The organism is Sporosarcina newyorkensis (assembly GCF_900167515.1).
GTDB classification, from domain to species: domain Bacteria; phylum Bacillota; class Bacilli; order Bacillales_A; family Planococcaceae; genus Sporosarcina; species Sporosarcina newyorkensis.
The window spans coordinates 27,230-84,900 of record NZ_FUYJ01000010.1 but is presented as its reverse complement, the minus strand read 5'-3'; the positions used below and the strand labels follow the sequence as shown (position 1 = coordinate 84,900).

At 43.0% G+C, this 57,671-nt stretch carries 51 protein-coding genes, 1 riboswitch and 1 other annotated feature (1 of these 53 cut by a window edge); of the genes, 37 read left to right on the top strand and 14 right to left on the bottom strand.

Features of this window, described 5'->3' with window-relative positions:
- A protein-coding gene (locus B5D59_RS16165) for an MFS transporter (RefSeq protein ID WP_009499152.1) crosses the window boundary here: on the top strand, positions 1-516 show its final stretch. 681 nt of this gene lie to the left of the window's left edge; only the last 516 of its 1,197 coding nucleotides appear in the window; its start codon lies off the left edge, out of view; its stop codon occupies positions 514-516.
- A gap of 95 nt (positions 517-611) precedes the next feature.
- Here the strand turns inward: B5D59_RS16165 and B5D59_RS16160 are convergent, their stop codons facing one another.
- Positions 612-1,802 (bottom strand): coenzyme F420-0:L-glutamate ligase, encoded by a 1,191-nt coding sequence (locus B5D59_RS16160; RefSeq protein WP_078818674.1) that lies wholly within the window; start codon positions 1,800-1,802, stop codon positions 612-614.
- A gap of 112 nt (positions 1,803-1,914) precedes the next feature.
- Here B5D59_RS16160 and B5D59_RS16155 point away from each other — a divergent pair, with 112 nt between their 5' ends.
- The gene (locus B5D59_RS16155; protein WP_009499150.1) at positions 1,915-2,799 is read left to right on the top strand and encodes a LysR family transcriptional regulator; all 885 of its coding nucleotides are present in this window, start codon (positions 1,915-1,917) and stop codon (positions 2,797-2,799) included.
- 60 nt (positions 2,800-2,859) lie between these two features.
- On the opposite strand, the gene B5D59_RS16150 is transcribed toward B5D59_RS16155, so the two are convergent.
- Together B5D59_RS16150 and B5D59_RS16145 are read right to left on the bottom strand one after the other, a co-directional pair.
- Complete coding sequence (locus tag B5D59_RS16150; RefSeq protein WP_040759955.1) at positions 2,860-4,914, bottom strand: catalase; 2,055 nt, start codon at positions 4,912-4,914, stop codon at positions 2,860-2,862.
- Positions 4,915-4,983: 69 nt separating this feature from the next.
- Entirely contained in the window at positions 4,984-6,651 is a 1,668-nt protein-coding gene (locus tag B5D59_RS16145) for an ABC1 kinase family protein (protein WP_078818673.1), read from the bottom strand.
- 297 nt (positions 6,652-6,948) lie between these two features.
- Here B5D59_RS16145 and B5D59_RS16140 point away from each other — a divergent pair, with 297 nt between their 5' ends.
- The 7 genes from B5D59_RS16140 to B5D59_RS16110 all read left to right on the top strand — a co-directional run bounded on the left by B5D59_RS16140 (position 6,949) and on the right by B5D59_RS16110 (position 15,540).
- Entirely contained in the window at positions 6,949-8,196 is a 1,248-nt protein-coding gene (locus B5D59_RS16140) for an EAL and HDOD domain-containing protein (protein WP_078818672.1), read from the top strand.
- A gap of 183 nt (positions 8,197-8,379) precedes the next feature.
- Positions 8,380-10,080: a BCCT family transporter gene (locus B5D59_RS16135; RefSeq protein ID WP_009499145.1), complete on the top strand. Its 1,701-nt coding sequence runs from the start codon at positions 8,380-8,382 to the stop codon at positions 10,078-10,080.
- 64 nt (positions 10,081-10,144) lie between these two features.
- Positions 10,145-10,921 carry an ABC transporter ATP-binding protein gene (locus tag B5D59_RS16130; RefSeq protein WP_009499144.1) on the top strand — a complete coding sequence of 259 codons (777 nt, stop codon included), beginning with the start codon at positions 10,145-10,147 and terminating at the stop codon, positions 10,919-10,921.
- Positions 10,922-10,986: 65 nt separating this feature from the next.
- On the top strand, positions 10,987-12,438 hold the full coding sequence (locus B5D59_RS16125) for a phospholipase D family protein (RefSeq protein ID WP_009499143.1): 1,452 nt from the start codon (positions 10,987-10,989) through the stop codon (positions 12,436-12,438).
- A gap of 106 nt (positions 12,439-12,544) precedes the next feature.
- Positions 12,545-13,162: an NAD(P)-dependent oxidoreductase gene (locus B5D59_RS16120; RefSeq protein ID WP_078818671.1), complete on the top strand. Its 618-nt coding sequence runs from the start codon at positions 12,545-12,547 to the stop codon at positions 13,160-13,162.
- Between the two features lie 138 nt (positions 13,163-13,300).
- Positions 13,301-14,875 carry a sensor domain-containing diguanylate cyclase gene (locus B5D59_RS16115; protein ID WP_009499141.1) on the top strand — a complete coding sequence of 525 codons (1,575 nt, stop codon included), beginning with the start codon at positions 13,301-13,303 and terminating at the stop codon, positions 14,873-14,875.
- Positions 14,876-14,928: 53 nt separating this feature from the next.
- The gene (locus B5D59_RS16110) at positions 14,929-15,540 is read left to right on the top strand and encodes a class I SAM-dependent methyltransferase (RefSeq protein ID WP_040759953.1); all 612 of its coding nucleotides are present in this window, start codon (positions 14,929-14,931) and stop codon (positions 15,538-15,540) included.
- 926 nt (positions 15,541-16,466) lie between these two features.
- Here B5D59_RS16110 and B5D59_RS16105 read toward each other — a convergent pair.
- From B5D59_RS16105 to B5D59_RS16095, 3 genes are all read right to left on the bottom strand, one after another.
- A complete protein-coding gene (locus B5D59_RS16105; protein WP_245799554.1) occupies positions 16,467-17,774 on the bottom strand; it encodes a uracil/xanthine transporter in 1,308 nt (435 codons plus the stop codon).
- A 208-nt stretch (positions 17,775-17,982) separates the two neighbouring features.
- Complete coding sequence (locus B5D59_RS16100; RefSeq protein WP_245799553.1) at positions 17,983-20,403, bottom strand: EAL domain-containing protein; 2,421 nt, start codon at positions 20,401-20,403, stop codon at positions 17,983-17,985.
- 238 nt (positions 20,404-20,641) lie between these two features.
- The gene (locus B5D59_RS16095) at positions 20,642-21,346 is read right to left on the bottom strand and encodes a pseudouridine synthase (protein ID WP_009499137.1); all 705 of its coding nucleotides are present in this window, start codon (positions 21,344-21,346) and stop codon (positions 20,642-20,644) included.
- 188 nt (positions 21,347-21,534) lie between these two features.
- Positions 21,535-21,755 (top strand) — a binding site (T-box leader).
- A gap of 84 nt (positions 21,756-21,839) precedes the next feature.
- Between B5D59_RS16095 and B5D59_RS16090 the strand changes: the two genes are divergently transcribed.
- The 20 genes from B5D59_RS16090 (at position 21,840) to B5D59_RS15995 (ending at position 42,483) form a co-directional block, all read left to right on the top strand.
- A complete protein-coding gene (locus B5D59_RS16090) occupies positions 21,840-23,222 on the top strand; it encodes an anthranilate synthase component I family protein (protein ID WP_245799552.1) in 1,383 nt (460 codons plus the stop codon).
- 184 nt (positions 23,223-23,406) lie between these two features.
- On the top strand, positions 23,407-24,444 hold the full coding sequence (gene trpD / locus B5D59_RS16085; RefSeq protein WP_009499134.1) for an anthranilate phosphoribosyltransferase: 1,038 nt from the start codon (positions 23,407-23,409) through the stop codon (positions 24,442-24,444).
- Entirely contained in the window at positions 24,441-25,229 is a 789-nt protein-coding gene (trpC, locus tag B5D59_RS16080) for an indole-3-glycerol phosphate synthase TrpC (protein ID WP_078818668.1), read from the top strand. The genes trpD and trpC overlap by 4 nt, the downstream gene beginning before the upstream one ends.
- Positions 25,226-25,861, top strand: a complete 636-nt coding sequence (locus B5D59_RS16075; protein ID WP_078818667.1) for a phosphoribosylanthranilate isomerase — start codon at positions 25,226-25,228, stop codon at positions 25,859-25,861. Before trpC ends, B5D59_RS16075 begins: the two co-directional genes overlap by 4 nt.
- Positions 25,842-27,032, top strand: a complete 1,191-nt coding sequence (gene trpB / locus B5D59_RS16070; protein WP_078818666.1) for a tryptophan synthase subunit beta — start codon at positions 25,842-25,844, stop codon at positions 27,030-27,032. Before B5D59_RS16075 ends, trpB begins: the two co-directional genes overlap by 20 nt.
- Positions 27,032-27,823, top strand: a complete 792-nt coding sequence (gene trpA / locus B5D59_RS16065) for a tryptophan synthase subunit alpha (protein ID WP_009499130.1) — start codon at positions 27,032-27,034, stop codon at positions 27,821-27,823. Before trpB ends, trpA begins: the two co-directional genes overlap by 1 nt.
- A 180-nt stretch (positions 27,824-28,003) precedes the next feature.
- Positions 28,004-29,032 (top strand): ABC transporter ATP-binding protein, encoded by a 1,029-nt coding sequence (locus B5D59_RS16060; RefSeq protein ID WP_078818665.1) that lies wholly within the window; start codon positions 28,004-28,006, stop codon positions 29,030-29,032.
- Complete coding sequence (locus tag B5D59_RS16055; RefSeq protein ID WP_078818664.1) at positions 29,010-29,936, top strand: ATP-binding cassette domain-containing protein; 927 nt, start codon at positions 29,010-29,012, stop codon at positions 29,934-29,936. Before B5D59_RS16060 ends, B5D59_RS16055 begins: the two co-directional genes overlap by 23 nt.
- 12 nt (positions 29,937-29,948) lie before the next feature.
- On the top strand, positions 29,949-30,917 hold the full coding sequence (gene opp4B, locus B5D59_RS16050; protein WP_078818663.1) for an oligopeptide ABC transporter permease: 969 nt from the start codon (positions 29,949-29,951) through the stop codon (positions 30,915-30,917).
- A 13-nt stretch (positions 30,918-30,930) separates the two neighbouring features.
- Entirely contained in the window at positions 30,931-31,830 is a 900-nt protein-coding gene (locus B5D59_RS16045; protein WP_176132619.1) for an ABC transporter permease, read from the top strand.
- A 14-nt stretch (positions 31,831-31,844) separates the two neighbouring features.
- A complete protein-coding gene (gene opp4A, locus B5D59_RS16040) occupies positions 31,845-33,587 on the top strand; it encodes an oligopeptide ABC transporter substrate-binding protein (protein ID WP_078818661.1) in 1,743 nt (580 codons plus the stop codon).
- 231 nt (positions 33,588-33,818) lie between these two features.
- The gene (locus tag B5D59_RS16035) at positions 33,819-34,748 is read left to right on the top strand and encodes a S66 peptidase family protein (protein ID WP_078818706.1); all 930 of its coding nucleotides are present in this window, start codon (positions 33,819-33,821) and stop codon (positions 34,746-34,748) included.
- A complete protein-coding gene (locus tag B5D59_RS16030) occupies positions 34,749-35,858 on the top strand; it encodes a mandelate racemase/muconate lactonizing enzyme family protein (protein WP_078818660.1) in 1,110 nt (369 codons plus the stop codon). It begins immediately after the preceding gene.
- Entirely contained in the window at positions 35,845-36,750 is a 906-nt protein-coding gene (locus B5D59_RS16025) for a C40 family peptidase (protein WP_078818659.1), read from the top strand. Before B5D59_RS16030 ends, B5D59_RS16025 begins: the two co-directional genes overlap by 14 nt.
- 188 nt (positions 36,751-36,938) lie before the next feature.
- Positions 36,939-37,418 (top strand): acyl-CoA thioesterase, encoded by a 480-nt coding sequence (locus B5D59_RS16020; protein WP_078818658.1) that lies wholly within the window; start codon positions 36,939-36,941, stop codon positions 37,416-37,418.
- A 126-nt stretch (positions 37,419-37,544) separates the two neighbouring features.
- A complete protein-coding gene (locus B5D59_RS16015; RefSeq protein WP_078818657.1) occupies positions 37,545-38,330 on the top strand; it encodes a hypothetical protein in 786 nt (261 codons plus the stop codon).
- A 2-nt stretch (positions 38,331-38,332) separates the two neighbouring features.
- Positions 38,333-39,127 carry a hypothetical protein gene (locus B5D59_RS16010; protein ID WP_139366036.1) on the top strand — a complete coding sequence of 265 codons (795 nt, stop codon included), beginning with the start codon at positions 38,333-38,335 and terminating at the stop codon, positions 39,125-39,127.
- 2 nt (positions 39,128-39,129) lie between these two features.
- The gene (locus tag B5D59_RS16005) at positions 39,130-39,498 is read left to right on the top strand and encodes a GntR family transcriptional regulator (protein WP_040759947.1); all 369 of its coding nucleotides are present in this window, start codon (positions 39,130-39,132) and stop codon (positions 39,496-39,498) included.
- Positions 39,491-40,183 carry an ABC transporter ATP-binding protein gene (locus B5D59_RS16000; protein ID WP_078818655.1) on the top strand — a complete coding sequence of 231 codons (693 nt, stop codon included), beginning with the start codon at positions 39,491-39,493 and terminating at the stop codon, positions 40,181-40,183. Before B5D59_RS16005 ends, B5D59_RS16000 begins: the two co-directional genes overlap by 8 nt.
- Positions 40,184-40,575: 392 nt before the next feature.
- On the top strand, positions 40,576-42,483 hold the full coding sequence (locus tag B5D59_RS15995; RefSeq protein ID WP_078818654.1) for a DUF2207 domain-containing protein: 1,908 nt from the start codon (positions 40,576-40,578) through the stop codon (positions 42,481-42,483).
- A 21-nt stretch (positions 42,484-42,504) separates the two neighbouring features.
- On the opposite strand, the gene mscL is transcribed toward B5D59_RS15995, so the two are convergent.
- Positions 42,505-42,891, bottom strand: coding sequence for a large conductance mechanosensitive channel protein MscL (mscL, locus tag B5D59_RS15990; protein ID WP_078818653.1), 387 nt, complete (start codon positions 42,889-42,891; stop codon positions 42,505-42,507).
- 27 nt (positions 42,892-42,918) lie between these two features.
- Complete coding sequence (locus tag B5D59_RS15985; RefSeq protein WP_176132614.1) at positions 42,919-43,584, bottom strand: phosphatase PAP2 family protein; 666 nt, start codon at positions 43,582-43,584, stop codon at positions 42,919-42,921.
- Between the two features lie 141 nt (positions 43,585-43,725).
- On the opposite strand from B5D59_RS15985, the gene ytxJ reads away from it, so the two are divergent.
- From ytxJ to B5D59_RS15960, 5 genes are all read left to right on the top strand, one after another.
- Positions 43,726-44,055, top strand: a complete 330-nt coding sequence (ytxJ, locus tag B5D59_RS15980; protein WP_078818651.1) for a bacillithiol system redox-active protein YtxJ — start codon at positions 43,726-43,728, stop codon at positions 44,053-44,055.
- 182 nt (positions 44,056-44,237) lie between these two features.
- The gene (gene desA / locus B5D59_RS15975) at positions 44,238-45,284 is read left to right on the top strand and encodes a Delta(5) desaturase DesA (RefSeq protein WP_078818650.1); all 1,047 of its coding nucleotides are present in this window, start codon (positions 44,238-44,240) and stop codon (positions 45,282-45,284) included.
- A gap of 239 nt (positions 45,285-45,523) precedes the next feature.
- The gene (locus tag B5D59_RS15970) at positions 45,524-46,651 is read left to right on the top strand and encodes a sensor histidine kinase (RefSeq protein ID WP_078818649.1); all 1,128 of its coding nucleotides are present in this window, start codon (positions 45,524-45,526) and stop codon (positions 46,649-46,651) included.
- Between the two features lie 6 nt (positions 46,652-46,657).
- Positions 46,658-47,269: a response regulator transcription factor gene (locus B5D59_RS15965; RefSeq protein WP_078818648.1), complete on the top strand. Its 612-nt coding sequence runs from the start codon at positions 46,658-46,660 to the stop codon at positions 47,267-47,269.
- Positions 47,270-47,293: 24 nt separating this feature from the next.
- Positions 47,294-48,604, top strand: coding sequence for a D-serine ammonia-lyase (locus tag B5D59_RS15960; RefSeq protein WP_078818647.1), 1,311 nt, complete (start codon positions 47,294-47,296; stop codon positions 48,602-48,604).
- A 110-nt stretch (positions 48,605-48,714) separates the two neighbouring features.
- On the opposite strand, the gene thiE is transcribed toward B5D59_RS15960, so the two are convergent.
- From thiE to thiM, 3 genes are read right to left on the bottom strand one after another with little or no spacing between them, the layout of a single operon-like run.
- On the bottom strand, positions 48,715-49,383 hold the full coding sequence (gene thiE, locus B5D59_RS15955) for a thiamine phosphate synthase (RefSeq protein ID WP_078818646.1): 669 nt from the start codon (positions 49,381-49,383) through the stop codon (positions 48,715-48,717).
- A complete protein-coding gene (gene thiD, locus B5D59_RS15950; protein WP_078818645.1) occupies positions 49,383-50,198 on the bottom strand; it encodes a bifunctional hydroxymethylpyrimidine kinase/phosphomethylpyrimidine kinase in 816 nt (271 codons plus the stop codon). The genes thiE and thiD overlap by 1 nt, the downstream gene beginning before the upstream one ends.
- A gap of 23 nt (positions 50,199-50,221) precedes the next feature.
- Positions 50,222-50,992: a hydroxyethylthiazole kinase gene (thiM, locus tag B5D59_RS15945; protein ID WP_078818644.1), complete on the bottom strand. Its 771-nt coding sequence runs from the start codon at positions 50,990-50,992 to the stop codon at positions 50,222-50,224.
- Positions 50,993-51,053: 61 nt separating this feature from the next.
- Positions 51,054-51,158, bottom strand: a riboswitch (TPP riboswitch).
- A 193-nt stretch (positions 51,159-51,351) separates the two neighbouring features.
- Between thiM and B5D59_RS15940 the strand changes: the two genes are divergently transcribed.
- The gene (locus B5D59_RS15940) at positions 51,352-52,548 is read left to right on the top strand and encodes a DUF3238 domain-containing protein (RefSeq protein WP_078818643.1); all 1,197 of its coding nucleotides are present in this window, start codon (positions 51,352-51,354) and stop codon (positions 52,546-52,548) included.
- A 207-nt stretch (positions 52,549-52,755) separates the two neighbouring features.
- Positions 52,756-53,835, top strand: coding sequence for a glycosyltransferase family 2 protein (locus tag B5D59_RS15935; RefSeq protein WP_245799551.1), 1,080 nt, complete (start codon positions 52,756-52,758; stop codon positions 53,833-53,835).
- A gap of 52 nt (positions 53,836-53,887) precedes the next feature.
- On the opposite strand, the gene B5D59_RS15930 is transcribed toward B5D59_RS15935, so the two are convergent.
- The 3 genes from B5D59_RS15930 to B5D59_RS18750 form a co-directional block, all read right to left on the bottom strand.
- Positions 53,888-54,961, bottom strand: a complete 1,074-nt coding sequence (locus tag B5D59_RS15930; protein WP_078818642.1) for a polysaccharide pyruvyl transferase family protein — start codon at positions 54,959-54,961, stop codon at positions 53,888-53,890.
- Complete coding sequence (locus B5D59_RS15925) at positions 54,958-56,001, bottom strand: glycosyltransferase family 2 protein (protein ID WP_245799550.1); 1,044 nt, start codon at positions 55,999-56,001, stop codon at positions 54,958-54,960. The genes B5D59_RS15930 and B5D59_RS15925 overlap by 4 nt, the downstream gene beginning before the upstream one ends.
- A gap of 501 nt (positions 56,002-56,502) precedes the next feature.
- Positions 56,503-56,904, bottom strand: a complete 402-nt coding sequence (locus B5D59_RS18750) for an alpha-helical endospore appendage domain-containing protein (RefSeq protein WP_483881316.1) — start codon at positions 56,902-56,904, stop codon at positions 56,503-56,505.
- Positions 56,905-57,237: 333 nt separating this feature from the next.
- Between B5D59_RS18750 and B5D59_RS18060 the strand changes: the two genes are divergently transcribed.
- The coding region (locus B5D59_RS18060) for an alpha-helical endospore appendage domain-containing protein (RefSeq protein ID WP_483881315.1) at positions 57,238-57,671 on the top strand (434 nt) is incomplete at its 3' end.

Sequence of the window (57,671 nt, the reverse complement as noted above, 5' to 3'; positions counted from 1 at the left end):
TCAGGTGTATTATCGTTTATTTCGTTTTATGCGGAAGAAATCAATTTGGTAAGTGCCGCGAGTTTCTTCTTTTTAGTGTATGCTGTTGCCGTGCTGTTTTCTAGACCGTTTACTGGTCGGTTGCTGGATGTGAAAGGAAATAAGTTCGTTATCTATCCATCACTTGTTCTGTTTGCAGGAGGCCTTTTATTACTGAGTGGAGCACAAGCCGGCTGGATGTTGCTTCTGGCTGGAGGTATCTTGGGTCTAGGTTTTGGTAATTTCCAGTCATGTGCACAGGCGATTGCATTGCAGGGAGTAAAACCTGAACGTCTTGGTGTAGCTACTTCCACATTCTTCATCTTTTTGGACTTCGGCTTTGGCTTCGGACCATATGTAATAGGGTCACTCGTACCGATCATCGGTTACCGGAAGTTGTATGTAGTCCTGATGATTGTTGTATTGGCGGCACTTGCTCTATTTATGTTGTTTAGTAAAATTCAACAATCTAAGTCCAAGCGAGTAACAGTTGAATAATCATGAGAATAAATGAAGGGCACTTACATCAAAAGACACTACGATAAATTCGTAGTGTCTTTTGTATGGAAAGGCAATGCCATAACCAATGTGGTTTAGTTCGTATAGTTATCGAAGTAGCCTTGAATAAAGACAATAGGTGTTCCTTTATCACCGCTGCCTGAAGTTAAATCAGATAAAGAGCCGATCAGGTCTGTCAGCTTACGCGGTGTAGTACCTTGCGAAGCCATGGAGCCCATAAGGTCCGTGGCTTTTTTCTCTATATAGGCTGAAACTGCCTTTTTCAGTTCTTCTCCACGTAAATCAGAGAAATCATTATCAGCCAAGTACTTCAGTTTTACTTCATTAGGAATGCCGTCCAATCCACCAGTATAGGCAGGAGAAACAACAGGATCTGCCAGTTCCCAAATCTTACCGACAGGATCTTTGAACGCACCGTCTCCGTAGATCATGACTTCAATATGTTTTCCTGTTTCCTTTTTCAGCATGGCTTGAATATTATCCACAACAGGCTGACAATTATGCGGGAAAAGCTTGATGCTATCTTCTTGTGCTTTGTTTGCGCCTAACAAGCCAAACTGTTCATTATATCCACTGCCGTCAATCGATTCTGTAAGTATATCGTCCAGGCTGTAGATCTTTATGGCGCCATTTGCTTCAAGAATGCGTTTCGATCTGAATCGTGTATGAATATCACATGTTAATACTGTTTTTGTGTAATCTAAAATTGTTTTAGCATTGTTGGAGAAAATCACTTCATGTTCGACGCCGAATTCATCCATTAATGATTTGTAGTATTCAATGTAATCAACGCCGGTGAAAGGGTGTTTATTATCGCCGAAATGCGCACGGAACTCTTCCTCTGTCAAAACATCAGTCCACGGGTTGACTCCTTTTTCGTCTAAACGATCAAGCTCTACTAAGTGGTTACCGACTTCATCGGAAGGATAGCTAAGCATCAAAACAATTTTCTTTGCGCCTTTCGCGATTCCACGTAAACAGTTCCCAAATCGATTTCGGCTGAGGATAGGGAAGATAACGCCAATCGTATCGTCACCGAATTTTGTTTCGATATCTTTTGCGATGTGGTCAATCGTTGCATAATTACCTTGTGCACGTGCCACGATCGATTCAGTAATCGAGACAATATCCTTATCCTGAAACGAAATATTTTCAACTTTAGAAGCTTCCAATACACTGTCTACTACGATCTGTTCGATATTGTCACCTTCATTGATGATCGGGCAACGCAATCCTCTGACAACCGTCCCTACTACTCTTTCCAAATCAATCGCTCCTTAGTGAAACTTAATTTGATCACTCTTCTTTGTATTATAACGTGCTTTTGTGATATAAGTAAAATTAATATACTTAATAGGTGGTATAAGGGGTGTTTATATGTCGATTAACTTGGAGTGGTATAAAGTCTTTCGCAAAGTCGTCCAAAATGAGAGCTTTTCCAAGGCGGCAAGACAATTATTCATGACGCAGCCAGCCGTCAGCCAGATCATATCTCAGCTCGAACGAGAACTGGATACACGGCTGTTTAACCGGACATCTAAAGGTGTATCGCTGACAGATGAAGGTTCATTGCTATTCGAATATGTCAACTCAGCTTTAAATTTGATTGATGCAGGCAATGAAAAATTATACGAGCTGAAGAACTTATCGGCGGGTGAACTGAAAATTGGTGTAGGAGATACTATTTCCCGTTACTATTTATTGCCCTACTTGGAAGCATTCCATACCAATTATCCAAGTATTCGTTTTAAAATTATTAACGGAACGACTGTGGAGTTGATTGCAGCCTTAAAATCCGGAGAAGCGGATATCGCGGTTTGCAATTTCCCTGTAGAGGATGAAACATTAGAAAAAAGAGTATGCTTTGATGTGCAAGATGCGTTTGTCTATGGTGATCGATTCAAAAAATTATTCTTGCGACCTGTCCCATTACAGGAGTTAACAAAGTTGCCGTTAATTTTATTGGAATCGAAATCTAACTCGCGCCAATATGTAGAAGACTTTCTATCAGAAAAAGGAGTGAAGATCTATCCCGAATTCGAGTTGGGGTCGCATGAATTGCTGCTGGAATTTGCGCAAATTAATTTAGGTATTGCGTGTGTGGTCAAGGAGTTTTCTGCAGACTATCTGGACTCAGGCAAGCTGCAGGAAGTAGAGTTTCTGGAACCTATTCCGAAAAGAAGCATAGGAGTATGCTATTTAAAAGGTGTTTCTTTGTCACCTTCCGCGTCTAAATTCATTGAGATTCTTGAGAAAGACTGAATGGAAAAAGATAAGAAAAGTCGGATAGAATCAAATTCATCCGACTTTAGTATGTTCTTATTAATAGATTTCACGATTCCAGAAGCGGTGCTCTGCAACAGTATTTACCCATTGCTTGCCATCTCCTGAAACAGTCAAGTCTAACAGTATTCCTGGCCCTGGTTTGGCTTGCGTTTTCTCAAACAGCGCTTTAGCATTTGGCGCTATGCCAATTGGCTTGTAGTGCATATATGCCTCGTTCACAAAATCAGCTACATCCTTTTCAAACTTATTTTGCTGCTGTGCTTGTCCGCCAGCGACATACAGAGCATCATACAGTACAGAATGGACAGTCAAGAAAGTTTCATCGACAACTACTGTCGATCCACCTTTACCAGTCAACGTACCGAATTTCTCGCTTATAATATGAATTGACATGCCTGCATCCAACGACGTTTTTATGATTGGCTCCAGAATAGTTTCGTCAAACTGATCTGCAATCAACACCGCTACTTTACGTGTATCGGGCAACTTCGCCTTGTTTTCCTGGCTGAGGGCAGGGGAAGCTTTCCTTACATCGGATTGTTCTGCATTCAACGGAGCATTGACACCGACTGCCTGTGCTACCTTTGTCATCATATCTACATCCACATTGGCAAACATGTCGACGACTTGCTGTCGCACATTCATGTTCTTCACTTTCCCAACTTCGAAGCTAAAAGCCTCAATAATATGCTGCTTTTCTGCCAAGGACATACTCTTCCAGAATAAACGGGCTTGCGAGAAGTGATCTTTGAATGAATCACTTCTCGCTTGTATTTTCCGTCCGTCAACATTTTCTTGGTAATGCGCATAGCCGCCGTCTTCCTCTGAAGAAGTGTTCGGCTTGTTGTCAGCGAGCGAGTTTTTATGATAGCTTACTTGTCCTACGTTAATCGTTTGTCTACCGTAGCCATCGCGTTGGTTGTTGTGAAATGGACAGACAGGACGGTTGATTGGCAGCTCGTGGAAGTTCGGACCCCCAAGCCGGATTAGTTGTGTATCTGTATAAGAGAATAATCGTCCCTGTAATAATGGATCGTTTGTGAAATCAATACCTGGCACCACACTGCCTGGATGAAATGCTACTTGTTCAGTTTCCGCAAAAACATTATCCACATTGCGATTTAATGTCATTTTCCCGATGATCTTCACTGGCACTTCTTCTTCAGGCCAAATTTTCGTCGGATCAAGAATATCGAAATCAAATTTGAACTCATCTTTCTCCTCTAACAGCTGAACGCCGAGCTCGAATTCCACGAAATTGCCATTTTCAATTGATTCCCATAAGTCACGTCGATGAAAGTCAGGGTCTTTCCCGCTGATCTTCTGTGCTTCATCCCAAACTAGTGAATGAACGCCTAGCTTCGGTTTCCAATGGAATTTTACGAAATGTGCTTTGCCTTGTTCATTGATAAAGCGGAACGTATTAACTCCAAACCCTTCCATCATCCGGAAGCTTCTTGGAATTGCGCGGTCGGACATGTGCCACATGACCATATGTGCAGATTCTTGATTATTGGCAACAAAATCCCAAAATGTATCATGAGCTGAAGCGGCTTGCGGCATTTCGTTATGTGGCTCAGGCTTCACTGCATGGATTAAATCAGGAAACTTAATGGCATCTTGAATGAAGAATACTGGCATATTATTGCCGACAAGATCGTAGTTTCCCTCTTCCGTATAAAACTTCACAGCAAAACCACGTACATCGCGCACGGTTTCAGCAGATCCTTTGCTTCCAGCTACTGTAGAAAAGCGAGTGAAGACCGGTGTTTTCGAGCCAGGCTCTTGCAAGAAACCAGCCTTCGTATATTTTTTCATCGACTCATATAATTCGAATTCGCCGTGTGCGGCATACCCACGTGCATGGACAGCTCTCTCTGGAATTCGTTCATGGTCAAAATGCGTTATTTTCTCACGGAAGTGAAAGTCCTCCATTAAAGTGGGGCCGCGTGTTCCTGCCTTTAATGAATGTTCATCCTCCGTAATCTTTAGACCTTGATTGGTCGTCATCGGTTTCTTTTGGTCATGTATACGAAAGGTTTCCAACTGTTTATTTTTGCTGTTACTGTTTATTTTGCGATTGTTGTTCACAAAAAATCCTCCCAACGTAAAATAGTTGTCTGCTTTTCTATTCCCGAATTAAATAGGAGTAAACAATAACTAGATACGCCCCGAACGCACAATAGAGAACAGCAGATATGCAAACAGAAGCGTCGCAATCAAAGCACCTACTTCTATGAGTGGAAGGCGGAAGAACATGGCGGTCTGACCAGCGATAGCAGATCCGATGATGAGACCGACCATCAGGATACTGAACGCCAGCAAAACGATACTGAATGATAGTCGATTAGCGATCTTGTCAAATCGTCGAAAAATGATGGTTGACTCTTTCAGCCCGACGTCCAAATCGACTTTTCCTTTTTGTATGGTTTTGACGGCTTTCTTAATATCGCTTGGCAGTTCTGCTATGATTTCCGCATTCTTAACTAACGAATGCCAACTATTTTCAACTAGATAGCGGGGATCGAATTGTCTTAGCATCATCTTCTTACCATAAGGCTCAATGGCTTTCATAATGCTGAAGGAAGGATCTAGTTTACTGAGAACACCTTCCAACGTTAGAATGACCTTTGAAAGAATTGCAATTTCATTTGGAAGTCGGATGCGATAACGGTAGGCGATTGAAAAAACTTCCATGAACACATCACCGAGTTTCAAGTCGTTCAAAGAAGCTTCGTAATACTTTCGCTGAATGATTTGCAAATCACGATATAAGGCGGCAATATTGGTGTTTTCGTCAAGAATATCCATGTCAGAAAACACATCGATCAGTCGCTCGATATTTCCTTTCCGTAAAGCGAACATAAGAGAGATAAAATGGTATGTCATTTCCTTGCTAAGTTGACCGACCATACCGAAGTCTATAAAGTAAATGACGTTTCCTGAGGTCACGAATATGTTGCCTGGATGCGGGTCGCCATGAAAAAAGCCGTGTTCCATCACTTGCGAGAGCATGGAGTCGGCTATTCGTTCAGCTAAGAGCTGGCGGTCATAGCCCTCCGCATCCAACTGTTTTGTATTACTCACTTTTATACCAGTAATTAACTCTGTCGTTAACACAGTACGTGTAGAATACTCGTCATAAACGTATGGAATTTGAATTTCGGGTACTTTCGTGAATTGCCGGGCAACTCGTTCCGAATTGCGGGCTTCTAACTGATAATCCAATTCCTCCCGCAATGAATGGGAAAATTCATAGATGAGATCACGCAGACGATAGGTCTTGGCCCACGCCATATTCTTCTCCAAAAAACTCGCTAAATCATGCAGTATCGCCAAATCTGTTTCCACTTGACGCTGGATATTTGGGCGCTGCACTTTCACCGCAACCAGTTCACCTGAGATCAATCGAGCTCGGTGCACTTGCCCGATTGATGCAGAAGCAAGAGGCTCTTCATCAAATTCTTGAAAAAACTCTTCCATGGTCCCTGCTAGCTGATGCTCGATAATTTCCCGTACTTCCACAAAAGGAAATGCTTCCACATGATCCTGCAACTGTTCAAGTTCCACTGCGATTTCTTCAGGCACTAAGTCACGTCGTCCACTGGCGATTTGACCAAATTTGACGAATGTAGGCCCAAGTTGTTCCAATGCGATTCGTAATTTTTTTCCGACGTGATATAAATTCAAATCCGCTTCCTCGTCTGTGGCGGAGAATTTACGATCTGTTATACCTAATCGAAATAAAACATGACTAAATCCATTTTTTAAAAATACATTTAAGATTTCTTGAGAACGTTGTGCATTCTTCATTTTTCTTTTCAACATAGAGAACACCTCCGTGTACACCCTCCTTACAAAACATACCATAGAATATGATTTCCTAAACCCATAATAGGACTGGGACTAGATAGGATTCTTAGGAGTTGCGTATGCTGTCTGCTACAGGATGTTATGACAAAGGTATTATAGAAAAAACATCCTTTTATCCCAACTTATATTTCTAAAATTCTTTCGATCACGTACAATGAAGAGAAAGCCGATAGACTCTTGGGAGAAGCGTCTAGAGAACAAGGTAGTCGGACGGTTGCACAAGCTTTAAAATGGGATTTGGAGATGAATTAAATGAATGAGTACTCGATATTTATCGGGAGACAGCCCATTTTAGGGCGGCAGGGTAATATCTATGCATATGAATTGTTATATCGAAACAGTGAAAAGAATGTTTTCCCAGACATAAATCCTGAACAGGCTACAATCAGTCTGCTTGTCAATACGTTTCTGACTATAGGGGTTGATCAAGTTACTAGTGGTGTGCCTTCCTTCATCAATTTTTCTGGTGAATTATTGGCGCAGGATATATTCATGAGTTTGAATCCGGATAAAATCGTTATTGAAATTCTGGAAAACGTGGAAATTACGCCTGCGCTGTTAAGACGTTTGCAAATGTTTAAGGAAGCAGGCTTCAAGTTAGCGCTTGATGACTTTGTTTTACAAGACCAGTACATAGCATATCCTCAGTTATTCGAACTTGTAGATATAGTAAAAGTGGATTTTATGATGACTAACACGGCTGAAAAGACAAAGATTAAGGAGTTTTTCAAAAAATATCCATCGATTGTTTTATTGGCTGAAAAAGTAGAAACAGACGCGGATTATCAGCTGGCGTTGAAAAGTGGTTATGATTTGTTCCAAGGTTATTTCTTCGCCAAGCCAGAAATTATCAAAAGCAAAGAAATCCCAGCTAATACTTTAGTTCATTTGCAAATCATTGAGTTTTTTCAAAAAGATACACAGTCAATCAACGAGCTTTCCGAATTGATTATGCGAGACGTATCGATCTCCTATAAACTTTTGCGTTTCATCAACACTTTGGCATTCGAGGTGCCAAAAAGAATCAGTTCGATCAAGCAAGCAATCGTATTGATTGGCTTAAATGAAACAAAAAAATGGTTACAAGTACTGATGCTCCATGATTTGGGGCAAGACTTGCAAAGCGGTCGTGTGACGGCACTTGTGGAACTTTCACTTAGACGTGCGAGGGCTTGCGAACTATTGGCAAAATATAAAGGCAAGCCCAATAAGGATGAGTATTTCCTGACAGGGATGTTTTCGATGATCGATGCAGTCATGGGTAGGAAATGGGAAGATATTTTACCGCTCTTGTCTTTATCAGATGTCATTATTAACACATTGAATGGTAAAGAAACCGAAATGACTCCCTACATGCAGCTCATTATAGCGGTCGAGCGTTTTGAGTGGGAACAAGTGAAGAAGCTGACCGAGCAGTTGAGAATCCCCGAAAAGAAACTAAGTGAAATTTCCTTGAATGCTTTGCGCTGGTCGCAAGGAATCGAAGAACACTTTAGCTGAATACATCATGAAAGGCATTTTCGCTTGAAGATGCCTTATTCGGTGTGTATTATAAACAGTTACAATCTATTTGGTAGCTCTTCACATCCTATTGCATCAGTGAAAATGCGTTACATTTCGTAAGAATAGGGTATGAAGTTTAGTAAGTAAGTTACCAAATGAACACTAGGAGTCGATATAGTTGTGAATAAAAAGTTTTGGAAAAACCCCGTGTTTTCCATATCAGCAGTATTTATCTTACTACTGGTACTATTAGGTGCCATGAAGCCAAAACCATTTGGAGTGATTTCCGAAAAACTCTACCACTTTACGACAGATAAATTTGGTTGGTTTTATTTGCTTGTTGTTTTTATTGTTATTATATTTTTAGTAGGACTAGCCATCAGTAAATTCGGGGCAATCCGTCTAGGCGGTGATACCGAACGTCCCGAATATCCGTTTTTTACTTGGATTGGTATGCTGTTTTCAGCTGGCTTTGGTGTGGGGCTTGTATTCTGGGGCGTTGCAGAGCCGATGAGTCATTATTTTAGTTCCCCTCTTTCAGGTGTGGAGGCACAGACCGAGGAAGCGGCACGGATCGCAATGGGTTATTCCTTCTTTCACTGGGGTATTTCACAATGGGCAATCTTTGGTATTGTCGGTTTAGTCATCGGATTTTTACAGTTTAGAAAGAAGAAGGATGGGTTGATTTCTACCGCTTTAGAGCCGCTGATCGGCAGCAATCGCCATCTCAAAACAGGGATTGACTCGTTTGCTGTTATAGCAACTGTCATGGGGATTGCTACTTCCCTTGGCATGGGCGTTCTGCAAATGAGCGGCGGGATGGAATACGTTTTCAACATTAAGAGTACATTTACAATTCAGCTTCTCATAATTGCCGTCGTATTTGTAGCCTATATGACATCGGCTTCATCCGGATTGAGTAAAGGGATTGCGTACTTGGGGAATTTTAACCTCGGAATGGCGATTGCCATGCTGGTGTTTTTCTTCATTGTTGGACCGAAAGTATTCATACTTGAAACATTTACATTAGCCATTGGTGATTACATCAATAATTTCATTACGTATAGCTTACGGTTGCAGCCATACCAAGGCGGTACGTGGGTGAAGGATTGGACGATCTTCTATTGGGCTTGGACGATTGCATGGTCTCCTTTTGTGGGCGCTTTTGTAGCGCGCGTTTCAAAAGGACGGACGATTCGCGAGTTTATAATGGGAGTCATGGTTATTCCGCCGGCATTTTCCTGTATGTGGATCGCAACACTTGGTGGAACAGCATTATACAGTGACTTGCGTAATGGCACGCAGATTGCCGAAGCTGTTGACCAGGACGTAACATCTGCCATTTTCGCGACACTTCAGCATTTACCATTTACTAATGTTATGTCATTTTTAGCGATTGTCCTTATTTTTACATTTTTGATTACGTCCGCAGACTCTGCAACGTATATTTTAGCTAGTATGACAACTCGTGGCAGTTTGTTTCCTCCACTGGTTGTAAAGTTTATCTGGGGCTTCTTGATGACTGCAATTGCAGCAGTTCTTCTGTTTGCCGGTGGACTGGAAGCATTGCAATCGGCTTCCCTCGTATCAGCTTTACCGTTTACATTGCTTCTCCTGCTGTTGATCTTCTCATTGAGCAAGCTATTGGTGCGTGAACCGATCACGGTCCGACCAACAGATATTCGTCAATTCGAGCATGTGGAAGGAGAAGTTAAAAAGAGACGGAAACGTAGAGAAAGTGAAAAGGAAAAAAGAGAACGTAAGGAAAAAGAAAGAAAGCAGAGAGAAAAAGAAAAAAGAGCTAGGAAATACCAAGAACTTGAAAAGAAAAAATACCAGGAATACGAGAAAGAGAAAGAGAAAGAAAACGAAGAAGGGTAAATAGTAGACCGGTTCGCTGCACACTGCTTGAGCCGGTTTTCTGTATAGGGAAAGGGGAATTCAAATGGCGGTCGTGAAAGTTGAGGACATCTATTTTAGAAGAGGCGACAATGAAATACTCCGAGGTCTCGATTGGGAGATTTCAGAAGGAGAGCAATGGGGGATGCTCGGGTTAAACGGTTCTGGAAAGACATCGTTGTTATCGATTATTTCTACATATGAATTCCCGTCTTCAGGTGAAGTGGAAGTGCTGGGAAATCGTTTTGGCAGTACGTACTTGCCGGAGTTGCGGAAGAAGATTGGATATGTCAGCAGTTCATTGGAAAAGTTTTCGGACTTTTTCTGGAATGAAACGATCGAACGAGTCATCGTCAGTGGAAAGTTCGCCAGCTTCGGTATTTATGAACAGGTCATTGAAGAAGATTGGACACGTGCAAATTACTTAGTGAAGGAATTTAGGCTGGAACATGTAAAAGAGAAAAAGTTCAGGGTACTATCAGAAGGAGAAAAGCGTCGAGTATTAATTGCGAGGGCGCTAATGGGTGAGCCGCACTTGCTGATCCTTGATGAACCATGTTCTGGACTGGATATTCTGGCGAGAGAGCAATTTTTAGAGGCGCTAGAGATTGCCACGAAAAACAACGTCCATCTTGTCTACGTCACACATCATATAGAAGAACTAGTCGCTGAGATGACACATGTTCTATTGTTAAAAGAAGGTAGAGTAGTAGCGTCTGGCCCGAAACATGAAGTTCTCACCAACGAGCTGTTATCCGAGACCTACAAAGTGCCTGTATCTGTAGAATGGCGTGCCGACCGCCCGTACCTCTCCATTAAATAAAGATTTCATAGATAGGCGAAGAGGGATTTTCATATATACAGAACCCTCCGGAAGGGAGCAACGCCATGGCGGAGAAGAAACGAAAATGGACGAAGAAACGGATTGCTTCGTATGCCTTGCTCCTATTTGCTCTTCTCTACGCTGGTGTCATGCTCTGGCATACTTACAAACCATTGCCTGCCGGCATCTCGTATGAGGGAGAACTACATCAAGTAGAAGACATCGAATTTATTTACGATCTGACCTACTCCAAATCCAAATCCAAAGAACAGTACAAATCAGAACTTCATATTTTCGATGAAGTGTCAAAAATGATTCAGGAAGCGAAAGAATTCATCGTCCTAGACTTCTTTTTGATGGATGATTATTACGATGAGAAAGAAGACTTCCCACAGCTTGCCGATCAATTAACAAATGCTCTTGTAGAAAAAAAGAAGAAAAATCCGGACATGCCCATCGTCTACATTACCGATCCGTTAAATACGGGTTATGGATCGTATGAGTCTAGTTGGTTCAAGGACTTAGAAAAGGCTGGCGTCCAGGTAGTCTATACCGATTTGGAACCGTTACGCGACTCAATGCCGATTTATTCGGGATTATATCGTACGCTGTTCCAATGGATACAAATTGACGGCAAATCCCATTTTCCAAACTTCTTGGCAAGTGATGCTCCAAATGTAAAATTCACTTCTTATTTAAAACTGTTGAACGTCAAATCCAATCACCGTAAAACAATAGTGACGGATCAAGCAGCATTGGTGACATCATCTAATCCCCACGCAGCCAGTGGTCTCCATGGAAATGTGGCATTTAAAGTCAAAGGTCCAGTGCAGAACGATATATTGGAAGCAGAAGAAGCTGTCGTGCGGTATACGGAAGGCGGAAAGTTGCCGCGTGTCGAGAATTTGGAAGAAGAAACGGGTCCTTATCAAGTTCAGTATTTGACGGAACGTAAAGTATTGGATGCGTTAGTGAAAGATATTGAACGAGCGAAAAAGGGTGATCGTATCCGCATGGGAATGTTCTATCTATCTGAACAGCAAGTTATTCAGCCTTTGGTAAGCGCAGCGAATCGAGGCGTGCAGGTGGAAATGATTCTGGATCCTAATGAAAATTCATTCGGTAGTAAAAAGTCTGGCTTACCAAATCGACCGGTTGTCCAAGAGATAAGGGAAAACACTGACAATAAGATTGAAGTGCGCTGGTATAATACCGTGATTGGACAGTATCACACGAAATTAGTTACAATCCAAACAGCCGAGGAAACTTTCATTACAAATGGCTCTTCAAATTTAACAGAACGTACATTGCGTGATTATAATTTAGAAGCAAATCTAAGGATTATTGCGCCAACAGACAGTGTATTGACGAATGAAATTAATGATTATTTTGATAGACTGTGGGAAAATGAAGATGCTCTTTATACTTTGGATGTGGAAGAGTTTCAAAACGGCCTGACATTTTTCCAACGAGGTATCTATGCGTTGCAGCGCTGGGTGAAGCTTACGACATATTAATTATAGGACGCCGTTCAGGTAACTGAGCAGCGTCTTTTCTTATATAAGCGTAGAACATGCAAAGCTTCGGAAATCTAATGTAAAGTGAAAAGAGGAGGGATGTCAGATGAAAATTGTAATATTCGGAGCAACGGGGCGGACGGGAAGCGAAATCGTTCGTCGGGCATTGCGGGACGGCCATGAAGTGAAAGCACTTGTACGGACGCCAGAGAAATGTACGCCGCGTCAAGGTTTAACCTTGTTTCAAGGAGATGTACGCGATACTGAAGCAGTGAAGCAATTGTTTGAGGGAGCGAATGCTGTAGTAAGCGCCTTGGGGACAGATCGGACCACTACACTGACGGAAGCGATGCCGGTAATTGTAGAAGAGATGGAACTTCATAGCGTCTTGCGTATTTTGACTATTGGAACTGCTGGAATACTGCAGAGTCGCAACGATCCATCAAAGCTGCGATACGAAGCAGGAGATTCTAATCGTAAGCTCACTTTCGCGGCAAAGGAACACCATAAAGTCTTTGATATATTACGTAGTTCTTCATTGGACTGGACGATTGTCTGTCCTACATATTTGCCAGATGGTGAAGCAGTAGGAAATTACCGCGTAGAGCGTGATTACCTCCCGGTTGATGGAAAACAGATTTCGGTTGGTGATACGGCAGAATTTGCTTATCAAGAATTGATTGCAGGAGAGCATATCGGTCATCGTATAGGACTTTCCTATTGATATGAAGGTATTTTGAAATTGAGTTGTTCTTGAATAAATCATTAGAACCAAAAACATGGTGAATAACTGCTAACGTTGCCTTTTTCTTATGATATAATAGGTTGATAGCATCATAGGGAGAAGGAGAATGGAAGATAGATGAGATGGTCTTTGAAAAAATTGATTCAGGTCGTGGCATTATTGGCAATCGTTCTGACCTTTCTTACTAGTACAACTGTCGGTTATCGTGTGCACAAGCAAACTTTAATCGATTCTACTTTAGAGACGAACAAAGCATATGCTGAGAAATTGTCTGCTACAACAGATACATATTTACGTGAGATCCTTCAGACACTTCAAGTGAATGCAGAAGAAGTCATCCCCTTACTCAACAACTCAGATTCTCAGGTACAGTTAAATAAAATAGCAGAACGAATTAGAACACAGACGAGTACCTTCAATTCTGTTGCAATTGCTTCCCCGGAGGGTATGGTAATAGGAATTTCCCCTCCGAGCCTAGACTTGATTGGTGAACGATTGACGTCTTTGGGGGCGGAACAGGCTATGAAAGAAAGAAAACCATTGATTTCTCATCCCTACATGGGGATTACAGGAGAGTTTTTGATATTCATCAGTGTCCCGTTAATTTCAGAAGATGGTGTGTATCGCGGGTTTTTGGGTGGAGCTATCTATTTGAATCAACCGAATATCTTAGAAAAGATTCTTGGGGATCATTTCTATGAAAATGGATCATATGTCTATGTTGTCGACGGAAAGGGGACATTGATTTACCACCAACTTAAAGATCGGCTGAATGATGACGTTTCTGAGAACCAAGTAGTTCAAAAGGTCGTAGCAGGAGGAAGCGGTGCGCAGGCAATCGTTAATACGAAAGGCATTCCTATGCTCGCCGGCTACTCTTATATACCGATTGCTGATTGGGGCATCATATCCCAGCGGCCCATCAGTGCTGCTGTCGCTCCTGCAAAAAGCATGGTACTGGAGATGGTGTGGAAATCACTGCCTTTGTTGTTGCTAGCTTTTTTCTTAGTATGGTTTTTATCGAAGAAAATTGCGCTGCCCTTGCAGAAGCTGGCTTACTATACTGAAACTAGCACGAAAACAGATCATAAAGAGAAAATGGAAGCTGTTTCTGATTGGTATTATGAGGCCAAACAGTTAAAAGGAGCAATGCTGCATAGTTTGGATTATTTCAAAACAGAAATGAACTACTTCATTCACCAGTCGACGACAGACCCTTTGACAAAACTGATGAATCGCAGGTCGATGGATGATTACGTGAAAGAGTGGATAGAGAATCAGACGCCATTTTCTATGATCATCCTAGACATCGATAAGTTTAAACGAGTGAATGATACCTATGGGCACGCTGTAGGGGATGAAGTCCTAATCTATTTGGCGAATCTTATGCAGCAAGCTGTAAGAAAAGATGATATCTGTTGCCGTTATGGTGGAGAAGAATTTGTGATTTTATTACCAAAAGCGGATAAAGTGAGGGCTTTTTTAACAGCGGAGCGGCTTCGTGAAAAATTAGAGAGCACAGTCAGTCCATGTGGAGAAGTTGTCACAATTTCTTCAGGTGTAGCTGCATATCCCGTGCATGCGGATCATCCTGCTCGTCTCATTGAACTGGCCGACCGGTGTTTATATGAAGCAAAACGTACGGGTCGGAATAGAACGGTCGTCGTGTCAGATGAACCACAGCAGAAGTAATATATGCTGTGGTCTTCTCGGTCGACAGGAGAATTTGTAAAGGAGATGAAAGGGTGGAGGAACGAGAGCTGGATAAACGTTTGCATATCCAAACTGTAGGGGTGCGTGAGTGGGTGCATCAGTCATCACATTACAATCGTTATGAAGCTACGCCGTATGAAGGGATGGATTTTTTATTTGCTCAGCATGAAATTCTGGTAAGTGGTAGTTTTGTCGACTTCGGATGTGGTAAAGGACGAGTACCTTTTTATGTGCATCATCGCTATTCGATAGACGTAATTGGGATTGAGATGAATAGTGTCTTATATCAGGATGCGATGAACAATCTAATAGACTATCGGCAAGCTTTTCCTAAAAAAAGAGGAATGCTGTCATTCGAATGCTGTTTAGCAGAACGTTATGAACTCCCGGACGATGCCTCTACTTTCTATTTCTTCAATCCTTTTTCTCTCGATATTTTTCGGAGGGTCATTCAAAATATTGTGCGCTCGATCGAATTGGTTGCACGTCCCGTAGAGGTGATTTTATATTATCCAACGGCAGACTACGAACAACTTTTGCACAACCATTCTTTATTCGAAAAGACGGCGGAAATCCCTATTGCCCATTTACAGGTCCATGACGACCAGGAACGGTTTATTGTCTACACCTATAAAAAGCCCTGATCGACTAGATCAGGGCTGAAGTTTATGGATAAAAGAATTGGCAAGTGGGTAATGACGCCGTTGATCTATATTTCAGGCGGACGCTTTTTTACCTCTAATCAAGAGTTTTGTTAAAATAAAAGATAAGAATTGTGGTTACTTATCCGAATAGATATGTGGAATTACAGCTAGCAAGTGCACCGGGATTTCCGTTCCAGACGGTACGCTTTTCGGGGGGGGGGGAGGGGGAGTGGCCTTGAGCCTCCTCGTTCGCTGCGCTTCCTGTGGGGTCTCAAGACGCACGCTAATCCCCAGGAAAAGCCGTCACGAAGAACGGCTTTTGCGAGCATAAGCGAAGCGTTGGGAGCACATCTTTGCCTTTCGACTGTCTTTCACTCCAATCCTTAGTTTGTGAAGTGTAAACATATAGAAAGCCCTTTGTAGTTTTCTAAAATCTAAGAAGGTAGAATTAGCTCGTAGTATATAATTGGCATCCTACCTTCTCACAGTTAAAATACGTTAAAGGCTTCGTTAGATAAACTTCAATTGCTCAATGTGTTTTCAGAATGTTAATGAGCCCATTGACTATTCACTGAGCGTTGTAGGCACAAGAAGCACCATCCAAGCGAATGTGTGTTTCGTTTTTTTGTCTCAGGAAATGGCAGCACAATCTCACACTACTTACAGTGAATTCGCTATGTAGTAAAGCATACTTCGTAGGGATTGTAGCGGAAGATGGGCGACTCCAGCGGGATTAGCGTGACAGGTGAGACACTGGACTGAGCGAAAGCGAAGCGTTAGGAGCACACGCACTTAGAAGGAAGCGGCTCACCGCACGCCAGGCGGCAAGCGTCCCATCTGGAGCATAAATCCCCGGACCGCACGCCCTGTATTCTTTTCTTGCATTTCTTCCTTTATAACTTTAACATTTGGCTGCAGTCTGAAGTTTATAAAATGTTGCGCTTACTGAAACGTTGACCAATCCAAAATAGTAGTTCCATTAGAAGCGCTGCCAAAATCCCGACAAGCAGTCCACTTGAAAGAAGAGGCTGCAGCAATTCAGGTAACGAGGCAAACACATCTGCCGGCAACGTCATGATCGACAAGCCAAGTAATGCAGGCAATGCCACGCGGTAAACTGTCTTAGGTTCAAAGGTCAATCCTTCTACATTACGCAATGCAGACCGGAACAATTGCAAATACGCTACGAAAAGTACCGTATTCCCAACGCTTTGTGGAATGGTGGAAAAGAATGCACTTAAAGGCGGCACGAGCCCAAGAATGATGAAGAGAATCGAACCAATGAAGAAAGGAGCTCGTTCTTTAATACCGCTGGACTGCAAAAAACCAATAGAAGAAGCGTAAGGAGCGTACGGTACGAGCCCGAGAGCACCTGCCCCGACATTCAACCCCCCTGTGATGAAGAAAGACGTTTTGTACTGCTGTTTTGTTGTTTCCTTTTCAAAAATGTCCTCTGCCCCTTTTAAAGTCGCTACCGTGTTTGTTGTGTTTAATAGCCCTGTAATGATCACAGTGATGACGATACCCATTTCAATTGTTGGCTCACCCCAAGGGAACCACTGGATAAAGGGAGTTGTCTTAATCGTTTCAGCGGCCTCTTGAGGAAAAATCAACACCGCACTGATCCATCCGACAGTCATTCCAATCAAAAGATTCAAGCTGCTAATGATTCCCTTGCCTTTAATGTGAACAAGAATGGTCAAGGCTGCTAAAGCAAATGAAAATAGCGTCATCGGCAAATTTATGTAATCTCCATTATTGAGACCGATCATCCCTTTTAAGAAGATGGTGATCAACTGATTTGCTAATAATAATAGAAAGACGAACATCACTGCTGGCGTAAACCACTTTTTCAGTATTTCCCCCATACCTAGAACGCCAAGAATGGCAACGAGCACGCCTGAAATCATTGCACCTACCGCAATGCTGCCCCCCACAGTGGCTAGGCTCAGTCCCATCGCATTTGCTGTTCCTGCCAAGCTAAGTACAACTCCCCACCATAGTCCAGATTGACCTTCCATCAATGCCAAACGATGTCCCAATGTACCTTGTAATAGGCAGGCAATTCCTGTGAAAATAAATGAACGTTGAATCGCAGAGACAATTTCAATTTGTTCTAGTTCGAATGCCGTGCCCACTGATATCGGGATGACGACCGTATTGGCAAACATGAAAAAGAGCCATTGAAATCCTGCTAACGCGGTAATGGAATACCGCATCTGATTTGTTCCCACCAAACATCTCCCCCTGTGAATACTTTTTGACGATTTTTGACTTAATTAAAGAGTTTAAATATAGTGAAAACTATAGCACACTAGCAATTGAATTAGTATGGTTACTTGCGGATTCAAAAACAATTTTAATGATCTAAGAGTTCTAGACATCTGTTCTGTAATAGACAAACAACCCAGCAGACGAAATGTCTGCTGGGTTGCTGCAATATTATAATATATTGTCTTCTAACAATTTTGCAATTTCTTCACTTGGCACTGGTCGGGAATAAAGAAAACCTTGTGCTTCATCGCAATTAAGAGTCTTCAAAAATTCCGCCTGCTCTATCGTCTCCACACCTTCTGCAATTACCTGAAGATGCAAGTTCTTAGCCAAATCAATGATGGCTTTGACGATAACGGAATTGTCGGTCAGCTCTCTGACGAATGACTGGTCAATTTTTAAGTGAGTAATCGGGAACTTACTTAAATAACTCAAAGACGAGTAGCCGGTTCCGAAATCATCGATGCTTGCTTTGATACCAATCTCTCGCAGTTCTTGTAACACTCTTTGGCAGTTGTTTACGTCCGATGTCATACTCTCTGTAATTTCGATGTTCAGATAGTTCGGTTGCAATCCAGTAGTGCGCAAGGTCTCTTTCACATCTGAGACAAATGTATGGCTCTTAAACTGACGCAATGAAACATTGACGCTCATGCGGAGAGGAGGGTATCCAAGGTCTTGCCATTCTTTTGCCTGCTTGCACGCGGTCTCCAACACCCATAAACCGATCGGCAGTATCAAACCCGTCTCTTCTGCAATGGGAATAAACTGACCAGGAGAAATCATTCCACGGGAAGAATGATTCCAGCGTAAAAGTGCTTCCACGCCTTTTATTTTACCGGTCGTGAAATCGAGTTGCGGCTGGTAATGGAGGGACAGCTCGTCTTTTTTGAGAGCTTGTCGCAGTTCCATCTCAAGTAAGGTCCGTTCGATTAAATCATTATAAAGTTCTTCAGTGAAAAATTGATATGTACCTTTGCCGGATTGTTTTGCCAAATACATGGCTGAGTCCGCGTTGCGCATAAGGGTATCATAATCTTCACCGTCTTCTGGAAATAAGCTGATTCCGATACTTGGAGCGATAAAGACCTCCAAATTATTGATGAGAAATGATTTTGATATTTCTTCAACTATACGCTTAGCAACTAATCGAACCCCATTTTTATTTGTGGATGTACATAATACGATAAACTCATCACCACTTAGTCTTGCTACTAGATCATTTTGCCGAACGAGTAAACCTAAGCGTTCTCCAACTGATTTCAACAGCTGGTCACCTACGTAGTGGCCCATCGAATCATTAATATTCTTAAATCGGTCCAAGTCAATATACAATAAGGCAAAAGGCTCTTTACTTTTTGCTCGGCCTTCGATCGCATTCTCTACAGTTTGCTTGAGTAAGCGTCTATTTGGTAGATCTGTTAAATGATCATGGAATGCCATATGCTTAACTAGCCGCTCTGCTTCTTTTCGATCTGTAATGTCAATAGCAGTACCTACGACTTCTGCTACTTCGTCTTCTTCGAAAATCGGAGACAGATAGACGAGGAATGTATACGATTTATACTCTATTTCGAACTGCGAGCTAAGACCATGCAGTCCTTCTTGGAGATGCCGTTTAATTGACGTCAAGTTCAAACTTTTCTCATAGAGAAAAGCATTAAGAGTGTCTTTGGTCATGCCGAGTTTTTCAGTTATCTTTCCTTCGAGTAACGTGAAGTGAATTTGTTCATATTTATCAAATGAGTATTTGAAAATCGCATTCTGAAGGTTCTTTACTGTTGTGGTAAAGTCGTTTTTCAGCGCCAGCTCCAAGGATTTCTCAGCTGCTTTATGAGAGGTGACATCTTGACGAATAGATATATACTGAAATGGTTTTCCGTCCGCTCCTACAAAGGGGATAATCGTCGTGTTGACCCAGTAAAACTCTCCGTCTTTGGATAAGTTTTGTATATCTCCACGCCAGACTTTTCCTTGCTGGATTGTATTCCACATCTCTTCAAAAAAACTTTTAGGATGAGTCCCGGAATTAACAACCCGATGTGTTTTGCCGATGAGTTCATCTCGCGAGTATTTTGACAGTTCACAGAAGCGGTCGTTCACATAAGTAATCATGCCTTGTGGATTGGTAATCGCTACAACAGCCGATTCGTCCAGCGCATATTTGAAATTTTGCAAGTCAGTACGTGCTTTTGCAAATTCACGAGAAACTAATTCAGGTCCCGTCACATCAATATCCAGAGATAAATAATGTGTCAAATGTCCATCAACATCGTAAATAGGAACGACCGTTGTATCCAGCCAATACTTCCTTCCATCCTTCGAAAAAATCCGCACGGACTCCTGATATACTTTATGGGTCATAAAATGCTTTTCAAAAATAAGGATTGAGTTTTCAATAGTTAATCCTCTGTTTAGTAATTCCCACGTATTCCCGATTAGCTCTTCCTCACTGTAGCCCGTCAGTTTGCAGAAGTTTTGATTCACGTAGGTCAGACGACCATTTAGATCGATCAGTGAGACGCAGAATGTTTCTTCAAATAAAGTAGTTAAAGATGGATTGAATGTAGGCGTTCGTAAGGGCATCATACTAACTTCCTCTCTCAAGACTCCTGTCGCAAAGTATGAACCATACATTAGTCCTGAAGTTATATTGATATACTGAATAAGCCATATTATGCAGTTATTTTAGATAATTATACCATAAAAAAAGAGAGTATTGAACTAGTTATAGAGGAAATATAAGGATTTTTAGAGAGTTGAGTGTTAGATTATAACTACTTTTGAAAATATGGAAAGAGGGAAGTATTAGTTACCTCCCTCTTTTTTATCTTTTTGGCTGGTAGTCCAATGTATGAAATAATTCTTTCTGCTCTGAATCTGTCAATTCACGCCATTCGCCAATCGGCAGATTTCCTAACTCGATGTTGAGGATTCGTACTCGCTGTAAACGACGTACATGATAGCCGAGAGCTGCGCACATTCGGCGGATTTGTCGGTTTAGGCCTTGTGTCAGCACGAGGGAGAAGGTCCGTGGACCTAGCTTTGTCACCGTGCAAGGCTTGGTTACAGTATCGAGGATTTTCACGCCATTCTCCATTTTTGAAATAAAAGAAGAAGTCAATGGACTATCTACAGTTACGATGTATTCTTTCTCATGATTATGTTCTTCTCTCAAAATTTCATTGACGATATCACCATCATTGGTCATTAAAAGCAATCCGTCCGAATCTTTATCCAATCGACCGATATGAAAAATGCGCAGTGGGTGATTAATGAAATCCACTACATTGCCTTCGATATGCCGTTCCGTTGTACTCGTTATACCGACGGGTTTGTTGAGTGCGATATAGACCAACTGTTCTTCTTTTTGTACCTGTTTACCATCTACTTCAACCTGATCGCCTGATTCGACTTTGCTGCCAAGCTCTGCTGGCTGTCCGTTAATTTTAACACGGCCGTCAGTAATCCACTTATCGGCACCGCGTCTCGATACAATGCCTGCTTCACTTAAAAATTTATTGATACGCATAAATACTCCCCTTCCGAGCTTGTTATGATAAGGTGATTATATCATTTTTACTTATTCGTAACTGAAGAAGATGTTGACATTAAAGATTCTGCATATTAAGATAAATGTACTTAACAAGATGGACAGAAGATTTCGACAGCGGAATCGTCCACGGTAGACGAGCAAAGATAGATGAGAAGAGAATAGCGAAAAGATATGAATAAGAAGAGTAGCGATTGTGCGTGCTTGCTAGAGAGTCGGTGTATGGTGGGAACCGATACACGGCAGTCGTGAATGGACTTATGGAAGCTGTTTTTTCTAATGAAAAACAGACGTGTGCTCGCGTTAAGGGCAGTGTGAAAACACATAAAGTGGGAGTGCTGCGGCGCTTCAATTTGAGGTGGCAACGCGGTTATCGATCGTCCTCTGCAACAGGCTTAATCTGTCTGTTTGCAGAGGGCTTTTTATTTGGAGAAAATTAGGCGGATATTTAGTCGAAAAGAGGAGAATGGACATGACGACAGAAAAGAAGAACTTACGAGTGACAGCAAGAAAAATTGAGGGCGATTCGTTAACGCCTATATTGATCTTCAGAAGACTAAAAGGAAGCCATAAATTTTTGCTGGAAAGTTCTTCGCAGGCAGGGGGATCAGGACGATATTCTTTTATCGGGCTGAATCCCCAGAAAGCGTACCGCGGACGCGACGGCGTAGTCGAGGAAATCGTTTATTCATCAAATAAGACGTATACGCATGAAGGAGAACTTTACACATTATTGAAGCGCTTGATGCCACGTATTACAGAAGATGCTGGATTCCCCTTCACAGGTGGTGCGGTTGGTTACGTAGGATATGGAGCCGCACGTAATGGTGAAAAGCGCACAGCGGACGATCTGCATATACCAGATGTCTACTTCAATATTTACGATACCGTTGTCATTTACGATCATCATAAGCATGAAGTGACGTTGTTGCATACTGAGATCAATCCTGTCTATGAAACACCTGATCTAGATGCCATCGAGGATATGATCATCAATGGTTCGGTAGAAAAAGAAGAAGAGGTGGCGCTTTCGGATTATCGATGTGCGATTTCGAAAGAAGAATTCGAACGGCGTGTTCAACTCGTCGTTGATGCAATAAAACATGGTCAGGCAGAACAAGTCGTGTTGTCTCGTCGATTAGAAGCAGATATTGCAGGCGATCCATTTGTATTGTACCGCAAACTGCGCCGAAGCAATCCATCGCCTTACATGTACTACATGGAATTTGACGATCATACTGTTATCGGTACATCTCCGGAAAGTTTAGTGCGTGTCTCAGGAAACAAGGTGCTGACGAATCCGATTGCGGGTACTCGAAGAAGAGGCCGTGACGAAGCGGAAGATCTGGGGCTGGAAAAAGAATTGCGCAGCGATCCGAAAGAACTGTCAGAACACGATATGCTAGTAGAAGTGAGCAAAAAAGAAATGCAGCAAGTATGCCGCCCTGAAACGATTGAAGTAGCGAAGTACTTAGAGACTGTACGATACGAACATGTCATGCACTTAGTATCCGAAGTGGAAGGCGACCTAGCGCCTGGCTTACATGCATTAGATGCCTTGAAAGCAACAATGCCGGCAGGAACCGTAACAGGATCACCAAAACAAGCGGCAATGACGATCATCGACGAACTGGAAGACCAGCACCGCGGCATTTACGGAGGTGCGATCGGTTACATTGGCCTTAACGGCAATATCGACTTCGCATTGACGATTCGTACGATGCTAGTTAAAGAAGGGAAAGCTTACGTGCAAGCAGGAGCCGGAATAGTAGAAGCTTCCGTCCCGGCGCTTGAATACAAAGAAACGTCCAACAAAGCCCGTTCATTGCTCGAGGCTACTGAAACGGTGAAGTAACCTGTAAATCTGTAGATGAAATGGTAGTTGGAGTTTTATGTTTAGAACAGTCGATAGTTTTTTGCAGTGACGATTAGGTTCGACCACGCCTCGCGGAAAGCGTCCACCTGGAATGGAAATCAACGGGATCTAAATTTTACTTTGAGTGTAAGTTATTTATCTCAGTTTATATAGATGAGGAGAGATGAGCTTGGAAAAGTATTTGAGCATAGTAGAGAAGAAACGTCACTTAATGTACGAAGAAATGAGAGAAGCAGCCGAATTACTATTCAGCGAACAAACCAATGAGGAACAAATTATACAATTCCTAATCGCCCTATCCAATAAGGGAGAGACCTCACACGAAGTTGCGGCACTAGCAGCTGTTATGAAATCATACGCTATGGATCTAACACCAACATCTGCACGATACCTAGACAATTGCGGAACAGGCGGAGACGGCGTCAACACATTCAACATCAGCACTACCGCTGCATTTGTACTTGCAGGCGCAGGTGTACAAGTGGCCAAACATGGCAACCGTAAAATTTCCAGTGCAGCCGGCAGCCAAGATGTGCTTGACGCACTTGGTATTCATTCCGACTACCAAACAGACGATATGCAGCGTCTGCTGGAACAGGAAGGTATCGCATTTCTGTTCGCACCGGCGATTCATCCGAAAATGAAGCGTATTGGCGCAATCCGCAATAAAATTGGCAAGCCGACGATCTTCAACCTAGTCGGCCCGCTAACGAATCCAGTTTCCTTAGAAACCCAGTTCACGGGCATCAACCGCCCAGACTTCATAATGGAATATGCGTCTGTGTTGCGGATGCTTGGTCGTGAGCGGGCGATCGTAGTAAGTGGAGCAGGCGGCATGGATGAAGCCTCTCTTGCCGGGCAGAATGAATTTGTCCTGTTGGATCACGGCGATTTGATTCCATTTTCATTAACAGCGGATGATGTGGGGCTTGAATATGCACCATTGTCTGCAATCAAAGGTGGAAGTGCAGTGGAAAATGCTGCAACGACCCGGGCGATTTTGAACGGAGTGCGCGGTCCTAAGTTTGATACAGTTGTCTTAAATGCCGGCATTGGATTGTTTGCAAACGGTCGAGTGAAGACGATTCAAGAGGGCGTTAAACGAGCGAGCGATAGTATTTTGTCGGGAAGAGCATTAGAAAAATTAGAAGCCGTTGTCGCATTCAGCGAAACGATTCGGCAAAAGGCGGTTGTCCAATGACGATTTTAGATAAAATTATTGCACAGAAGAAAATAGAAGTGGAACGGTTGCTCGCGAGCAATGTCATTTTTCCAGAGAGAGAAATTTCCCGTCCATCCTTATATAAGACACTGCGAAAAGCAAAGAAGCTCCAAGTGATTTCCGAAATGAAACGTGCATCGCCTTCTAAAGGTTTAATTGCTGAAGGAGCTAATCCTGTCAAGCAGGCTATTGCTTATTATGAAGCGGGCGCTGCGTGTATATCGGTTCTGACGGACAATGAATTTTTCAAAGGTTCATTTGAGGATTTGGCGGCTGTCGCAGACGTGGTTCCGATTGCGTTGTTATGTAAAGACTTCATAATTCATCCGATACAGATCGACCAGGCGAAAAGTGCGGGGGCGTCCGTTATTTTATTAATTGTTGCGGCATTAGACGATCAGACGCTTGGGAGTCTGTATACGTATGCAAACGAACTTGGATTGGATGTGTTAGTAGAAGTCCATAGTGTGGAGGAATTACAGCGTGCGTTGGCAATTGATGCGAAAATTATTGGAGTCAATAATCGAGATTTGCGTACGTTTGAAGTTGATTTAGCGCAGACCGAGCTGATCGCGGAACAGTTCCCATTTGATGAAGAACGTGTCTTCATCAGTGAAAGCGGCATCTGGAACCCTGAAGATGCGGAACGTGCTGCGAAAGCGGGGGCGAGCGCGGTGTTGGTTGGAGAATCGTTGATGCGCAGTGATTCAGTGAAAGATGCATTACGGGCGCTACAAGTGGAAAAGCAAGGGATCCGTTCATGACAAAGGTGAAGATTTGTGGTCTGATTCAGGCAGAACATGTGCGGGCGGCAGTAGATGCAGGCGCAGACGCAATAGGATTTGTCTTTGCGCCGAGTCGGCGGGAAGTGACGATTGAGCAGGCGCGGGAACTTGCGAAAGGCATTCCGGAATCGGTCCTGAAGATTGGTGTATTCGTGGATGCATCAAAGGAAGAACTGCAACGAACATTCAAGGAAGTGCCTCTGGATTATATTCAGTATCATGGGAATGAATCACCAGAATTCATTCGGGAGGTCGGTTTGCCATCCATTAAGGCATTAGCGATCCGCGATGAAAAGGATGCTAAACGTGCTGCTGCCTATGATGTGGATTACTTTTTATTCGATACGCCAGGTGTGGAGTATAAAGGTGGCAGTGGCAAGACGTTTGACTGGTCGCTGCTCGCAGACGCAGGTGTTTCACTAGAGCAAACGATTTTGGCAGGTGGTTTGCATGCCGGGAATGTGCAAAGGGCGATCCAGCAAGTGCATCCATATATGGTAGATGTATCGAGCGGAGTAGAAATTGATAAGCAAAAAGATGCGGAACGTATTCGGGCGTTTATTCATAGAGCGAAGGGTAGGAGTGATCAAGATGCAGAAGACAGAAACTAAAGGACGTTATGGAAAGTTTGGCGGACAATTTGTTCCTGAGACATTGATGACAGCGTTGCAGGAATTGGAAACGGCTTATGAGGAAGCGCAGCAAGATCCTGCATTTAGTGAAGAATTGAACGGCTATTTGAAGGACTTTGTTGGACGGGAGACTCCGCTGTTTTTTGCAGAGCATCTGACGAAGCATGCAGGCGGAGCCAAGATTTATTTGAAGCGCGAGGACTTGAATCATACAGGTGCGCATAAGATCAATAATTCATTGGGGCAGGCATTGCTGGCGATCCGAATGGGCAAGAAGAAGATCGTGGCAGAAACGGGTGCTGGTCAACACGGTGTCGCTACGGCAACGGCTTGTGCTTTGCTTGGTTTAGAATGTGTCGTCTTCATGGGGAAAGAAGATATTCGTCGTCAGGAATTGAACGTTTTTCGCATGGAGCTGCTCGGTGCATCCGTTGTTTCTGTCGATAAAGGAGCAGGCACGCTGAAAGACGCGGTCAATGAAGCACTGCGTTATTGGGTATCCAATGTAGAGGATACGCATTATATTCTCGGATCAGCACTCGGTCCACATCCATTTCCGCAAATCGTCCGTGATTTTCAATGCGTCATCGGAAATGAAACGAAACAACAGATAATGGAGAAGGAAAATCGCCTTCCCGATGCAGTTGTCGCGTGTATTGGGGGTGGCAGTAATGCAATTGGCATGTTCCATCCATTTGTTGACGATGAAGATGTTAAATTATATGGAGTTGAAGCGGCAGGAAGCGGAATTTCAACAGGAAAGCATGCGGCAGCGATTGCAGGTAAACAAGAAGGCGTTTTACACGGAGCATATATGTATGTGTTGCAAGACGAGGATGGATTCATTCAGGAAGCACATTCCATTTCGGCCGGTTTAGACTATCCGGCAGTTGGTCCTGAGCATTGCCATTTGCACGATATTGATCGTGTCCAGTACGATTCTGTGACCGATCAACAAGCATTAGAAGGTTTGCAGTTATTGTCTCGTGTGGAAGGCATCATTCCTGCTCTTGAAAGTGCGCACGCGGTCTATTATTCTGTGCAATTGGCTAAAAAAATGAAGGAAGAAGAAATTCTCGTCATCTGTTTATCGGGCCGTGGAGATAAGGACGTCCAAACTGTACGGGATGCGTTAGGAGGCCAAGCATAATGACAAAACAAAAGGTAATGCAGGCAATTTTGCAATGTAATGAACGAGGCGATAAGGCGTTTGTTCCTTATATTATGGCAGGCGATGGTGGTTTGCAGACGTTAAAAAAGAATATTTTATTCTTGCAGGAGGCAGGTGCAGCCGCGATTGAAGTAGGTATTCCGTTTTCTGATCCGGTGGCCGATGGTGAAGTGATCCAGCAAGCAGGTGAGCGGGCTTTGACAGAAGGCGTAACGCTTCGCAAAGTGATGGCTGAACTAGCTTCATTCAAAGAAGAAGTGACAGTGCCGCTCGTAATCATGACGTACTTGAATCCTATCCTGAGTTACGGATTGCAAGCGATGGCTGCTGACTGTGAGAACAGCGGAGTGTATGGTCTGATTGTGCCGGATCTGCCTTTAGAGGAAAGTGGTCTGCTGAAATCTGCTTTAGAAGGTACGGATATCGCGCTGATTCAACTTGTGTCGTTAACGAGTCCGGCTGAACGTATTAACGCAATTGCTGAAGCGGCGGAAGGTTTTATTTATGCTGTGACAGTTAATGGCATTACCGGTGTTCGTGATTCCTTCACTGAAGGTTTAGAAGACCACTTGGAACGTTTGAAAGCTGCAAGTTCCGTTCCTGTTCTCGCTGGATTTGGAATTTCCACACCAGAGCATGTACGAAGTTTAGGTGCGTTAGCTGACGGTGTCATCGTCGGAAGTGCGATTGTGAGTGCATTTCATGAAGGTGATTTGCCGACAATTCGAACGCTGATCGATGCTTCGAAAAATCAAGTTTCGCAAATATAATGCTAGACCGAATGACTGGAGAAATTCAGTCGTTCGGTTTTTTTGTTTGTGTACAATATGTGCGAACATTACTTTATACGTTCTAAACTATCCACAACGACGGGAATGTGGGCAACTTTTTAAAATTCAACGCATAATTTCCCGTTACTTATTCACACTATCCGCAAAGGAGTTGATGGTATGGAAGATATCTTATTAACTATCCACAAACTCCGGACATCTTTTCAGATTCATGGAAAATTTTACCCAGCCGTTGACGGAATTTCATTGACGATTCAAAAAAATGAAGTGTTGGCGATCGTTGGTGAATCGGGTTGTGGAAAAAGTGCGCTTGCGTTGTCAATCATGGGCTTACATCCATCTGATAGAACACTTGTGGAAGGCATTATCGAGTTTCAAGGCCGTAATCTGTTGCAGTTACCGATAGCAGAACTCAATCAAATCCGCGGAAAGCGACTAGCGATGATTTTCCAAGATCCGATGACAGCATTACACCCACTAATGATTGTGGGAAGGCAAATTGAAGAACCAATGAATGTACATCTGACCTTATCCACAAAAGAGAAAAAGCATCGGACATTACAGTTGCTTGAACGTGTGGGTATTCAAAATAACGAACAAGTCTATCAACAGTATCCCCACGAGCTGTCTGGCGGTATGCGGCAACGTGTACTGATTGCGATGGCACTTGCCTGTGATCCTGTGCTGCTTATTGCGGACGAACCGACAACGGCCCTCGATGTGACGATTCAAGCGCAAATCTTGGAATTGATGAAAGATTTGCAACGCCAATCGCAAGCGGGTATTTTATTGATCACGCATGACTTAGGTGTAGTAGCGGAGATGGCCGATCGTGTGGCAGTGATGTATGCAGGAGAAATTGTCGAGTTGGCACCGGTTCGTGAGTTGTTCTACAACCCAAAACACCCCTATACAAGATCGCTTCTTCAATCACTTCCTTCGGCCACCGGTCAAAAGCAGAAATTGCATGTCATTGAAGGCATTGTTCCAGCCATTGAACATCTTACAAGGAATGGTTGTCGTTTCGCCTCTCGTATTCCGTGGATTTCGAATGAATTGCATGAAGGCGAACCGATATTGCATGAAATTGCTGCTGATCATTTCGTTCGTTGTCGATGTCACGAACACTTCTACTTGCCTGCGGAAAGAATGGGAGACGAAAGCAATGCCTCTATTACAGCTACATGACGTGACGGTTCAATTCCCTGAGAAAGGTGGTTTTTTGAAACGGACTATTCCACCGCGTTCTGTCGTGGATCAAGTAAGTTTTCAAATTTTCCAAGGTGAAGTTTATGGTCTCGTGGGGGAATCTGGATGTGGCAAGTCGACAACAGCGAGAGCGATCATGGGCTTGAATTCGTTAGCGAATGGACAGATTTTATTCCAAGGTGACGATTTATACCAGATGTCTCGAGCGTCACGGAAATTGCGGATGAAAGATATCCAAATGATATTCCAAGACCCTTATTCTTCGTTAAATCCACGAAAAAATGTCTGGAATATTATTGCGGAACCGTTGCGTAATTTTGAAAACCTCTCTAAAGAAGAAGAGCTGGCAAAAGTTCAAGAGTTGGTGGAGCGAGTAGGTTTGAATGCTGAATCAATATATCAGTATCCTCATCAATTTTCAGGCGGACAGCGGCAGCGTATCGGTATTGCTCGTGCGCTCGCTTTGCGTCCGCAGTTACTTATTGCGGATGAGCCGGTCTCTGCACTCGACGTTTCTGTGCAGGCTCAAGTACTAAATTTCATGAAAGATATTCAAGAAGAGTTTGAGCTGACTGTGTTATTTATTTCTCACGACTTAGGAATTGTTCGCCATATGTGTGATCGGATTGGCATCATGTATAAAGGACGTTTGGTTGAAGAAGGGACAGTCGAAGACATTTATGAACGGCCCAGTCATTTATATACTAAACGTCTAGTGGCGGCGATGCCGGAATTGAATCCAGAAAAACGTTCGGAAAAAGTGAAGCAAAGACGGCAGATAAATGAGCAATATGAGCTGGCTGCAGATCAATTTTTTGATTCGTCGGGCAGAATTATAGAGCTGCGGAAGATTTCAGATACCCACAGGGCAGCTTTGAAGTGAGGAGGTAAGGAAGTGCTTGTTTTTATTGTAAGAAGAACCTTACTGATGATTCCGCAGTTGCTTTTACTGAGTATCCTCATTTTCTTTTTGGCTAAACAGATGCCAGGCGATGCAGTAACCGGTGCATTCATGGGAAAACCGAATGTATCGGCAGAACAAATGGAGAAGATCCGTGAACAGCACGGTTTAAATGATCCATGGATTGTGCAATATGGGCGCTGGATAGGAGATGCAGTACGCGGAGATTTTGGGCAGTCATTTGTGCATAAGCAGCCGGTTACACAACTGCTGGCTGGGCGTATTGAAAATACGATCTGGCTGTCGGTGGCAACGCTTGTGGTTACGTATTTGATTGCGATTCCGCTTGGCATGATTGCGGGCAGATGGACTGGAAGCTGGGCGGATCAGTTCATCGTGACGTATAACTATGTTTCATTTGCAACACCTGTTTTCGTCTTCGCTTTATTGATGTTATATGTTTTTGGCTTTGTGCTGAATTGGTTTCCAAGCGGAGGCAGCGTGGACATCCGGGTTGAGGAAGGAACTGCAGAGTATGTGTGGGATAAGCTGAAACATTTGGTGCTGCCTGTTTTGTCAGGCTCGCTGTTGCTGACTTATTCGACTGTGCAGTATTTGCGCAATGAAATCATTGAGACCAAAATGAAAGACTTTGTGAAGACGGCTCGTGCGAAAGGCGTATCGGAAAATGTAGTGTATCATCGACATATCCTACGGCATTCGATATTGCCGATTGCAGCGTTTTTAGGCTATGAGATTACGGGATTGATTGCAGGTTCGGTATTTATTGAAACGATCTTTAGTTATCCAGGACTCGGCCGACTTTTCATCGACTCGATTATGACACGTGATTTCACGGTGGTCACAGCACTTGTTCTTATTTCTGGCGCAGCGGTTATCGTAGGGACGATGTTGTCGGATATTATTTTACGCATGGTGGATCCGCGGATTCGTCTTGGATGAAAGGGAGATGAAGATGGAGCTTACGAATGAAGCTATGCGGCAGGCAAAAATGGGCAATCAATCGTTTCACTCTGCAATTTGGCGGGAAATTCGACATGACCGGATGGCATTAGTATCGTTGATCGTGCTCGTTTGCATCGTAGGGATTGCGTATATCTCCCCCTTCTTTCTTTCCATAGACCGTGTGACGAGAATCGATTTATCCAGCATTTATTTGGCACCGTCTGCTGTGCATTGGCTTGGGACGGATGACGGAGGGCGGGATGTCTTTGGTCAGCTGCTGCTCGGTGCACGGAATTCGTTTACGATTGGAGTTTGCGTCACATTACTGGCAAGTCTGTACGGCTTGACGATTGGCTTGATTGCCGGCTTTTATGGTGGAATTGTTGATCAGATCATTTGTAGGGTACTTGATTTTCTAATGATTTTACCGTCTTTGATGATCATCATTGTTTTTGTTGTGATGGTACCGAATTACAGTGTCTTCAATTTCATTCTGATTATGAGCATCTTTGCTTGGTTCGGCAAGGCTCGCCTTATCCGCTCGAGAGGATTGGCGGAACGAGAGCTGGACTATATTCATGCTTCCAAAACACTTGGCACACCCGATTGGAAGATCATGCTCTTTGAAATGCTGCCGAATTTGAGTTCATTGATCATCGTCAACATGACGCTGACGTTAGCGGGGAATATTGGGCTGGAGACAGGTTTGACGTTTCTCGGATTCGGTCTGCCATCTGGGACCCCATCACTCGGCACACTGATTGCGCTGGCAAAGAACCCTGATATTGTCCAAAACAAATGGTGGGTTTGGCTTCCTGCTGCACTGCTCATTTTAGTGATCATGCTATGTATTAATTATATCGGTCAAGCAGTCAAACGAGCTTCAGATGCGAGACAGCGAATTGCGTAAAGGAGGAGAATGGCTTGCAGAAAAAGTGGATGCTCATCTTGCTAATATTTGTGGTAGCGGGCTGTTCGGAGGCACAATCACGTGTTCAAGGAGAAACCGAACCGCCTGTATTTCCATTGGAAGTATCCAATCAAGATAAGCCGATAGAGGATGGAGAGATGATTGTTGCATTGGTCAGTTCAGACCCTTTTGAAGGTACACTAAGCCGGCCTTTTTACAGCGGTTCATTTGACGCGGAAATTATGAATTGGTTTGATGAAGCTTTACTTTCCACTGACAGTGATTTTGAGATTACGAATGATGGAGCAGCGACGTATGAGTTGTCTGATGATAAACGAACGATTACGCTCCGCATTAAAGAGGGAGTTTATTGGCATGATGGTGAGCCGGTTTTGGCAAGTGATTTACTGTATGCCTATGAATTGCTAGGTCATCCCGATTATGCAGGAGAGCGCTATACGTTCACAGTCGAAAACATCGAAGGTATGGATGACTATCATGCTGGGCGAACGAAGAAAATTTCGGGAATTCAAGTACATGATGAACGGACGATTAGCGTGACATTCAAAACTGCATCTCCTTCCATTATGACGGGATTCTGGTCCGTTCCAGTTCCGCGGCATCACGTAGGAGATGTGACGGCGGGCGAGTTGACGATGGAGGAGCTGGAGTCGTCTGAGAAAATTCGTATCACACCGATCGGGTTCGGTCCTTATATTATAGTGAAAATCGTGCCGGGTGAATCGGTGCTCTTGGAACGAAACGAGGACTATTGGAGAGGCCGACCTCAGCTGCAATCCGTGGTATTGAAAACAGTGAACGAAGCCATTGTTGTGGAGTCGCTTAAAAAAGGGGACGTAGATTTGGCGAAAGTCCCTGCCGATCAATATGAAACGGTGAAGAAGTTGGACAATATCGAGTTGCTCGGTGACTTGGATCTGGCTTATAGCTATATTGGATTCAAAATAGGCAAGTGGGATGATGAAAAGAAAGAGAACCGGATGGATCCAAAGTCGAAACTGGCCAATAAATTGGTGCGTCAAGCAATGTGGCATGCTATGGATAACGAGTCAGTCGGCACCTATTTATATCATCATCTGCGCTTTCCTGCCACGACACTCATCGTACCTGGATTTGAATCGTATCATGACGCAAAAAATCTCGGACGTCCGTATGATCCTGAAAAGGCGAGGGCCTTGCTGGATGAAGCAGGGTATATCGATAAGAACGGAGATGGCTTTCGTGAAGATCCTGCCGGCAAGCCATTCATTCTTCACTTCGCATCAATGGCAGGAGGCGATGTCGCTGAGCCGATCGCGAAGTACTATATACAAAACTGGGCGGATGTCGGATTGAAAGTAGAGTTGACGGACGGCCGTTTGCACGATTTCAATGCGTTTTATGAGCTAGTAAAATCAGATGATCCGAAAGTGGATATCTTCCAGGGAGCATGGGGCACAGGTTCCGATCCAGATCCGTCCGGTTTATACGGTCGCAAAGCGCTGTTCAATTATTCTCGGTATACGAGCGAAAGGAATGATGCACTGCTAGAAGCGGGCACATCTAAACAGGCGTTTGATACGGAGAAACGACGAGAAATTTATAAGGAATGGCAGGCGTTGATGGTGGAGGACGTCCCACTGGTGCCAACATTGTACCGTTATGAGTTGATCGGCGTGAATACGCGAGTGGTGAATTATTCGATCGATGCAAATTCGGAAAATCGTCATGTGTGGAAGTGGGGTGTGTCGGCGTAATAAATTTTTTTGGCCGGCGATCATAAACTCCTGAGACGCGATCATATATCTGTGCAGGCGCTCATAATTCATCCATACTCGCTCATACCATCTTCCTTAGCGATCATAATACTTCTGCTCGCGCTCCTAAACATCCCACCTGCGCTCATATCCCCCACGTATCATACCGTCGTTTTGTGGTATTATCTCTGTCCTGTTCTGAATATGATAGAGTAGGACGTAGAAAGGGTGATGAATAGGATGATTCGTCCAAAGCGTTTAGTAAAAGGTGATTTGATAGGGATTGTGGCGCCGGCCAGCCCGGTTGCGCGCGAAGATGTAGAGCGATCGTTTTCATTTCTCAGGCAGCTGGGACTTCGCTATGTATTGGGCAAGTCTATATACGAAGTAAATGGCTATTTGGCAGGCTCTGATGAAGAGCGTCTTGCCGACTTGCATAATATGTTCAGCAATCCTGAAGTGAAAGGGATTTTTTGCGCGGGTGGAGGGTATGGTTCGGCTCGTTACGCGGATCAAATCGATATGGAATTAATTCATGAGCATCCGAAGATGTTTTGGGGATTCAGTGATATTACTTATTTACATACAGTGATCCGACAAGGTTCCGGACTTGTGACCTTTCATGGTCCGATGCTCGCTTCCTGTGTTGCGAAGGATGAATTTCATGAACTGTCGGGGAAAATGTTCGGACAGCTATTTGAACCTGTGGAAGTTCATTACACGGAAGAAATTTCACCGCTAGAATCACTGAGTGGAGGAATAGCAGAAGGAGAGGTAGTCGGTGGTAATTTGACACAGCTTGCGAACAGCCTCGGCAGTGAGTTTGAGATTAAAACTAACCAAAAATTGCTTTTCATTGAAGATATCGGAGAAGAGCCGTATAAAGTAGATCGTTTGTTAAATCAATTACGTTTGGCAGGAAAGCTCCGCGAAGCAGCGGGCATCATCATTGGGGATTTTGCGAAAGCACAACCTTCCAATCCAGAGAAAACTCTGTCGCTGGATGAAGTGTTCGCTCATTACTTCGATGGGCTTGGCAAGCCGGTTGTTAAAGGATTTAAGATCGGGCATTGCGAACCGAATATCGCAATCCCGCTCGGTGTAAAGGGACGTTTAAATGCGGAGGAAAAGACGCTGACTATCTTACCGGGAGTGGAATGAATGAAAATTCGCACCGTAGAAACATTTTTGGTGCAATCATCGCTTCAGAAACCGTTCGTAACAGCATTACGGACGGTGCATACGGTGCAGTCCGTAATCGTCAAATTGACCGCAGAAAATGGGTTGATCGGCTGGGGAGAAGCTGTACCGACGCATGTCATAACTGGCGATTCAATTGGCAGTATTCGCTATGCTGTTGAAAGAGTGTTGGCGCCGGAGCTGATCGGGCAGGATGTGACAAAGCGCGAGATTTTATTTGAACGCATGAATCGAGCACTCGTAGGCAATCCGAGCGCCAAAGCGGGGGTTGATTTGGCGATTCATGATTTATTTGGAAAACTATGCAAATTGCCCTTGGTTCAATTGTTAGGGGGATATCGCGAGAGCTTGTCGACCGATTTGACCGTCAGTGTTGGGACGCCGATTGAAATGGCGCATGAGGCAGCAAAGCATTTAGCAAAAGGCTTCACTACATTGAAAGTGAAAATCGGTACAGGAAGTCTTCAGGAGGACAGAAAGCGAGTTCGGGAGATACGCAGGAAAGTTGGGGCAGATGTGGTCATTCGTCTCGATGCCAATCAAGGTTGGAAACCGAAAGAAGCCATCCGGATGATTCAGCAGTTGGAAGACGACGGGATGGATATTGAATTGGTCGAACAGCCGGTTGCTGCATATGATATCGAAGGGTTGAAGGAAGTGACGCGGCAGACACAGACATCCATCATGGCGGACGAATCACTATTTTCAACTGTTGATGCTAGACGATTGCTGGAGATACGTGCAGTCGATGTTCTGAATATCAAATTGATGAAGTCGGGGGGAATCCACGAAGCCTTGAAGATCAATGCGTTGGCTCAAGCATTTGGGATCGAATGCATGATGGGCAGTATGATGGAGACGGCTGTAGGAGTGACAGCAGCTGCTCATTTTGCAGCGAGTCAGTCGAATATTACACGAGTTGATTTAGATGCACCGCTTTTATTGTCGAAGGGTTTTGAAAGTGGCGGTCTTCAATACAATGGTTCCGCCATTGAATTGGGCAGCGGACCTGGATTAGGTTTTGACTCGAATCGGATGGGGCAGTGGATGAAGGAACATGCCTGTGAATGAGCGGTGGGTGTGCGCGGTGAGTGCAGCAACGGTTTGGTCGGATCCGAATTCACCTAGGCTCGTGGATCTCCCTGCGTTGAATTACCCGGTACAGTTGGAAAAGTGGTTGGCGCAGTTATCGTTTGAAGAGCGTTTAGCTTTAAGTGATAAGGGGCAGATTCAAACACAGATTTTATATGGCGAGTCGGTGATAATTGATGAAGTGGTGGGGGATTGGGCGAAAGTAATCGCTTGCCGACAGCCGTCTCGCAAAGATCCGCGCGGCTATCCTGGCTGGGTGCCGCTTGTACAATTATCAGCAGCCAAAAAAGTACACACTGAAGAATTTGTACGCGTGTCTGCTCGCAAAGCTTGGGTGCTGGAGGAGTCGGGAGACCCTTTTTTGCGTGTATCGTTCAATACGATTTTCCCTTGCGGCAAGCAGCAAGACGGCAGGACGCATATATGGACACCGCATGGTTGGAAGCTGATCAGCAATACAGATGTGAAGCGGTTCAAGCCGATTGAAGAATTATCTTGCGGTAAACCTTTGACTGTAGGCAAACAGTTTTTAGGACTGCCCTATTTATGGGGTGGCATGTCAGCGTGGGGTTTTGATTGCTCAGGCTTCATCTTTAATCTTTGGAAGGCGTGCGGAGTCCTATTGCCGCGAGATGCATCTGACCAGGAGAAGACAGGGATACCTGTTTCGCTGAATCAGACCGAATGGCGGCAAGGCGATCTGTTGTTTTTCAGAGAAGATGAAGATGCCATTGTGAGCCATGTTGGCATGTATGCTGGGAATGGACAAATGCTTCATGCACCGTCAACTGGAAAGTCAGTAGAGCAGATTCAACTGGCTTCATCTATTTATGCCGATAAATTATGCCGTGTACGCAGAGTGTGCAAGTGAGTTGTCGAGGCGTGTAGTGTTCTTTTTGAATATAGGAAAAACCGAACTCAGTAGCGCGTTCGGTTTTTTGTGTTCGTTTCTATATGTTCTGAAGAGCCTAGAAATTCTTATTGAATCAATTCTTTAATAGAGAAGTACAGCCTTTTTTCGGTATACTAATAAAAGGAATACATAAGGGAGCTGTCAAAATGTCTGAACCAAAATCAATGGGTCAATCAAGGACCATTCAAAGTAAGCTAGTATTACCGCCTGATACGAATCACATTCAGTCCATTTTCGGAGGGAAAGTGCTTGCCCATATTGATGAAATTGCTGCGATTGCTGCGATGAAACATGCGGGTACGAGAGCAGCTGTAACGGCGTCGATCGATTCAGTCGATTTTGTATCGCCGGCATTGCTGGGAGATATGATTGAATTGGAAGCGATCGTCACTTCTGTCGGTAACACGTCAATGGAAGTGTTCGTATCGGTCCATTCCAAGAACTTGGTGACAGGAGAAGTGAGATTAACTACCGAATCATTCTGTACGATGGTGGCGGTGGACGAGACGAACCGACCTATATCGGTAGCGCCGATTTATCCGGAAACAGAAGCCGAAAAGCGTCTTTTCGACTCAGCGCCGGCTAGAAGGGAATTGCGGCAGCAACGACGTTTGATGAAACATTAAAATAACGCAAGGAAGGAACAGTTTTACTGTCCATCCTTGCGTTTTTAATTTGTAACCGCTTGTTACTTCTTTTCGTATAGTGTACTATGTAACTAACACACTAGAGCGAAGGGGGATGATTAGAATATGAAGACTTGGAAAGGGTTATGGAAAAAGGAATGGCAGATGATGAGAGGTTGGCTTTCCGCAACGACGGTTATAGCCATTTTGTTGATCATTGTTTCGTCATCCGCATTGTCATTTTTAGTTGAAGGCAAATTAGTGGTTTCATTTATGCTCGGTATTTCGTTGATGATGATGACATTAATCGTTGTGTGCGTCCCAGTGTCTTTATTGCTGAATAGCTTATGGATAGAATGGAACCGACCGGATGTGTGGCTGCATTCCCCTCAAACCATCTACCAATTGTTTGGATGTAAAACGGTGTTTGCCTCAGTCATTGGGTTCGTCAGCATGATTGTCCCAGGCGTTACTCTTGCTCTATATGCCTCTATTTTTGACGCTTCTATTACAGAAGTAGGGGTGGCAAAGTTTATCGGAATGATGTATACCTTCATCTCTTCGGTTTTCTTAGGAGCAGTCGGTTTAATGCTGATTGGCTTATTTCTTGCAGTTGTCTACCGAGTGATCAAGTCATATGTTCGCCGGGGAGCTTTCTTCATCTGGCTGATTGTTCTATTCATTTTGATGTGGCTATTTCAGACAGCACTGGAATCCAAGTTGTATCAAAAGATTGTTCATCTTGGTCAATTTTCCACTTATACTGACTCGAGAAATATCTCAGTAGGAAATTTTTATTTTGCTCAAAGTACTATGGCGCTATATGCAGGGCAGATCTTTGTAGTAGTCGGATTCCTAGCGTTTCTCTTTGTTTCCTCCGCTTGGCTATTTGAAAAGAAGGTGAGGTTATGAGAATGGATTCTACATGGCGCGGATTGTTCAAGAAAGAATGGATTTTGTTGAAGTGGACGGTGGTATGGGTTGTTTTGCTGAACGTGTTGGTAATTTTAGTGGTACCTTCATTAATCAGCAACCTCGTAGGCATTCCAGGTAAATTGTATGAAAACACATATGTGCTAGGTGGAACCTGGTTTGCTTTCTATACCTTTATGGGTGCTGGGATTTTGTCCGTAAGTTTGACGAAGGAAATGAAAAGCCTGGAAATGTGGCTGCATTCTCCAAGATCTATGTTGCAGTTAGTCGGAGCAAAGTCGCTGTTCGCTGCCTGTACATCAATTGTTACATTGTTTTTCGGAGGAGCATTGCTAGGAGTTACACTTTATTTCTTAGAAGATTGGACCGTTTCCTCCGCTTGGCAAGGGTTTTTGGCATTGGTTAGCATTTTACTGGCAATTTCATTGAAATTGATTTTCGTTATGACTATCGGGTTTTTCTTCTGGAGCGTATATCAAGTGTTGCGGTGCCGAACAAGTTTCTTTGCTGTACCAATTACAGGGTTTCTCTTCGTGGTTGCAAGTATTTTATGGGAAGTCCTCAGGATAAACAACTTCTTTAACTGGCTTCGTACATTAGTGCCGCTGAGATTAACGAATGAATCTTTTTATAATGAACAAACAAGTTATTTTTTTACAGGATTTGTGCCGAACGGAATCGTATTTTCCATAGGAAGTCTGTTGTTTTACTTGGTTCTCAGCTATTTATTAGTGGCTGCTGGATCGAGGTTGTTTGAGAAGAAAGTGAGGTTGTGAAGATGAGCATGAAGTTTCTTCCGGATAAACCCATTTACCAGCAGCTCATCGATCATATTATCGGTGACATCATTCGTGGGGCACTCGCAGCTGGAGAGAAACTGCCATCTGTTCGAGAATATGCTGTTGCAGTCGGTGTCAATGCCAATACGATGCAGCGCGTGTATAAAGAATTGGAACAAATGGAGATTACGGAGACAAGAAGGGGGCAGGGATCATTCGTGACAGAGAATAAAGAGCGGATTGAGGAGCTTCGTGAAGAGATGAAGGAGCAGCTCGTGCAGTCATTTATCCAAAATGTAGAGGCTCTCGGATTTACGACGAATGAAATGGTCAACTATCTGTCGAAAAGAGGTGGGAATGATGATTGAATTGCAAACTGTCTCAAAGCGTTATGGTTTTAAGCACGCACTAAACGGAGTGACGCTTGCGTTGCCAAAAGGGAAAATCATCGGCTTAGTTGGTGAAAATGGAAGCGGGAAAACGACCGTGCTCAAGTTGATGGCAGGTTTACTGTCACCCAATGCAGGAGTGGTTGCATTAGATGGAAAGACGATTACAAGAAGAGTTGCAGCGAAAATTGCTTATATGCCAGATACCGATTTGTTTTATCCATATTTCACAGTGGGCCAGTTATTTGAATTTTATGATTCGCAGTTTGAAGACTTTCAACTAAAGAAGGCGAAAGAGATTGCAGACTTTCTGAAAGTTTCGTTGGATGTCAAAATCAGTACGCTGTCGAAGGGAAACCGGGGACGTGTCAAAATTGCAGTTACACTCGGTCGGGAAGTGGATTATTATTTATTGGATGAACCATTTTCGGGCTTGGATCCGATGGTTCGCGAAGATATCTCGAAAGGTCTCATTCGCTTTACAGATACCGAACGGCAAACCGTATTGATGTCCACGCATGAGATTAAAGAAGTGGAACCGCTGCTGGATGAGCTAATTGTGTTAAAGGAAGGACGGATTCTGGCTCATAAGGAAATCGACGAGATTCGCGACGTGTATGGAATGGATGCGACTTCTTGGTTAGTTTCTCTTTTTCGGGCATAAACAAAAAACAGCAGGAGATGAAATGGTAACTACCAATTCATTCACTGCTGTTTGTTTTAGTTATCGCTACTGAATGTACGAACTAGGCCGAGTACTGTTCCACCGAGAATAAATGCGAACAACGCATACATGATGTAGATGAACCACATGAATATTCACTCCTTTAATCAGTATCCTGCCTTTTATTGTATCACCTAGGCAGGTGCGTTGCAATGGCGTTCACCGGACAACTGTGTCGGCTGTGCGACTGTAGGCATAGATCATTTCCGTGGGAAAATAGACAGTTGTTTCCGCATATACTACCCCCTTAACTCCTAACTTTACCAGTGGATGAAACTGTTGCATGACTTGGTTCGTAAGCAATTCAACAGACTGGTGGCGGAGGGGTTGTTATGAAGAGAATTTTCGCAGTATGCGTATTTTTATTAGTTGTAGGGCTGCCGATTGGTTCGGTAGCAGCGAAGTCGTACTCGATAGATGAAGTTCAGATCCGAGGATGGATTGATCGCGACGGCACGATGCTGGTGAATGAATTATTCACCTATTCATTTGACGGAGATTTTACAAAGCTGACACGAGCTTTTCCAGCTGAGCATCGACAGCAAATTTCAGGATTCAAAGCATTTGAAGTACAAGACGGTCATGCGGAAGTGGGCTTTGTCGATGAAAGTAAGATGCACAGACTTCCTGTTTCATTAAACAAAGAAAATTGGGTAACGAAAATAGCACAAACAGATGGAACGATTCAAGTAATGTATATTTATTACATGAAAAATGCGGTAGTTTCATATGATACATACAGTGATCTGCAATTAACCCTTTTCGAAAAGGGTTCAAATCATAATATTGATATGAAACAATTGCAGATTTCCTTTATTTTGCCGGAAGGCGTAAGTGAACAAAATCTTCATGGCTATTTACAGGCCTCTAACGGAGAAGAGCCAGTTGTTCATGAAAATGGAATTCAGTTTTACACGCCTGTATCTAAAGCAAATACCCTGACAGCGACACGAATGCTGTTTCCTTCATCTATAATGACAGCTCAGAATAAAGGTGAGGCACCAATTCCATTGGAAGAAGTAATGGCAGAAGAACAACAAAAGGCAGAGCATGAGGCTTGGAAGGCTGCGCAGATTCCGAACCTCGAAAAGATTGCCCTAGTTTTAAGTGTCCTTCTCGGGCTGTTCGCAGCTTTTTTCATCTGGATGCGTTCACCTGGCCGTGGATATTTTGGAAGTGTCGACTATGTGATGAAGACAGATCCTTTATACCTCAGCTTTGTAGACCATTCCGGCAGTTGGTTTAGAAGCAGTTTCTTGGCGGGTTTGTTTTCATTAGTCGATAAAGGGGAGGTCGATGTAGAGTTGGCGGACAGTGCTGACCGTTTTCTAGACCATCCGGGCTCGCCTCCAAAGTCGCTGCAATTTCATTTGTTAAAGGGAAGAAGCGGACTATCAGAGTTTGAACGTACACTAGTGACGTGGTTATTTAAGATACGGAAATCACAAAGACAGTTTCATTTGCACGATATTGCGGAAGGTAAGGAATCCAAAGCAGCTTTGAGAAAACAGCATGCATTTGAAGTAGAACATGGAAAATGGCATGAAGAAGTTAAGGAGTTACTAGTGGATTCGGGAACATTGTCCAAACGGCTTTCATACCTTTTAAAGCTTTCAATTTTAATCGTTACTGGCTTTGTAGCGGCTGGGGCTTTTTATGTAACAGGTGATGAAGAGTGGGGTTGGAACCTAGTGTTACCGGCAATTTTCTTCTTCATAGCCCTCTATAGCATCAAAGAAAAGATCCAAAAATGGCCGTCGATTATCTATTTCGTCGTGTTGTTATTTTTAGTTAATTCTATAGAGTATGGAGAGTTAGTAACGGCTTTAAGTATTTTTATTATAGTGGCATTTATCGCATTTTACTTAATTCCAAAGACTATACTTAGTTCCAAGACAGCACTCTATGCAAAGATGAGCATGAATAAGTTTCGCAGGCAGATGAAATATGGCATGCCTGAAGGATTGTCAGAGGAAGAACAGCAACAATTTTTGATTCGAGCCTATTTGCTTAAACCTTCTAAAAAGAAACTGCCTCAATTAGCAGGTGTAGGAACGGCGACAACAGCGTTGGCAACGTTATTCATGTTGCCTGAAGATCCGCTGCAATTTGTATATTCTAATTGGGGACCGTCACTAAAAGTGCAAGCAGACAGTTCGGGTGGAACGTCATACGATGGAGGCGGTGTATACTCTGGCGGAGGCGGAGGTGACGGAGGTGGGGGTGCAGGGGCGGATTGACCGCCTTCTACACATCTTCTTTTATCTTTGCTCTTTCAATAGATCTCGAATTTCGGTCAGTAATTCTTCCTTAATGTCTAACGGCTTTTCTTCAGGCTCTTCCTCGACAGGTTCTTCTTTTTTTATTTTCAGTTTGATGAGCAACCGAAGGAATAAGAAGAGTGAAGCCGCCACGATCATGAAATTGATAATTGATTGAATGAACAGTCCATACATGATCTCTGCGTCTTTATATTCGAAGCTCAATCCTGAGAAATCTAGACCACCCGATAATATACCGATAATCGGTCCAATGATGTTATCGACAAGTGAAGATACGATCGTACTGAAAGCAGCTCCAATAACAACGCCTATAGCTAAATCAAAAATATTTCCTTTAAACGCAAATTCTTTAAACTCTTTCCACATATACAGTCATTCCTTTTATAACAAAATTCAATTAACCCCGGACTCTTTCCAAGCGCTTAGCATTTTACGTTGGAAACGTTGATAAACGGCAATCGAAGCTATTACCCAGACAGCGCTTGCCAGTATACCCCCGACAATATCACTAGGGAAATGTACGCCTAAATAGATTCGGCTAACCGCAATCATCATAATCATCAATGCAGCGGCTGTGATAATTGCTGCACGGCTCCAGGAAGTCCGCAGGTTGCGCCAAACAATATAAGCGATGATGGTATACAAGCTAAATGCCATCATCGTATGACCGCTCGGAAAGCTGTATCCCCCAATATCGATCAAACGATGGAATTCTGGACGTTCTCGTTTAAAGATGAACTTCAGGACTTGATTCAGAATTCCTGTACCGCCAATAACCGCGACTAGTAAAACAGCTTGTGCGCGGTGACGCTTCCATAGTAGGATCGCCAAACTAGCGAAGGAGATGAGTGCGACGATGCCGGTAGAGCCAATGGTTGTGAAAGCCTTCATCGTGGCCGTCAGCCAGGGAACTTCAGAGCCTTGCACGAAAGCGATAATCACTTCATCAAAACTAGTGATCGTATGTAAGTGAATAGCAGCAGAGACAAAAACAAATAAACCCATCAAAATCAAACTGGCAATCCAAGTGAGCAATAGGCGAAGTGAGAGGTCACACACGTTCCATAACATCCTTTCTATAGTAACTATATTGTGAAGGATTGCAAAAAAAATGTACAGTGATAGGTCGGAATTTGTGAGCTCAATCACTTTTTCCGTGGAAGTGAGATGAGGTATACTAGTAAAAAGGAGTGTTGCCATATGCATGAAATCTTTACGACAGAACAATGGGATGATCTTCTTGATCAATCCAATGAAGTACCTATCCTGTTAATGAAGCATAGTTCTACCTGTCCAATCAGTTTAGCTGCATTTGACGCATTTCAGCGTGTTGAAACAGATTTGCCCAAGTATTATCTGATCGTCCAAAAAAGTAAGCCGCTATCTCGGGAAATCGAGCGGGATATGCAAATTCGCCACGAATCACCACAACTATTTTTGATGAAGAATGGAAATGTAGTTTGGCAGGCAACCCATTATTCTATCCGAGAACCTGCTATTACCCAGGCGATCCAAGAGCATTATGCTTGATGGGCGGATAAAAAGAAGTAGGACGCGTACTCCACAAAGGAGTACGCTTTTTAGATTAGGATTTTATCAAAATTCGATATGACATTTGTCATCTCAAAGTCATGACATATATGTCTACCCCTCCTTGCCGATAAAAGTTATTCTTAAGTCACTAGCAATCCCATTAGGAGGGAAAACAAAACATGAGTAAAGAGAAAACGAAGCAGTTGCATAAAGATGTCGCGCCTTTCGCGAAATCTGACTTGAAGAAAAGTACTATTCAGTTGCTGAACACGATACCACCTGTTTTTATTTTATGGTTCTTGGCATATCAAAGCTTGAAAGTTTCTGTTGTTTTGGCAATCGCCGTCTCAATCGTGGCTGCATTCTTCGTAGTCCGCACGTTTATTATCTTTCATGACTGTACGCACGGTTCATTCTTCCGCAATAAAAAAGCGAATAATATTGTTGGAACAATCACTGGCGTCCTGACATTATTTCCTTATGAAAAGTGGAAAAGAGAGCACTCTATCCACCACGCGACTAGTTCGAACTTGGACAAACGCGGAGTAGGCGATATTTGGGTAATGACAGTGGAAGAATATGCACAAGCTTCTAAATGGGAACGTCTTGGCTATCGTTTCTATCGTAATCCTCTTGTATTGTTTGGATTAGGACCATTGTATTTAGTTTTGATCGCAGGTCGTTTTAATCGCAAAGATGCGCGTAAGAAAGAGCGTATAAACACGTATCTGATTAATGTAATTCTTGTGTTGGTGTACAGCGGATTGATTTGGCTCATTGGCTGGCAGGCATTTCTGTTGATTCAAGGAGTGATGATGTTCACGGCTGCTATGCTTGGGATTTGGCTGTTCTACATTCAGCACACATTCGAAGATTCTTATTTTGAAGAGGAATCTGACTGGGACTATGTAAAAGCTGCTGTAGAAGGTAGTTCTTATTATCAATTGCCACGTGTTCTACAATGGGCGACGGGGAACATTGGTTTCCACCACGTGCATCATTTAGCTCCACGTGTACCAAATTACAACCTTGAAATGGCGCATGAATTGACACCGCCATTGCATAATGCAACTACGATCACATTGAAAACTAGCTTGGAGTCATTACGCTACCGTTTGTACGATCCAGCTAATAAAACATTCATTACATTTAAAGAAGCAAAACAATCTATAACAAAAAACAAGTTAGCGATTGATCTAAAACCGAAACGCACGCGACTTGAGTGAATTGGCGAGAGAAGGATTTCCTTCTCCGCCTTTTTTATCTTTAATCAGCCGGTGTTCAAACGTTTGCTGAACGGGGAACTCAGGCTAAGGCCACTACATGCTGTGCCAGCGCCTGCATGATCAACATCCTGTTGATCTAAGCCTGCAGCCAATGTCACGGATTTGGAGAAAACAGGTGCAATGGGCGAAGAACAGAAATATTTGTTACAATGAAATGAAAAGGACGGCGATGAGACCCTATGCGCAGCTGGTATAGTATTTTTCCGAAAAGCCCATGGCTCAGCATTTATGCATGGGTTGTATTTTGTATACTACCTTTCTTCTATATTTTAAGAAGCGCTTCACCCGTGGATTTAACGATCGGGGTGACGCTGTTAGTATTCTTTTTCCTCTCCTACTATTTTTCCGTGAAATCTAAGAGCGGTCTCATGTATATGTGGATAAGCTTTGAAATCGTAATTACGGTACTGATGACTTTATTGTTCGGTTATGTATATTTATCGATTTTCATTGCATTTTTCATTGGGAATATCCGCAATACTGTTGGGTTTTTCATTATTTACGGTCTACATATTGCCATTTTAATCGGTGCAATCGTGGCAGGTTTTTTCATCGAGATTGATCTATTTCTTCCGCAAATCCATTTTATTATTATCTCAGTAATCGGTGTCGTGTTACTGCCTTTTAATTTATACAATCGTCAGAAACGCGATCGACTGCAAGATCAGCTCGAAGTAGCAAGACAACGTATTTCAGAGTTGACTATTGTCCAAGAACGTGAGCGAATTGCAAGGGATCTTCATGATACGCTTGGCCAGAAACTGTCCATGATCGGATTGAAAAGTGACCTGGCTGTACGTTTGATGGAACGAGACACTAAAGCTGCTGCAACAGAAATTCACGATATTCGACAAATCTCCAGCACTGCTTTAAAAGAAGTCCGTGTACTAGTTAGCGGTATGCGCCGTGTAAAGTTGAAAGATGAGCTAGTCCGTGTCAGGCAATTATTGAAAGCGGCAGAAATCGAACTCGAACTGGAAGGAGATCCGAACTTTCCAGACATGTCGCCCATTGTGGAAAATGTATTGGTTATGTGCTTAAAAGAAGCGATTAATAATGTCGTCAAACATAGCTATGCGAAATATTGTTGCATCGTTTTTGAGCGAACGGAAAAAGAGTTTACGATTAGTGTAAAGGATAATGGAATTGGGATAGCACAAAATGGCGTAAATCTTCCGGGGAACGGTCTCGATGGTATGGAAGAACGTCTGGAATTTGTAAATGGCAGTTTGTCTATAACTAGTCGGGAAGGGACACAGGTTATGATCACTGTTCCAGCTGTCTTAAAACAAATAAAGGAAGGGTGATAGATTATGATCCGCATTGTAATAGCAGAAGATCAAGGGATGATGCTCGGTGCATTAGGGTCGTTACTCAATTTAGAAGAAGATATGGATGTAGTCGGAATGGCCAAAAATGGTCAAGAAGCAGTGGACTTGGTTAAAGAGCTACAACCTGATATTTGCATCATGGATATTGAAATGCCGATCAAGACAGGCTTAGACGCTGCAGAAGAGCTGCAAGATGAAGAGTGTCAGATCATCATATTGACGACGTTTGCAAGAACGGGATATTTTGAGCGGGCACGAAATGCGGGTGTCAGAGGGTATTTGCTGAAGGATAATCCCATTGAAGAGCTTGTGAAGTCGATTCATTCTATCATCAAAGGGCGTAGAATTTATGCTCCCGAATTAATCGATCTGGCTTTTGACATGAAAGATGATGAAAAAAATCCATTGACAGAACGTGAATGTCAAGTGTTGAAACTGGTATCCGAAGGAAAAACAACGAAACAGATAGCAGGAGAATTGTTTTTGTCCCCTGGCACTGTTCGCAATTATATATCGACTATATTGGATAAATTAGGCGTGCGAAATCGTATTGAAGCCATCTCGATGTTTCAAGAAAAGGGTTGGTTCAAATAATTACTAAAAGGAGCGAATGATGGAATGAAGAATCTTGCACAAAGTGAATGGCTGGCTAAGCAGCCTTTATTGGAACAAGTAATGGAGAAGAAGGAAATCTTATGGCGCAACCCATTAGTAGAACCTATTAAGACAGCTCTTAATCATACAAAGCTTTCAAAAGAAGATGTGGAAGATGCACGTCTAAGGTTGGCAAGATTCGCTCCTTACTTGGAAAGGGTGTTTCCAGATACCGCTGCAAATCAGGGCATTATTGAATCGCCATTAACTCCTATTCCTAATATGAAGCACGTACTTGAACAATCTTATGCAATCGACATTCCGGGTCAGCTATTATTAAAACAAGATAACGCCTTACCTATTTCGGGTTCTATAAAGGCTAGAGGCGGTATTTATGAAGTCCTGAAGCATGCGGAAACATTAGCAATTGAACATCAATTGCTAAATGCTGAAGAAGACTATAGTCAATTCGATGAACCGGCATTTCGTCAGTTGTTTGCAAACCATAAAATCGCTGTTGGATCGACAGGGAATTTGGGACTCAGTATTGGCATCATGAGTGCGAAACTCGGTTTTGACGTCACGGTGCATATGTCAGCAGACGCAAAGCCGTGGAAAAAAGATTTATTGCGTTCTAAAGGTGTCCATGTCGTAGAATATGAAGATGATTACAGCAAAGCTGTGGAAGAAGGCCGACGCCAAGCGGAAGCAGATCCAACATGTCACTTTGTAGATGATGAAAACTCAACGGATCTTTTCATGGGATACGCGGTTGCAGGTGAGCGTGTAGCCGTCCAGCTGAAAGAACAAAATATTAGGGTCGACGGGGAGCATCCTCTTTTTGTTTACTTACCTTGTGGAGTAGGCGGTGGACCTGGCGGTGTCGCATTCGGATTGAAACTTGCATTTGGAGATCATGTACATTGCCTGTTTGCAGAGCCAACCCATTCTCCGTGTATGATGATTGGCATGATGACAGGATTACACGATCAAATTTCAGTTGCTGATTTTGGCTTGGATAATAAAACAGCGGCTGATGGATTAGCAGTTGGAACAGCCTCAGCTTTTGTCGGAAAAACAGTGGAACCTTTCTTAGCAGGCTGCTATACAGTAGAAGATCGTACTTTGTTCAAATTATTAAAAGAGTTAGCAGACAGTGAAGATATTTGGCTAGAACCATCTGCACTCGCAGGGATGACAGGTCCTATACAAACTATACAGTCGGATATCTCTTCAGCAAATTCTCCGAAAGCTACACACCTTGTATGGTCTACGGGTGGAAACATGGTACTGGAAGAGGAAATGAAGAGCTACTACGAGCAAGCGAAGAAGTAATTATTCGTTTAATTTCCCGGGAAATCGACAAATGTTTCTCGGTATGTCGATAAAAGAGCTATGGAGAAAAATTCTCCATAGCTCTTTTGGGTGCAAAAGATATATAAAATTTAATTTTTAATGGCTCGTATTGATTCAGAAAAGGTTTGCGTTGCTGCTGAAGGGTTTTCAGCAGATGCGATAGAAGAAATCACTGCGATGCCATCCGCGCCTGCATGCAAAGCGGGACCGAAGTTCGCCAAAGAAATACCCCCGATCCCTACAATCGGCATATCAGGAAAAGCTGTATGGATTTCCTTAATAAGCGCAGGGCCAACGACAGCAGAGGCATCTAGTTTGGTCGCTGTCGGATAGATCGGACCAATGCCTACATAGTCAGCACCGATTGCTTGAGCAAGCTGTACTTCTTCTGCGTTATGGGTAGAGACACCTAGCCATTTACTTGGACCGATTCGCGTTCGGACAATGCCAGCTTGCTCGTCGTCTTGGCCAACGTGGACGCCGTCTGCATTAATGGCCAAGGCAAGATCCACATCATCATTAATGATAAAAGGAATATGGAACTGACGACATAATACCTGACATTTTTTCGCGAAACCGACCAATGCCTCTCCTTTCAAAGCATTCTCGCCTTTTTCGCGCAACTGGAAGCAAGTAATACCCCCACGAAGAGCTGCCTCTAAGATGTCCAGCGTTTCTTGCTCCCCATTCGTTGCAGTATTTGGGGTACCCATCACAAAATAAAGACTCAAAGCTTTTCTCACTTCTGCATTCCGCATTAGTGCATCTCCTTCTTTAAACGATTATATGCCCAGTGGTTCGTCGGTCCATGCCCAGAACCAATGCGTAGACTGTCTTCGATCGCAGCTTGGATAAATTGTTTTGCTTCTGCAACGGCATCTGACAAGGAATAGCCTTTTGCGATAAAACCGGTTAAAGCAGCTGCAAACGTACAGCCTGTACCATGGGTATCTTTTGTTTGTACCCAAGGCGTTGTCATGGTGAAAGATTGACCTTCACAATCAGCGTAATAATCTTTTGCTTCGAGCACATCGTTGCGGTGGCCGCCCTTCATAATGACGGCTCTTGCACCTAGCTCGATGATGATTTGCGCCGCTTCTTGAATATCCTCATCCGTTACAATCTTCATGCCTGTTAGTACTTCGGCTTCCGGAATGTTGGGCGTAATAATAGTGGCAATTGGGATTAAATTTTCCTTCATCGCTTGGACCGCTTCTTGCAGTAATAATGATTGACCACCTTTGGCAATCATGACAGGATCAATCACGAGAGGAATCGGCGGGTATTCTTCCAATAAAGAAGCAATAGCCATTATAATTTCTGTAGAAAATAGCATACCTGTTTTACAGGCTTTCACTTCAAAATCATCCAGTACAGCACGTACTTGAGCTACTACGCCTTCTACTGGTACTGGATAAACACCATGAACGCCTTGTGTGTTTTGGGCGGTAATGGCAGTAAGTGCGGATGTGCCAAATACACCGAGCTCTTGAAACGTTTTTAGATCGGCTTGGATTCCAGCACCGCCACCGCTGTCTGAACCGGCAATAGTCAATGCTACTTTTACTGTCAATGAAAAAACCCCCTTACTCGTAGTTATACTAAGTACGTTTTGGTTTTGCGATCCAATGTATATAATGCATTCAAAAAGTTCATAGCAAAATCACCTGGCCCATGAGAAACTTTGGCCGCTTCTTCGCCTGCACGTTTATAAAATGCGAGTGCCGCCGCTGCTGCTTCTAAAGGACGTTCGCTCCCGATTGATAAGAATGCTCCTACTACGGAACTGAGTAAACAACCTGTACCCGTAATATTCGTCATCATAGGGTGTCCCCCAGTAATGGATAACGTGGAATGGCCGTCAGTAACGATATCAATTTCTCCAGATACAGCCACTAAGCATGCATATTTCAAGGCAACGATTTTTGCGATTCCCTCTACGTCGGCTTGTCCTTCTCCTGCATCTACGCCTTTTGCATTCCAGGGGATGTCTGCGATAGCAGCCAATTCTCCGACATTACATCGAAGCAGAGTAACATCCACTTCATCTAAGATTTGCAGTACACAAGCTTTTCGGAAGGGAGTCGCGCCTGCACCGACCGGGTCCAGCACAACAGGTTTTCCCGCTGCGCGGGCACTGTTGCCTGACAAAATCATTGCATCTACTGTTTGTTGCTTCAACGTCCCGATATTCAGAATGCTACAATCGGCAACTTTTGCGATATCCTTTGCTTCTTCTATTGCATCAGCCATTACAGGAGAGGCTCCGATAGCTAATAGACCATTCGCTTGAAAATTCGCTACTACGATATTCGTAATGCAATGAACCAGTGGTTGTTCCTTGCGAAGTTGGTGAATAAGCGGCATGTTTCTCTTCCTCTCTATAAAGGTATATATACAAAAAGCCCATTCGAAATGGGCTGTTGGGTACGATAACTACCCACTTCCCTTCGCTAGTATGACTAGATCAGGTTCCAAGGGTTTGCGGTAAATGCATCTCAGCCCATTAAACCGGGCTCCCCTAGTGGTGAATATGAATCAGACATATTGATTGTAGCATATATTTACAGAAGGATAAAACGATACTGGGATGAGCAGAATGAATTGTATAAAAATGATAGATAACACATAGAAGAAGTAGGTAAACACATATGCCCAATGTTGCATAAGTGTCTGAAATGAAACAGTCGATTGATATGAAATGAATAAAAAGGAGCAGATGAAAAATGGAGCCATTATTCGAAGTTCAAAGTATGAAGCATTCATTGGGGGAGCTATCGTTTGTTTGGAGTGATACAGGAGGGTACTATAGGGTCTATAAAAATGAACGGCAGTTGTATGAAGGGACTGTTGCTGAATTTACTGACGGAGAACTCGATTCAAGACACCCATTTCAATATACGATTGAACGTGTAAAAGACGAAAAAGTAGAAGACGTCATAGTGATTCAAACATCTGCTTTAACGAGCAGGGTGGAAGACGAACATCCTCTACAACGTTTGGTCATCACAACAATTGCGGCTTCGTCACAAATTGCTTTGTCTTGGGAGCGAATTAAAGGCGTAGAAAAATACGATATTTACCGTAATGGAATATATCTCGATACCGTAGAGAATAACCGCTTCATCGATCGAGAATCAAGCATGTCCGAGGCGGTTACATATAGTGTTTTGGGTACTCGTCCACTAATTGACAGCAATCAGCAAATGAATGTCAGTAAGTCGATCGTATCGAAAGCATTTGAAGTAGTGATGCCGCCTAGTTCAGAGAACAAGCCGACGGAGGAAAGCTATACGTTTTCAATACGAGTGAATTGTCGGGATCACTTATTGCAACCGGTGGCAAAGCGTAAAAAGGTGCTAGAAATAGATCGGTGGAAGTTTCGCTATACTACATTTTTAAAAGAAGATATCCTGAAAAATCCTAATCTCTTGTCTCCGTTGCCATACTTCGCTGGTGATGACCGGGATTTCGATCCAGAAGGGAAAAGTTATCGGACGCGAGTGGATATGCGAGGTGAATTCAATATTGAAGAAAGCTCACTTCAATTTACGAAGGCTGTCGGTCCATCTATTGGCATGAATTATTTGAAAAGCTATAAGCGTCATGGTCATGCATCGTTGGAAGATATTGAAATCAAACGTTTGGAAGGGAAGCCGTCAGAGATCAATTTTGAGATAGTGCATGATGTCGGGAATCCACTGACAGTTTCTCCACCCATCCATTATGAAGTGAAGGGTCATCTGGATTGTGAAGGAAATATCGATTTGGTTGGTTATCATAACGACGCTCCCCATCATGAGATTTATCTATCGCTTGGTGACGGTGATTGGTGGACTATACGTCAGTCGGAAAGCGAAGGGCTGGCATACTTATCAGGTGTCTTAGGTGATGATTATTGGCGTTATATGACGTGTAATTAAGAATGGACATCCCCTGCGCAATGACAGTTATAGTGAAAGAAGAAGTCTTTTAAGAAGGTGTTTTCATTTGTTGCATCCTTCCAGTCTGTTCTGTAAATTGCGTAGGGATCCGGTACTTGTTTTGACGTATTTTCCTCAGTTTAATAACCCAACACTGCTGCTAATATAGTACATATAATGAAAGAACATAATAAAAAGGAGACTAATATGATTAGTTTATGCATGATCGTAAGAGATGAAGAAGAAGTGTTAGAGCAGTGTTTGAATAGCGTGGCATATTTATGTGAGGAAATCGTGATTATTGACACAGGATCTGTCGATAGGACGAAAGAAATCGCAAGAAAGTTTACAGACAAAATTTATGATTTTGAGTGGATTGATGATTTTTCAGCTGCTAGGAATTTTGCGTTTCAACAAGCTACAAAGGAATATATTTTATGGATGGATGCGGATGATGTATTGCTTAAGAGTGACGGAGAGAAGTTGGCTCGTTTAAAAGAGAGCTTGGATCCGAGCGTTGATGTGGTCTCAATGTTATATCATGTGGCCTTTGATGAGTATGGAAATCCATCTTTTTCATTCCGAAGAAATAGGCTTGTCAAAAGGGTGCGTGATTTTAAATGGGTAGGACCTGTCCATGAAGTGCTGCTTATAAGCGGAAATATTCTTGCGTCAGATATCTCTGTCACTCACAGGAAAGCCGACAAGAAAAAGAAGAACCAATCTAAGGGCAGGAATTTGCGCATTTATGAAAAAAGGCGTGAAGCGGGAGAGGAATTTACACCTAGAGACCTCTTTTATTTTGCAAACGAACTGAAGGATCATGGTCACTTCGAGAAAGCGCTCCAACAGTATACCGAATTTTTGACAACGGAAAAAGGATGGGTCGAGGATATCATTCGTGCCTGTTTGTATAAGGCAGATTGCTATCGCGTTTTAAAACGGCCTAAAGAGGAGATGGCCGCTTTGGTCAGCACAATGAACTACGATATTCCTCGACCCGAAGCAGCGTGCAGAATAGGGGACATATATAAAGAGAAAGGTCTTTTTCAAAAGGCGATTTTTTGGTATAAAACAGCAGTGGATATTGAAACAGAAGCGGACATGGGATTCACGAATAAAAGCTTCTCCACTTGGTATCCACATTTGCAGCTTTGCGTTTGTTATTGGAAAACAGGAGATGTCCAAGCTGCAATTGACCAAAATCTTCTTGCAAAGCAATACCGTCCAAAGGATCCTGTCATTATGAATAATGAGAGTTTTTTTAAAGAACACCGCGCGAAATAGCATGAAAGCAGGGTCAAGACGTTTTTACATCTTGACCCTGCTAATTTGTTTATCAGTGTAAATATAGCTTAGCTGCAAAGGGTTCAAGCAACCTTTTTGCGTATAAATTTCGCTGTGTCTCGATTTTAGTCATCAAAATGTCTTTGTTAGAAACAATTAGTTCATGGGCCTGCAATAAATCCTCTGCTATGGTTGTGGAATCCATGTCGACTAGTAATGACTCCGCTTCAATAGATTTAATAAAGTCATATATTTTAAACCGATACCCAAGAGCAATAAACGGGACTTGGGCAGCCAGTGAAAGATAATTAGCATGCAGTTTGAAATTTATGGTGTATTGAAAATCTTGCATTCGTGCCATTAATTCGTTCTGATCGTACAATGTCGGCATCGTTACGTTATCGCTATCATTGATTTTATGATACAACCGGATGGATGCCTCCAAATCTTTCTGCCAAACAATATACAAATGCACCTTATAGCCTTGCGCGATTAATGATTGTAAAGCTGTGGCTAGTTGGTCTTCCACGCCTTCCTCATCTTGTCCGTAAACATTATTGAAGCTCGTTCCCCAGTTAACTCCGATGATCTTTTGCTCTGGCTTCCTCTTTTTTTCTGGGTTTAATAAAAATGCAGGATCCCCCGAAATTTCAATTCCATTGGATGGATCAATTCGATCGAAAACTTCTTTCGAAAGCGGCCCCCTCACACCTGCCCAAATACTTTGAGAGAATACAGTTCGAAATTTTTCCCTTGTAAGGTCCGGAATATTGAATGGGAAATGCCCCTGTGGATTTTCTAATAAAGAGATAGAAGACTTAGGCAACCAGTCAATTCCCGAGCCCCACATCATCACCTTTTTATTCAGCATTACCGCATTATATAAAAAGTCAATAACATATGGCGAGATGGTGGCATTGGGCCCGTTTAAAATCGACCCTCCGCCAAGAACAAGTAAATCATAGTCGGAGGGTGAAATGTTTTGCAAATATCTCATTTCAACATTCACAAAATCTAAAGAATACCCTTCACCGAGTACAGCGAAATGCTCCTTAAAAAGATCATACATCAATTCATCACCTAGGTTCTCATAACCAATCCACCCGATATACAGTACTTTTTTCAAATTTTCCCGCCTTTATCGTATAATCCTTGGTCTATCTTTTTCAGACACTTACCCTTGTATTCCATTGCTCGGTAGCTGCCGGTGCCTTGCCAAATTAGATGTTCTTTATGATCATCTCCTAATTCCAGACATCTACCGAATGCCTCTAAGGCTTCCTTATATCTTTCTTTTTCAAAGAGAATGTACCCTTTGAAAAAGTGGAGATCGACATAGTCTGGATAGAGATCAATGGCTTTTTCGATACTTGGCCATGCTCCGTCCAAGCTTTTTGTTTCAATTAAAATAGCATATTTTAAACGATAGAGAATCGAGGGAGGTTTGATCAGTTTCTGTAAAAAGTAATAAATGGACAGGTTTATATACTGAAATGCTTGTGTATATTCTTGTCTACGATAATATTCACTTGCCAAATGGTAAGCAACCCATGGGTCCTCTGCCATTTTATCTATATCTATCTGCAACAATTCAATGTTTCGAGTTTCTTTCTTTTTCTTCTTTTCAATCTCTGTGATATATCCGTAATGATGAATTTTGGACGGTAAGTATGTGATGTTGGCATCTGTAGGCAATTTGAGGGTTTCATGGATACGCTTTAAAAATTGGTAGCCTTTAGAGTTTCGAAATAATCTGGGCTGATAATAGATAAAAACCTGTTCAGGTTGGATCGGCAAACGTTCACCGACATAATTAAAGACAGGCAATTGGATAACCGTTGCTTCTTCTTGCTGTGCTAGTTGTTCTTTTACTGTTTCCCAAGATGGTACATCCAATTCCTCGTCCGCGTCCAACCATAAAATCCATTCGCCGCGCGCGTGGTCTATGCCGAAGTTTCGGGCATTAGCAAAATGTTGATCCCAGTCGTAATGAAGAATTTTCACATTCTCAAATTGCTGGCATAGTTTTATCGTCTGATCGGTTGATCCAGTATCCACAATGATAACCTCATCTGCTATGCTGCTCGCACTTTTTAGACATGTTTCTATTCGCTCTTCCTCGTCTTTAACGATCATACATAAACTAATTATTGGATTGTTCTCCATCTATCTATCTCCTTTAAAGTAACGAATATCCAAAATCGTATCAGATATCCAAGCAGTCTTTTCTGAAGGAGCCTTTGTGATAAATATCACGAAATCACAATCATAGTAAGATTGGATTTGATTGAGGATTCCTTCACAATGCTGTTTACACTCTAGATGAATAAAATTGCAACTCCATAGCTCTTGAAGAAACTGTTGTATCACGTATTGTACTGTACTGCCACTTAGAAAAAACTGATTTCCTCCTAGAAGAACTTTGCGATGAAAATAATAAGCATGCGCATGTTCAATCAAAGACAAGGAAGAAATGAGTGTTGTTTCTAGATTGAATGATTGACTCCGTTCAGTGGAACCTTCGTGAGTGCGTAAATGAGTGATCAGCAATTGAAAATACTTAGGTATTGCATTCAAAAAATGAGATTCGCTTTCTGAAAAAACAGATTGGGAACCTGATTCCAAGCATTTCATAATGATCGCCTCTTTCAAAACAGGATGACTGTTTCAGTGACATTTACATTTTCCGTGTTCTTTATCGGGGCAGCAATTACAATGACATTCCGAATCTGGCGTACATTTGTGACAACATTGCTGGGGTTTAGGTTTGCAAGGTCTGCGAGGTTTACAACTGTCACAGTCAAGTTCTAATACATCTTCCAGTTTGAACTGTAACAGCATCTGCGACTTGACGATGGTTCTCAGAGTTTTGTTAATGCTATTATTCATTTTCCAAACATCATCTAAGCAACGAGAATGCTTCGCTAAAAAAAGTTGGAGCTTCTCCGCCTCTGCATTCATAATATGAGATAAGGCGATTTCTTCTAATGCAATTGAATTCAATAAAAGCTCGATCGTTTCACAGCGATCCAGTGAAATATTCGGTGTTATGTTTGGTATATTCGGCATCGACATATCGTATTCACTCCTTTACATTAAAATACACTTAAAAATCAGGTGCGATGCTATGTATCCTATGTTAGGGGATATCGGGTAGTTACAAACTTGATTGTGTTAATTCTTCCAGCTTTTAATGAATCGTAAGGAATGTTAATGAGGTATTAGTTCATTTTAGTGATCAAGAAGACTTTTCTTATCTTTAAAAGGCAGAATTACATGTGGATTCTGTTTTGCTAGTTCAATTGTACAATCTCTTTCTTCTGCAGAGAATAGACTATGCAAGAGAACGTCATGAAGGGTTTTCCTGCATGACGTTCTACAAAATAAGAAAGGGGTTTTGATATGTCCCAGCCGAATATTCCCAATATCACTCCCAATATCACCATTGATCGAAACGATGTAATCAATTTGCTTTTAGCATCGATAGCAATGGAAGAACTTGGACTTGCGCATATTATTAATGCAGAAGGGGAGAAAATTCAGTATGCATTAGGTACCATACCTGGCCTTAGTCAAACGGCTACACTTGAAGATTTATATGCTGTAAATGACTCAGTACAAGAAATGTTATCTACTGTCATAAAGAAAGAACTTCTTTTAGACACAAAGTTGGGCAGAGTCACATCTATTATTCCTAGTGGAAACATTGGTCCAACCGGTCCGCCAGGCCCGCCTGGAGCAACAGGTCCAACGGGGCCAACAGGTCCAACTGGCCCAACGGGTCCAACAGGAGCAACCGGAGCAACGGGTCCGACGGGTCCAACAGGAGCGACGGG

What these genes read in the sequence shown, in the direction of transcription:
- B5D59_RS16155 (WP_009499150.1), top strand. Translation starts at nt 1,915, where the DNA reads ATGTCGATTAACTTGGAGTGGTATAAAGTCTTTCGCAAAGTCGTCCAA.
- B5D59_RS16145 (WP_078818673.1), bottom strand. Translation starts at nt 6,651, where the DNA reads ATGTTGAAAAGAAAAATGAAGAATGCACAACGTTCTCAAGAAATCTTA.
- B5D59_RS16140 (WP_078818672.1), top strand. Translation starts at nt 6,949, where the DNA reads ATGAATGAGTACTCGATATTTATCGGGAGACAGCCCATTTTAGGGCGG.
- B5D59_RS16130 (WP_009499144.1), top strand. Translation starts at nt 10,145, where the DNA reads ATGGCGGTCGTGAAAGTTGAGGACATCTATTTTAGAAGAGGCGACAAT.
- B5D59_RS16125 (WP_009499143.1), top strand. Translation starts at nt 10,987, where the DNA reads ATGGCGGAGAAGAAACGAAAATGGACGAAGAAACGGATTGCTTCGTAT.
- B5D59_RS16120 (WP_078818671.1), top strand. Translation starts at nt 12,545, where the DNA reads ATGAAAATTGTAATATTCGGAGCAACGGGGCGGACGGGAAGCGAAATC.
- B5D59_RS16115 (WP_009499141.1), top strand. Translation starts at nt 13,301, where the DNA reads ATGAGATGGTCTTTGAAAAAATTGATTCAGGTCGTGGCATTATTGGCA.
- B5D59_RS16100 (WP_245799553.1), bottom strand. Translation starts at nt 20,403, where the DNA reads ATGATGCCCTTACGAACGCCTACATTCAATCCATCTTTAACTACTTTA.
- B5D59_RS16095 (WP_009499137.1), bottom strand. Translation starts at nt 21,346, where the DNA reads ATGCGTATCAATAAATTTTTAAGTGAAGCAGGCATTGTATCGAGACGC.
- B5D59_RS16090 (WP_245799552.1), top strand. Translation starts at nt 21,840, where the DNA reads ATGACGACAGAAAAGAAGAACTTACGAGTGACAGCAAGAAAAATTGAG.
- trpD (WP_009499134.1), top strand. Translation starts at nt 23,407, where the DNA reads ATGAGCTTGGAAAAGTATTTGAGCATAGTAGAGAAGAAACGTCACTTA.
- trpC (WP_078818668.1), top strand. Translation starts at nt 24,441, where the DNA reads ATGACGATTTTAGATAAAATTATTGCACAGAAGAAAATAGAAGTGGAA.
- B5D59_RS16075 (WP_078818667.1), top strand. Translation starts at nt 25,226, where the DNA reads ATGACAAAGGTGAAGATTTGTGGTCTGATTCAGGCAGAACATGTGCGG.
- trpB (WP_078818666.1), top strand. Translation starts at nt 25,842, where the DNA reads ATGCAGAAGACAGAAACTAAAGGACGTTATGGAAAGTTTGGCGGACAA.
- trpA (WP_009499130.1), top strand. Translation starts at nt 27,032, where the DNA reads ATGACAAAACAAAAGGTAATGCAGGCAATTTTGCAATGTAATGAACGA.
- B5D59_RS16060 (WP_078818665.1), top strand. Translation starts at nt 28,004, where the DNA reads ATGGAAGATATCTTATTAACTATCCACAAACTCCGGACATCTTTTCAG.
- B5D59_RS16055 (WP_078818664.1), top strand. Translation starts at nt 29,010, where the DNA reads ATGCCTCTATTACAGCTACATGACGTGACGGTTCAATTCCCTGAGAAA.
- B5D59_RS16045 (WP_176132619.1), top strand. Translation starts at nt 30,931, where the DNA reads ATGGAGCTTACGAATGAAGCTATGCGGCAGGCAAAAATGGGCAATCAA.
- B5D59_RS16035 (WP_078818706.1), top strand. Translation starts at nt 33,819, where the DNA reads ATGAATAGGATGATTCGTCCAAAGCGTTTAGTAAAAGGTGATTTGATA.
- B5D59_RS16030 (WP_078818660.1), top strand. Translation starts at nt 34,749, where the DNA reads ATGAAAATTCGCACCGTAGAAACATTTTTGGTGCAATCATCGCTTCAG.
- B5D59_RS16025 (WP_078818659.1), top strand. Translation starts at nt 35,845, where the DNA reads ATGCCTGTGAATGAGCGGTGGGTGTGCGCGGTGAGTGCAGCAACGGTT.
- B5D59_RS16020 (WP_078818658.1), top strand. Translation starts at nt 36,939, where the DNA reads ATGTCTGAACCAAAATCAATGGGTCAATCAAGGACCATTCAAAGTAAG.
- B5D59_RS16015 (WP_078818657.1), top strand. Translation starts at nt 37,545, where the DNA reads ATGAAGACTTGGAAAGGGTTATGGAAAAAGGAATGGCAGATGATGAGA.
- B5D59_RS16010 (WP_139366036.1), top strand. Translation starts at nt 38,333, where the DNA reads ATGGATTCTACATGGCGCGGATTGTTCAAGAAAGAATGGATTTTGTTG.
- B5D59_RS16005 (WP_040759947.1), top strand. Translation starts at nt 39,130, where the DNA reads ATGAGCATGAAGTTTCTTCCGGATAAACCCATTTACCAGCAGCTCATC.
- B5D59_RS16000 (WP_078818655.1), top strand. Translation starts at nt 39,491, where the DNA reads ATGATTGAATTGCAAACTGTCTCAAAGCGTTATGGTTTTAAGCACGCA.
- B5D59_RS15995 (WP_078818654.1), top strand. Translation starts at nt 40,576, where the DNA reads ATGAAGAGAATTTTCGCAGTATGCGTATTTTTATTAGTTGTAGGGCTG.
- mscL (WP_078818653.1), bottom strand. Translation starts at nt 42,891, where the DNA reads ATGTGGAAAGAGTTTAAAGAATTTGCGTTTAAAGGAAATATTTTTGAT.
- ytxJ (WP_078818651.1), top strand. Translation starts at nt 43,726, where the DNA reads ATGCATGAAATCTTTACGACAGAACAATGGGATGATCTTCTTGATCAA.
- desA (WP_078818650.1), top strand. Translation starts at nt 44,238, where the DNA reads ATGAGTAAAGAGAAAACGAAGCAGTTGCATAAAGATGTCGCGCCTTTC.
- B5D59_RS15970 (WP_078818649.1), top strand. Translation starts at nt 45,524, where the DNA reads ATGCGCAGCTGGTATAGTATTTTTCCGAAAAGCCCATGGCTCAGCATT.
- B5D59_RS15965 (WP_078818648.1), top strand. Translation starts at nt 46,658, where the DNA reads ATGATCCGCATTGTAATAGCAGAAGATCAAGGGATGATGCTCGGTGCA.
- B5D59_RS15960 (WP_078818647.1), top strand. Translation starts at nt 47,294, where the DNA reads ATGAAGAATCTTGCACAAAGTGAATGGCTGGCTAAGCAGCCTTTATTG.
- thiE (WP_078818646.1), bottom strand. Translation starts at nt 49,383, where the DNA reads ATGCGGAATGCAGAAGTGAGAAAAGCTTTGAGTCTTTATTTTGTGATG.
- thiM (WP_078818644.1), bottom strand. Translation starts at nt 50,992, where the DNA reads ATGCCGCTTATTCACCAACTTCGCAAGGAACAACCACTGGTTCATTGC.
- B5D59_RS15940 (WP_078818643.1), top strand. Translation starts at nt 51,352, where the DNA reads ATGGAGCCATTATTCGAAGTTCAAAGTATGAAGCATTCATTGGGGGAG.
- B5D59_RS15935 (WP_245799551.1), top strand. Translation starts at nt 52,756, where the DNA reads ATGATTAGTTTATGCATGATCGTAAGAGATGAAGAAGAAGTGTTAGAG.
- B5D59_RS15925 (WP_245799550.1), bottom strand. Translation starts at nt 56,001, where the DNA reads ATGGAGAACAATCCAATAATTAGTTTATGTATGATCGTTAAAGACGAG.
- B5D59_RS18750 (WP_483881316.1), bottom strand. Translation starts at nt 56,904, where the DNA reads ATGCCGAATATACCAAACATAACACCGAATATTTCACTGGATCGCTGT.